This is a genomic window from Mycobacterium sp. ACS4054, from assembly GCF_001667275.1.
Lineage (GTDB): Bacteria > Actinomycetota > Actinomycetes > Mycobacteriales > Mycobacteriaceae > Mycobacterium.
Genome location: NZ_LZHV01000050.1, coordinates 114,118 through 171,788, shown reverse-complemented (window position 1 = coordinate 171,788; position 57,671 = coordinate 114,118). Strand labels below are relative to the sequence as shown.

Below are 57,671 nucleotides of genomic sequence, written 5' to 3'. Positions count from 1 at the left end.
GGGGAGTTGAGCGGGGCCGTCGGGCGAATCGGAGACCACGTAGCCGGCGGTCATCGCGTTGATGGTGACCAGCAGGTCGGGGTCCACGGCTAAACACAGCGCCCGGCCGACGGCGCCGTCGGGGTCGACGTCGTGGCTGGTGGCGACTTCGGCCGCCGACAGCAGGATGTCCAGCCGGCCGCCGCTGGCCAGGGAGGTGGCCAGGTCGTCGTCGACCAGGCGCACCGGGATGGTGCCCCCGGGCACGCCCGGCGCGAGCCGGGGCCGGTCGGCCAGCGGCCACAGCATCGTGATCCACACCGGTTTGGACGTGTCGGGCGCGACGGCCGAGCCCAGGTCGCCGCCCTGATCGGGCGGCACGCCGACGACGGGCAGCAGGAAGCGCGCGTTGTCGAGGCGGGCGGGGGCGCCGTAGTCGGGCGTGGCGTTGACGTTGACCAAGACCGGGTAGATGCCGGGCTGGTCGATGCCCAGCGACTGCTTGGTCAACGAACGCAGCGGCGCCGACAGGGTGAAGCCGACCTGCTGGCCCCGCTGTAACTCGGGAGCGACCGTGAGGAAGTCGGCGGCGGGTTGGTATTGGTCGGTGTCGCCGTCCAGGGTGGTCCGCAGGCTCGCGGACGCGGTGACCGCCCCCGCGTGCTCGAGCCGGACCATCACGTCGCGGACGGGGCGGTCGCCGATGTTGGTGACCATGCCGCTGACGGTGACAACGGGTTGACTGGACGTGGTGACCACGTCCGGGGTGACTTGGTCGATGCGTACCCGGACGAAAGGTGTGGCGCCGGGTTCGCCCGCACCCGCGCGCGGCATGACGGGACCGGTGAGCAACGCAAACCCGGCCACGATGCCGATCACCGCCGCGAGGCGCAACAGGCAGAGTCGGGATGCCGTCACGGCCCTGGCCCGTGGCCGTTCTTCCGGCTGGTGGCCGGCTTGTCGGCGTGCCGGGTACGCGAATGCGTTTGCGGGCGGCGCCGGGGAGAAGTCGGGGGCAGCGGCGGCAGGGCGGCGGGGCCGTCGCTCTGCAGCTTGTCGATCAGCTCGTCGGCCACGCGGGCCAGCCGACGTTCGTCGGCGTAGGCCAGCTTCGACGGCAGCTCGTGGATGGGCACCCAGGCCACCTCGGCCACTTCGAGGTCCTCGTCGGACAACTCGCCGCCGGAGAAGCGCATCAAATAGTGGTGGACCGTCTTGTGGACGCGACGGCCGTCGGTGACGAACCAATAGTCGATGCGTCCCAGCGCGGCCAGCACGCTGCCGCGGATGCCGGTCTCTTCGGCGACCTCTCTTATAGCGGTCTGTTCCGCGGTCTCACCGAGTTCGATGTGGCCCTTGGGCAGCGACCACAGCATCCGCCCCCGCCGATCGACCCGGCCGATCAGCGCGGCGACCTGGGCGTCGCGCGGGCCGTCGAGGCCGTCGATGACCAAGCCCCCGGCCGAGGTTTCGTGCACGGTGCGCAGCCGATCCGGCGCGCGGCGAGGCGAGCGAGATCGGCGCGATTTCGTGGCCGTCGAGTCCGCGGGCGCTTGGCCGTTCGTCTGGGTCTCGGTCGAACTTGCCGCCCCACGACCGCGCCGCCGCCCCCGGCGCCGACGTGGCTTGCGTTGTTCGCCGTCCGACACCCAAGCGATAGTAGCTGGGACGACTTCGTCTCCCAGGACATACTCGCCGCTAGCGGGGCGCGCGATGGCGCAGCGCGGTCATGGCCGTGTCGGCCTACTAGGCTGATCGAACGTGCCCGAAGCCGATGTCGAGCTGCTCGCCGCCGCCCAGGTGGCCCTGAACCAACACGCGCCCATGCTGCGTGAGTTGGGCTCGGCGTTCGAGGGCTCGGGACACGAGCTGTACCTCGTCGGCGGCTCGGTGCGAGATGCGCTGCTGGGCAGGTTGAGTCCGGACTTGGATTTCACCACCGACGCCCGCCCGGAGCAGGTGCAACAAATCCTGGGCCGCTGGGCCGATAACTCGTGGGACACCGGCATCGAATTCGGCACGGTCGGCGTCGGCAAGGACGGCCACCGCCTGGAAATCACCACCTTTCGCGCCGACACCTACGACCGGGTCTCCCGCAACCCCGAAGTGCGGTACGGCGATCGCCTCGAGGACGATCTGGTGCGCCGCGATTTCACCGCCAACGCGATGGCCGTGCGCGTCACGCCCGCCGGGCCGGGTGAATTCCTCGACCCCTTGGGTGGTTTGGCGGCGCTGCGCGAGCGGGTGCTCGACACCCCGGCGGCACCGTCGATGTCGTTCGGTGACGACCCGCTGCGGATGCTGCGGGCGGCGCGTTTCGTTGCGCAGCTCGGCTTCGCCGTCGCCCCGCGGGTGCGGGAGGCGATCGAGGAGATGGCGCCCGAACTGGCGCGGATCAGCGCCGAGCGGGTGGCCGCCGAGTTGGACAAGCTGCTGCTCGGCGACGACCCCGGGGCCGGCATCGACCTGCTGGTGCAGACCGGCATGGGCGACGTGGTGCTGCCCGAGGTCGGTGGCATGCAGATGGCCATCGACGAACACCACCAGCACAAGGACGTGTACCAGCATTCGCTGACGGTGTTGCGGCAGGCGATCGCGCTGGAGGATGACGGCCCGGATCTTGTGCTGCGCTGGGCCGCGCTGCTGCATGACATCGGCAAGCCCGCCACCCGGCGGCACGAGCCCAACGGCGGCGTGAGTTTCCATCATCACGAGGTGGTCGGCGCCAAGATGGCCCGAAAGCGGTTGCGGGCGTTGAAGTATTCCAAGCAGATGATCGAGGACGTCTCGCAGCTGGTGTATCTGCATTTGCGGTTCCACGGGTACGGCGAGGGGAAGTGGACCGATTCGGCGGTGCGGCGCTACGTCACCGACGCCGGACCGCTGCTGCCGCGGTTGCACAAGCTGGTGCGCGCCGACTGCACGACGCGCAACAAGCGCCGGGCCGCGCGGCTGCAAGCCAGCTACGACCGGCTGGAGGAGCGGATCGTCGAACTGGCCGCCAAAGAGGATCTGGCGCGGGTGCGTCCCGATTTGGACGGCAACCAGATCATGGAACTGCTCGACATTCCGGCGGGCCCGCAAGTCGGCGAGGCTTGGCGCTTCCTCAAAGAACTGCGGCTGGAGCGCGGGCCGCTGTCCGCCGATGAGGCGACCGCGGAACTGCTGAAGTGGTGGAGTTCGCGGGGGAACGCGTAGCGGCGGTTTTACGTCCGAGTGGTCATGGACTATTGCATGGCGGGCGATGACGGCGCGGCGGCGATCTGGCATCGCGAACTCGACCTCGACGTCGACGGGGACGGCCGGCTCGATGCTTACGGGCTGGACTTCGATGGTGATGGGCTGCGCGACGACGCGTTCGCGGATCTCGATGGCGACGGCATCGCCGATCACTTGGTGCTCGACGTGGACAACGACGGCACACCCGAGGCGTACTTCACCGACGACGGGTCGGGCACGTGGGGGATAGCCGCGGATCAGGGGCGGCAACTGCGGTGGCTCGGGCTCGATGGTGTCGAGCACACCGGCGGCCCGCTGGTCGACTTCGACGGGCACGGGAGCGTCGACGACCGGCTGTTTGATACCGACGCGGACGGGCTGGCCGACCGGGTGCTGTGCGCCGACGAGGACGGCGTCACCGGGTACGTCGACACCGACGGCGACGGTAAGTGGAACGTGCGGCTGACCGATTCGGACGGGGACGGGTTGGCTGATGGGGCGAGCGCGTTGTGAAGCGCTTTTCCTCCTAGAGACGGGTGAATTGACCGCTGCGGGCGGGGTATTTAGCCTGGTCAGTAGCGGCGTTTGAGCTGATGAACTGGTCGCCGCGGTCGACGAGGGAAGGGGTGGCAATGTTCGTTGACACGGACCTTCTGCATTCCGGAGGTAACGACTCGCATCGCGCTGGCGGGCACGCCCAAGAGGGCGCCGATCAGCTCGCGCGCGGGCCGCTGGCATCCGGCATGTTCGGCGACTTCGCCGCCGCCGATTCCTTCCACGAGGCGCTCGCCGCCGCGCACACCCAACACGTCGAAAACCTGCAAGGCCACAAGCAGACGCTGACTGACGTCGGTTCGAAGGCGCACTACGCCGCGCGAGGGTTCACAAGCATGGACCAACACAACGCCGGCGAAATGCAGGCTGTGCGACCGGGTTCGGCTCCGGCGTAGCGGGGTTCGAGGCCTTGTTCGGCGGCTACCAAGTAACACGCCCTTCAAGCTGGCCGGTTATGTCGAATCTTCGATTCCGTTAGAAGTCATGGGGTGACGGCTCGCTGTGCCAGTGACGCCAGCGTCGCGTTGCGGCCACAATTCGGCGGCGATGCGGGATGTACGGGGATAATTTCAAGAGAATGACCCCTACACGAGTTGATACGAGGGAGGGCTGCATGGGGGATCTGCCTCCATACAACGCGGGGGAGCCACATGTCGGCCCGCCTGTGGGTCCGTGGCAGCAGCAGGCGTACCCGCCCCAGCCCCTAAAACGTCCTCAAACTTGGCCCGCGATCGCTCTATCAGCAATTGCTGTTCTGTTGGCCATCGGTGCTCTGGTTGTCGCAATGACACGGCCTACTCGCAGCTCACCCGGCGCGTCCTCAGCCACCACAACGACGGTGGCATATACCGCAGAGCAAATCGCAGCGGCACATCAAAAGCTATGTGACGCTTACAAGCTGGCCGGTCGTGCAGTTCAGATCGAGACAAATGGCAAGAGTTCGGAGCGCGCGGGTATAGCGACCGTAAACGGTGCCGTGATGCTCGAAGAGGCGGTAAACGCTAATCCAGCGATCACCTCCAGCGATCGCGCCGCTGCGCTTGCCCTAGCTGAGTCATACAGCAACGTTGCAGTCGTATCGAGCTTGGCAACTGGAACCGACGACCCGGCTTGGCAGGCTGCGCTTAGTGACGCTAACGCGAAGGACGCTGCCATGCAGAAAGTTTGCGGCGGCACGTGACGTACAAGGATCGAAGTCTGCACAAACCCGCACCCTGTAGGTGCGCGGCTGATTGTGTTTCGTTAGTTCGTTCAGTGCACGTCACGGTGAAGGGTTGTCGCTGAAGGCGCTGAGCCGGGCGCGCGCGGGGAAGTGCACGGCTGTGGAGACGGCATGAGATTGAGCTTGAGTGCACAACAGGGGCATAGCAACGCATTGAGGTCGCGACAGCAGTGAATTGCTGCCGTGCAGTCCCCTGTTTCACTATGGAGCGCGGATAGACGAGCGAATCTTGGCAGGGTCTTCAACGTCAGCGACTGTGAGGAGGACGCATGGCGGTCAACGAGCCGCGGGGTCCTGGTCAGGGACCGATGGCCTCCCCGCCTGCGGGGAATTGGTCACCGAATTATCCGACGCAGCCGGCCTCACGCGGGCTCCCATGGCAGGGCGGCGCCGTGTCGTTGACATTCGTCATTGCTATAGCTGCGCTCATCGTGGCGCTAACACGGCCGACCGGTGCGCGCTCTTCTGTGACCACTGCTACCCGTACTTACACGGCCACCGAAATCGCGGCTGCCCAACGACAACTCTGCGATACATACAAATTGGCGGCCCATGCAGTTCAGGTTGACACAGCCGGTACCGACAAAGCGCTGGCGCGCATCGCGACAACGAATGGGGCCTTAATGCTTGACATGGCCGCGAGCAACCCGGCCCTCGACGCCAACTACCGCGACCCAGCGCGCGCCCTGGAAGCTGCCAACCTCACTGTGACGGCTAAGAGCAGCTATGGAGTCGCGTCCGAGGCCGACTTTCAATCGGCCCTCGATACTGTCATCGCCAAGGACGCTGCGATGAAAAAGGTATGCAGTGGGGGCTGACCTTCCGCCCGGCATTTGGACAGCGGCGCTCATCGGGCCGTGGTGGTCAGGACCGTCGACTGATCTACGCGCCGCAGCTCAACATTGGAGCCAGGCGTGTGTCGAGCAACAGCTGTTCTCTCAGGACTTGCGAAATCAGTGGACAGTGATCGCGGCACATAATCAAGGCCACACAGCGGATGACCTTATATCGAGGTACCAAGAAGGCGAAAAATTTCATCTCGATCTTGCTGAGAAGTACCAAGCGAAGGCGGGAGCCTTCAATTCGGCTGCTGATGCAGTCGACTATCTGCGAAGTCGATTGGCAGACATTGCGAATACGGGCAACAGAGAGATAGATCAAATTCTCGCCTCGAAAAAGCCGCTTCCCGAGAAGGTCGCAGAGATCCAGGCCGTTCAGTTGCGCTGCAACGGTGACGCCGCGAATGCAAGCGCGGCGGCGGGCGACAAACTTATGACGGCGACTCAGAAGATTCTTGATGCCGAAGGCGTTGGCGGCGACGCACGCACGTGGGCGCGTGAACAGGGGTTCAACGCAGGAGCCGTTCAACCACCACGCTCTATCACTGGTGAGGATTTGAAACCAGGGGACGGAGCTTCGCCGACGGAGCCACGGATCGGCGGCGCCGGAATAAACGCGGGCGCACCGCACACCGAAGAGAACGTGTCAGCACCAGTTACGCATAGCCCGCGAGTCAACGCAGCTGGGTTCCATGGTGGCGAGCCCCATCCTGGCGGGGATACGCCCACTGGACCGCGGGTCGGCGGAACTGAGTTTCCGGGCGCGCCAGGTGGCGGCGCACCGACGCTCCCAAGCGGCGTGCCATCGGTAGGTCACGGCGGGCCAGTCGCGCCAGGGACGCCAGGCATGGCGGGCAGTCCCATGACGATGTCACCCGCCAGCCTGGGCCAAACCGGCTCGCCTAACTTGGCCCAATCTTTCGCGTCCGGCATGGCAACGGGGCAGCCGGCAGGCGGAGGCGCTCAAGGCATTTCGTCGGGCGCAGTCAACGCAATGGAGTCTGGTGCGGGCACGCCGCCGCAGTCCGGGCCGCCTGCGGGGGCGCCTACCGCACCGAGTGCGGGTGTTTTCATTCCGCAGAGCACCCCGGCTGACGCGCCGCCGCCGGCGGCTCCGGCGCCTTCGACGACAGGAACCGCTCCGGTCGCGCCAGTAATGACGGGTGGCTCGTGGTCGGGAACGCCGGCGTCCGTATCCGGAGGCCCAAGTGTCCCCGCCGGCCCATTACCCGCGTACGGCTCCGATTTGCGCCCGACGATCGCAGCGCCGCCTTCCGCACCAGCAGCCCCGGCCGGACCGGTTTCGGGAGCGCCGGTCGCGCCGTCGCCGGGTTCGTCCCCGTCGGCCGGCGGGCCGATGGTGTCCCCCGTCGAGCGCGCGGCGCAGAACGCCGCCGGTGGGCAGGCGGGAGCGAGTTCGTCGAGCATGGTCGGCGCTTCAGCGATGTCGGCGGCGACCCGCGCGACCGCCGGCGCCGTATCGAGCAGGGCGGCGGAGCAGCAGCGCCTGCAGCGGCTCGTGGATGCGGTGGCCCGCCAGGAGCCGCGACTTTCGTGGGCGGCCGGTCTGCGTGACGACGGCACCACCACCCTGCTGGTCACCGACATTGCCGGCGGATGGATTCCGCCGCACGTCCGATTGCCCGCACACGTAACCCTGCTCGAACCGGCTGCACGCCGACCAGACGCAAACGTGGTCGACCTGTTGGGGGCCGTCGTGGTCGCCGCGGCTCACGAGCACAACACCTATGTGGCCGAATCGGACCCGGAAGCACCCACGCTGAGCGGCGACCGGCCCGCCCGCTCGGCCGCACCGCAAGTGGACGAACTAGGGCCTGCGCTCGTGGAGGCCGTGCGCCGCCGCGATGGTTTGCCGCGAATTGCGCAGGCGATCGCGACGCCGGCGGTGCGGAAGACCGGGGTGCTTGAAAACGAAACTGGTCTCCTGCGCAGTTGCATCACCGACATCCAAAATTCGGTGATGACGGCATACCCCGACCACGACCCTGGAGCTGTCGGGGATTGGATGCTGCTGTCGGCGATCGAAGCCCTAATCGATGGGCACGAGTACCTCGCGAATTACCACATGGCCTGGTTCGACGTAATCAGCCATCACGGCGCCGCCTAGAGCGCCTTGAAAGTCGAGGTGAATACCCATACCGGCGCGCTATGCCAAAATGGTGCATAACGAATCGCGTGGTGCGTGAGTGCACAGAAGCGATCAGAGGCTTCGTAGCGGGGTGGAGGTGAGGCTATGACCGGCGGCGGCACCATCAAGAACACGCCGGCCGTATTGGGGGGGCTGGCTGGCGCGCCCGAGGCGCCGGCGCCGATGCCGTTCCCGGTGTCTGCTGGCGGCACGAGCCCCACCGACATACTCCGGGGAGCGCTTGGAACCGCGGGCAATGGAGGCGTCCCAAAAGACGCCGCCGACGCCGCAGCGGCCGACGCCGACCGTCGCGCGCACGCCGCTGACGCGGCCGCGAAATTCCCCGCCAACGAAGCGGATTCGCAGCAGCAGATGCAGAACGTCGGCCAGCAAGCCCCGCAAATGATGCAGCAGATGCTGCAAAGCATCACCGGCGCGCTGGGCGGCGCGGTCGGCGGCATCATGGGCCCGCTGACGCAGCTGCCCCAACAGGCGATGCAGGCCGGCCAGAGCGCCATCCAACCGCTGATGAGCGCCGTGCAGGGCGCCCACGGGGCCGGTCTCGCCAACGACGCGCATCTGGTCGACAGCGTCAAACCGGAAACGGGACTGGGCGGCGGCGCGGGCTCCGGTGGCGGCGGCGCCGGCCTTGGAGGCGGTGGCGGCGGCACAACCCCGGCCAGCTCGCTTGGGCCGCCACCCGTGCCCGGCTCGTCCCCGCCGACGACCCCGGCCGGCGCCTCAAAGGCGGCCATGATGCCGCCGGTCAGCGGCGCGCCGACCACCTCCGGCCAGGCTGGTATGGGCGGGATGGGAATGATGCCTCCCGGCGCGATGGGCGGTCACGGCGAAGGCGGCAACAAAGAGAAGCCACCGGAGAAGCGGATCTCCGCCCCGGGCGTGCCCAACGGCCAGCCCGTCAAGGGCCGGCTGACGATGCCGCCGGCCGCCCCGGGCCCCAAGCCCGGCGAGGACAAGCCGACTGTCGTCACCAACCGGCCGAACCGCCGGATCGTGATCATGCCAAGCGAGGAAGAGCCCAAGGAATAGCCACTCCCACTTCCTCAGACAGGTGAGTGGTCGGGTCAATCACCCGGCAGTAGGGTCGCTACGTGATCGCTCGTTATTGACAGCGGAACTGCCTATTCGTGCATGCTATTGAGTACGGATTTTCGCGACCAAGGGGTGTGGGAGCAGCTCGAGTGTCCAGGACGGATGGACGCAAAGGGGACAAGCGTTGACTGATCCGCTGATGATGCGGGCGGTCGCGGCGCTGTCCCGCGGCCACGGATTGTTTGCGGGTGAGACCATCGCGGCTCCGGTCGACAGCGTGCACGAACCCCGCGAGTTCAAAACCAACGGCCTTCCCCCCAACGCAGTGCAACGGTCGACGAGCTCGCTGAACGACCTGCGCCCCATAGCAGACGCCGACCGACAACTCGCACTAGTCATGCGAGAGGCCCGCGCCGACCATGCGCAAGCACGGGCGGCCACCCGGGCGGTCCTGAACGACGCAATGGCCGACACGAAAGCGGCCGACAGCCCGATCGCCCATCGCGAGGCAATGGCCCGGATGGCGGCGAGGCTGCGCGCCCAGCACCGCCACATCCTGAACTCCCGGCGCCGGGCGCGCCTGCACGCGCTGCGGCTGGGGCGCCTGCGCTACCGACGAAGGCGAGAACACATGCAGGGCACCGGCCGGCCGGCCGTCCTAGCGGCGATCCGCAAAGCCTTGGATATCAAGGGCATTCACGATCCGGCGGCGCGTGCCCGTTGGGAGCGCGGCATGGATCTGGTGGCCCGCCGCGAGTCCAACTACAACGCCAACGCGGTCAACGACTGGGATTCGAATGCGGCACGGGGCACGCCGAGCAAGGGCGCCTGGCAGTTCATCGGCCCAACGTTCGCGGCATATCACCAGCCGGGAACGTCTCGCGACATCCACGACCTTCTGGCCCAGGCGTGCGCGTTCATCAACTACGCGATGGGCCGCTACGGCGTTGCCGCCGACGCGTCGAATTTGGCCGATCGGATTCAGCAGGCCGATCCTCGCCGATCACCTAAGGGGTATTGAGCATGCCGCTGAGCTTGTCGAACCGCGACCAGAATTCCGGTCACCTGTTCTACAACCGACGGTTGCGCGCGGCGACCACCCGGTTCTCGGTGCGCATGAAGCACGACGACCGCAAGCAGACCGCCGCGTTGGTGTTGTCGATCTTGTTGGTGGCCATCGGCGCCGGATGGATGTTGCTGCTGAACATTCTGAAACCGACTGGCGCCGTTGGTGAATCATCGATCATCGGCGACCGCGATTCCGGCGCGATCTACGCGCGCATCGACGGCCGGCTCTATCCGGCCCTGAACCTGACGTCCGCCCGGTTGGCCACCGGGACGGCGAACCAGCCGACGTGGGTGAAGCGCAGCGAGATCGCCAAGTATCCGACCGGGCCGCTGATCGGTATACCGGGTGCGCCCGCGGCGATGCCAGTGAACCGGGGCGGGATTTCAGCGTGGGCGGTCTGCGATACCGCCGGCCGCCCGCGCAGTGGCGAGAAACCGGTCGTCACCTCAATTGCGGGCACACTCAACGGCGGCGGACGCGCCGAACCGCTGGTCGAGGACGCCGGCCTGCTCGTGACGTTTGAGGGCAACACCTACGTGATCTGGGGCGGCAAACGCTCGCAGGTCGATCCGGCCAGCAGGGCGATCACCCTGAGCCTGGGGCTCGACCCGGGAGTGACGTCGCCGGTGGAGATTTCGCGCGCGCTGTACGACGGCCTGCCCGCTACCGAGCCGTTGCGCGTCCCCGACGTTCCCCAGGCGGGCGCGCCGTCGACCTGGGTCTCGGGTTCACAGGTGGGTGCGGTGCTGCAGGCGCAAACCGCCGGTGGCGGCAAGCAGTTCTATGTGCTCCTGCCCGACGGCGTGCAAAAGATCACCAGCTTCGTCGCGGATCTGCTCCGCAGCGCCAATTCGTACGGGTCGACGGCACCCCGGGTGGTGGCGCCCGACGTGTTGGTGAACATCCCCCAGGTCAACTCGCTCGCTGTCGACTACTACCCGACGAAGCGCCTGAATTTCATTGATACGGCGGCGAATCCGACCACCTGTGTCAGCTGGGAAAAGGGCTCGACGGATCCGCAGGCCCGCGTCGTCATCTATAACGGCCGCGGGCTGCCGGTGTATTCGTACCTCGACGACCGGATCGTGCACCTGGTCCGCGACGACCGCGACCCCGGGTCGGTGGTGGCCAACCAGGTGCTGGTGCTGCCCGGGGCGGCCAACTTCGTCACCTCGACGAGCGGGGTGATCACGTCCGACTCCCGCGAATCGTTGTTCTGGGTGTCCGACAACGGCGTTCGGTTCGGCATCGCCGCGAACGATGACACGATGCGCGCGCTGGGGCTGGATCCGACCTCGGCGGTGCAGGCGCCGTGGCCGTTGTTGCGGACCTTCGCTGCCGGCCCGGCCTTGTCGCGGGAGGCAGCACTCGTGGCTCGTGACACCGTGCCGGCGCTCGGCAAGGCGGCTGTGGTGACGACATCGGCGAAGGCGGGAGGCTAGGGATGTCCAAGAAAGCGTTCCCCATCAATCGGGTCAAGATCGAACCGCCGAAACCCGTTCGGGTAGCACCGAATGCGCCGATCGCCCTGCCGGAGCGCGAGCCGCGCAACATCTGGGTGATGATCGGGGTGCCGGCGCTGATCGTCGCGCTCATCGGCACCATCGTCATGCTCTACGTGTCCGGGGTGCGCAGCCTGTCCACCGGGTTCTTCCCGCTGATGGGCATCGGCGCGTTCAGCATGCTGGCGTTCTCCGGGCGCTTCGGGCGGGCGCGCAAGATCACTTGGGGCGAAATGGAGAAGGGCCGCCGGCGCTACCTCCGCGACCTCGACTCGAACCGCGACGAAATCCAGTCCGCGGTATGCGCGCAGCGCGAATGGCAGAACGCGGTGCACTCGGACCCGCGCGGGCTGGGGGCGATCATCGGCGGCCCGCGGATGTGGGAACGCGGCCGCGGCGACGTGGACTTCCTGGAGGTGCGGCTGGGCACCGGCGTGCAACACGCGCCCGACTCCGTGTTGTCGGTGACCTGGCCCGACATCGCCTCCGACGAGGAGCTCGAACCCGTCACCGGCCAGGCCCTGCGCGATTTCATCTTGGAACAGCGCAAAATTCGCGACATCGCGAAGGTGGTCAACCTGCGGTCGGCGCCGGGGTTCAGCTTCGTCGGGGAGGACCTGGACCGGCTACGCTCGCTGATGCGCTCGGTGTTGTCGTCCCTGGCGGTGTTCCATAACCCGCGCGACCTGAAATTGATGGTGGTCACCCGCAATCCCGAGGTGTGGTCGTGGATGGTGTGGCTGCCACACAACCTGCACGACGACCTGTTTGATGCGTGCGGCTTTCGGCGCCTGGTATTCGCGACGCCGGAGGAGCTGGAGGAGACCCTGGGCGCAGAGCTGCACATGAAGGGAAAGCGCGGCGCCTGGACGCCGCTGGCGGCGGCCAGCCCGACCGCGATGGGATCGGCGCTCGAGACCGGAACCGACGCCGTGGACCTGGGACCGCACCTGGTGATCGTCGACGACAACACCGGCAGCCCCGACGCCTGGGAGAGCGTCGTGGGACAGGTCGGCAAGGCGGGAATCACGTTGCTGCGCATCGCATCGCGCGTCGGAACTGGAGTGGGCTTCGCGCAGGACCAGGTCTTCGAGATGGGGGAGCGGCACCCCGCGGCGGGCAACGGCGAAGTCCGATTCGGCCGCAACGGCTTCGACGCCGACGGCGAAGACGGGCGCCCGGCCCCGCTGCTGCGGGTGCGCGGCAAGTTCTTCGCCCACGCCGACCAGCTGTCGATCCACCGCGCCTACCGGTACGCGCGGGCCATGGCGCGGTGGTCACCCACCAGCCGCAGCGAAATCGCCGATTCGACCGGCGGCGCCGCCGAGTTGCTGCGCGCGCTGGGCATCATCGATCCGCGCGAATTGGACGTCGACCGGCTATGGGCCGAGCGGCGCGGCCGCGGCGACGAACGCTGGTGCGAGATCCCGGTCGGCGCGAAACCGACCGGGGAGCTGCAGAACATCATCATCCGCGCAAAGGACTTCGGCGGCTTCGGGTTTCACTCCGTGGTGATCGGCACCAGCGGTTCGGGCAAGTCGGAGTTCTTCCTGTCCTTGGTCTACGGCATCGCGCTGACGCATTCACCGGAGACGTTCAACGTCATCTTCGTCGACATGAAATTCGAGTCGGCGGCCCAGGACATCCTGGGCATCCCGCACGTCGTGGCCGCCCTGTCGAACCTGGGCAAGGACGAGCGGCACCTGGCCGAGCGCATGCGCCGCGTGATCGACGGCGAGATCAAGCAACGCTATGAGCTGTTCACGTCGGTCGGTGCCCGCGACGCCAACGACTACGAAGAGATCCGGCTCGCCGGCCGCGACCTGCCGCCGGTGCCGGTGCTGCTCGTGATCGTCGACGAGTACCTGGAACTCTTTGCCAACCACGAGAAGTGGATCAATCTGATCATCCACATCGGTCAGGAGGGCCGCGGCGCCAACGTGTTCTTCATGCTGGGCGGCCAGCGGCTGGACCTGTCGTCACTGCAGAAGGTCAAGTCCAACATCGCGTTCCGGATCGCGCTGCGGGCGGAATCCGGCGACGACAGCCGCGAGGTGATCGGCTCGGACGCGGCCTACCACCTGCCGTCGAAGGAGAACGGTTTCGCGCTGCTGAAGGTCGGGCCGCGCGACCTGGAGCCGTTCCGCTGCTTCTACCTCTCGGCCCCGTTCGTCGTGCCGAAGGCCAAGGAGGTGGCGACCACCGTCGACATGACCTTGACCAAGCCGCGGCTGTACAACTGGCAGTTCCAGCCGCTCGACGCATCGGACGCGGCGGCGCTGGAAGCGGCCGCCGCGGTGGACTCCGAGCCCGACGAATTCCTCTACCACGACGACGGTTTCAAGCGAAAGAAGATCGTCGACGTGCTGCGGGAATCGCTGCATGACGTTCCGCACCGGTCGCCGCGCCGCCCCTGGCTGGAGCCGCTGGAGGACCCCGAGCCCGTCGACACCCTGGTGGCGGCCTACCGGGGCAAGCCGTGGCATCTCGACTACGGCCAGAACCCGGGCCTGATGTTCCCGGTGGGCGTGATGGACATCCCCGAAGAGTCCAAACAGATCGTGCACGCGGTCGACGCGCTGCGCAGCAACGTCATCGTGGTGGGGGCCAAGCAGCGCGGCAAGACCACCACCCTGATGACGCTGATGTGTTCGGCGGCAACGATGTACACCCCGTCGCGCGTCACGTTCTTCTGCATCGGCGGCGCGACGCTCGCCCAGGTGGCGTCCCTGCCACACGTCACCGACATCGTGTCGCCCAAGGACGCCGAGGGCATCGAGCGGATCCTGAGCAGCATGGACGCGCTGATCGACGCGCGTGAGGACTCGTTCCGCCGGCTCAAGATCGACCTCGACGGCTTCCGCGAGCGCCGGTTCGCGCCGGGCAGCGACGGGCTGGGCGGCACCGACCCCAACGACCCCTTCGGCGACGTGTTCGTGGTGGTCGACGACTACGACGACGTCTATTCGAAAGACACCGTCCTGGGCGATCGGATCATCTCGCTGAGCAGCCGCGGCCCCGAGTACGGCGTCCACGTGATGTGCAGCGCCGGCGGCTGGATTCACGGGCAGCGGCAGAGCCTGCTGCAAAACGCCACGGCCCGAATCCAATTGCGGCTGGCGGACCCGAGCGAAAGCCAGATGGGACACTCGTCGCTCGAGTCGCGGGACGCCGCGCGGCGGACCCTGAACCGCCCGGGGTTCGGCCTGACGGACAGCCTGCACGAGCTGCGCGTCGGCGTCCCGGCGCTGTCCGACCCCGCCACCGGCGCGCTGGTGAGCATCGTCGACGTCGGCGCGCAAATCGCCGACGTGGCGGGCGTGACGAAACACGCCACACTGCAACGGCTTCCGCGACGCGTGGAGCTGCGCGCGATCCTCGACTACGAGGCCGCGCATCCGCGCGGAGACGACCTGTCGATCGCCTTCGCCATCGGCGAGCGACACGAACTGGGGCCCGTTCCGCTCCGGCTTCAGGGAAGCCCGGGCTTGATGATCCTGGGGCGGCAGGGGTGCGGCAAGACGATGTCGCTGGTGTCCATCGGTGAGGCGATCATGAACCGGTTCGGCCCGGAGGAAGCGCAGCTGACCCTGATCGACCCGAAGACGGCCCCGCACGGCCTGCGGGACCTGAGCGGACCGGGCTACGTGCGCGCCTACGCCTACGACCAGGACGAGATCGACGAGGTGATAACCGCACTCGCGCAACAGGTCCTGCTGCCCCGGCTGCCTCCCAAGGGGTTGAGCCAGGAGGAGCTCCGCGCGCTCAAGCCGTGGGAAGGCGCCCGGCACTTCGTGCTGATCGACGATGTCCAAGACCTGCGCCCGGACCAAAGCTACCCGCCCAAACCCCCGGTGGGCGCGGCGTTGTGGAAGCTGATGGAACGGGCCCGGCAGATCGGGCTGCACGTGTTCACCACCCGCAACAGCGCGAACTGGGCGACGCTGCAGATGGATCCGTGGATGCGGTTCCAGAACTCGGCGAAGGTGGCGCAGCTTTACATGGACAACGACCCGCAGAACCGGATCAACCGCGTGGTCCGCGCCCAGGCGTTGCCGCCGGGACGAGGCCTGCTGGTGAGCGTCGACGGTGACGTCGAGGGCGTGCTCGTCGGCATGCCGTCTACCGCCCCGCTCCCACAGCAGTAGCGCAGATCTACAGCGGAGCGGCCTGCTCCGCCAGGTTGAGCATGACGTAGGCCATGCACATGAGGAAGTTCAACACCACCAGGACCAGCCCGGCGAACAGCATCGAGCGGGCGCCCTGTCGCTTCAGCCGCTTGTATCGGGCGGCGCGCGTTTCGCGGTCGAACTGCAGTGCGATCAGCGCGAAATGGACGTCCACCACTTCATGAGCGGCCAGCGGCGCCCCCGCCAGCATCTCTCGCACGCGCTCGGGTGCGGTGCGCACGCCGACGCGCGCGAAGTTGTGGCACATTCGGCGCGCGCGTCTTCGCGCGAGTGGTTGATATCGCATCTGTAGCTGATGCGCGAGTTGCCCTCGGTCGTCCCCCCACGGGTTTGACGGGGTCATCACGAAAGGGATTCTAAATCGCATCGGACCGATTACGGCGTGTCTACACGAATCATGCGGGGTCGGACTGCTTCGCCGCGCCGCCGGTCATCCGCTCGGACTGGGGTAGGTCCAGATAACGCTCCAAGTTGCGGTGGGTGTTGATCACGCGCCGTTCCTCGTTGGACAGCACCAAGTGGGTGAAACCCGGTTGATGCATGCCGCGCTGCAGACCCGCGAGCACCCGGATGTCCTGGGTGAGCACCACGCCGGGCTCGGCCTCACCGGCGGTCACCCGGACATCGGTCGGCTTGGCGCGCGCCGCGCCCGGCGGCATCCGCGTCATCAGGAACATCACCAGCTCGCCATGGTCGGGATCGGGGCCGGGCTGCGAGCACATGATCGTGAGGTGGTCGGCGTTGGTCAGCAGCGTCATGTTGGGGAAGACGTTGTACTGGTGCAGCCGGGTGATGCGGTCGGTGTCCGCCCAGTCGAGGTCCACCCCGCGACTGGCGGCGAACGCGCGGGTGTGTCCGGCGATCAGGTCTTGGACGCTCTGGCCGGGCTTCGGCTTGGGCATCGGCGTCCCTTCGGCGGCGCCCATCAGCGCGCCCTGCGTGTAAACGTAAGCGTCCCAAACCTCTTCGTCGCTCAGCGCGCCCTCGAATCGAGGGCTCGGCACGCCGTATAGTTGGTCCGATTTGCCGGTGTGGCCCCAGATCCGTTGCGGCGCATGGATGTCGTCGACGCAGCGCAGCAACTCCGGGTGCAGCGTCTGGATGTGGTAGGTCTCGCTGTAGCCGTCGGCGATCGTCTTCCAGTTGGCCTCGACCTCGACGGTCAGCGTGGCGTAGCAGCGGAAGTCGCCGAGCCGGCACCAGGCGATGTCGTCGGGCACCGCCTCCAGGTAGTCGAGCAGCGGCATCGCGTCGAGGTCGAGATTGACGAAGACGAGGCCCTCCCAGGTGTCCACCTGGACCGGCACCAGCGGGAAGTCGGACATCTTGAGCGAGCCGAAGCCCTTGCGGTTGGGCACCCGCTTGAGCGTTCCGGCCAGGTCCCAGGTCCACCCGTGATAGCCGCACTTGAGCTCGCGCAGTCCCGAGCCCGAGCCCACGCACACCGAGTTGCCCCGGTGCCGGCAGGCGTTCTGGAAGGCGCGCAGCACCCCGTCGTCGCCGCGAACGATCAGCACCCCGTACGGTCCGCACCGGTACTCGAAGTAGTCGCCCGGCTCGGCGACATGGTCGACCATGCAGGCGAGTTGCCAGACCTTCGGCCACATTCGTTCGACCTCGAGCGCGGCGAAGGCGGGCGAGTAGTACCGCTGCGCCGGCACCAGCGTCGGGCTTTCCGGCGGAGTGCCGATCGCGTCCTCTGGGACGTTGGAGCGGGTGCGGGCCGGGTTGCCGGGTGGCGCGGTCATGCGCGGAGGCTTAGCGCGCCCCGCGCACCAACCGGCCGGGGCGGGCCCCGGTGTCGACGTCGTCGCGCCGGGTCACGGTTCCGCTGACGATGGTGGCCGCATAACCGCTGGCGCCCTGCAGGATTCGGTTGCCGCCGGCGGGCAGGTCGAAGGCCATCGCCGCGGGATGCAGCGTCAGGGCGTCCATGTCGATCACATTGATGTCGGCCTTCTTGCCCGGCTCGATGGTGCCGCGGTCGGTGAGGCCGAACAGGTGCGCGGTGTCGCGGGACTGCTTGCGGATCACGTACTCCAGCGACAGCTTGTCGCCCCGGCGCCGGTCCCGCGCCCAGTGCGTCAGCAGGAACGTGGGATACGAAGCGTCGCAGATCATTCCGCAGTGGGCGCCGCCGTCGGACAGCCCGAGCACGCCGGCGGGGTGCAGCAGCATCTCCCGGATCGCGTCGCAGTTGCCGTCGGCATAGTTGAACAGCGGCAGCATCAGCATCGCCGTCGCGTCCCGTTCGAGCATCAGGTCGTACAGCGTCGACAGCGGGTCCTCGCCGCGCGCCTTGGCGATAGCCGCGACGGTGCGGTCGGGGGTGGGCTCGTAGTCGGGCGGGTCGCCCAGCGCGTAGAGCCGCCCGAGCGAGTGCTGCACCAGGGCGAACATGCCGTCGAACAACAGCGTCGGGTCGGCGGGCAGGTCCTCGTCGGCCAGGATGGCGGCCTTCACCGCGGGATCGGCCAGCCGCTGCGCGAGTTCCTCCCGGCTGCACTCCGCCGCCAGCCGGCGGTAGGTGGGGCGATGGCTGAAGCCGTGGTGGCCCTGGAATCCGATCATCATGCCGAACGGGCGCGCCGCGACCTGTGGGTACAACCGGGCGCCCTCAGCGTGCGCGTCGGCCGAGAGGTCCAGCATCTCGCGCCACAGCTTCGGGTCGGCGTCCACCTGAATGAGCGCGAACGACACCGGCCGGTCGATCTCGGCGCTCAACCGCCGCATCCAGTCCAGCTCCTTCTTGGGCGCGACGATGTCTTCGCCCGCGGATCCCTGCGGGGCCAGCTCGAACACCGCCTGGCCGCCCGCGGCCATGGCTCGTCCCAGGCCGAACAGCTCGTCCTCGGCCGCGTAGGTTCCCGGCACCGGTTCGCCGTCCATCGCACGGTGCCCCATCGTGCGCGACGTCGAGAACCCGAGCGCGCCGGCTTCGATCGCCTCCCGGACCAGCCGGCCCATCGCCTCGATGTCCGCGGGCGTGGCCGGCTCGTTGCGGGCGCCGCGCTCGCCCATCGCGTAGGCGCGGATGGCGCCGTGGGCGACCTGGCTGCCCACGTCGATCGCGAACTTGTGCTTGCCGATCGCATCGAGGTACTCGGGGTAGGTCTCCCAGCCCCAGGTGATGCCCTCGGTGAGCGCGGTGCCGGGGATGTCCTCGACGCCCTCCATCAACTCGATCAGCCATTGCTCGGTGCCGGGGCGTACCGGGGCGAAGCCCACGCCGCAGTTGCCGGTCACGATCGTGGTGACGCCATGGCCGCTCGACGGTTCGAGCAGGCTGTCCCAGCTGACCTGGCCGTCGTAATGGGTGTGGATGTCGACGAAGCCGGGCGCGACCACCCGCCCTGTCGCATCGATGGTTTCGGCCGCCTCGCCCGGCATCGCGGGGTCGCCGGGGCCCCGCCGGACGACGTCGACGATCTTGCCGTCCTTGATGCCGACGTCGGCGCGATAGCGCTCCGCGCCGGTGCCGTCGACGACGGTGCCGCCAGTGATCTTCAGATCGAACATCAGACTCTCCTTGCCGCGATGGGCGGAAGACGCACAAGACCCGCAGCATTACGCTACGGGAAGTAGCGTAACTCGTGCGGGCGGCATAGCAACAGGTTCGGCCCAAACTCGTTTTGTCAGAGGGAGCTCTTCAGCGTCGCGACCGTTTCCAGATCGTCGAGCGCCGCGACGCCGCGCCGCAGCCCCTCCATCGCGATGCCCTCGAGCTGCATGCCGCCCATCCCGGCGGTGATCAGGGCCGCCACGTAGGCGTACAGCGCGCCCTGCCGAAACCGCTGCCACAAATCGTCGCGGTCCAGTTCGGGTCCGCCCGCCGCCGCGAGCCCGCGGCGGTAGTCGTCGAGCAGTTCGCGCTGGGTCGTTCGGCGATCTTCGGGGGTGAGGCTGGTGATCAGTGTGTAGGCCAGCTCCCGTGACGGGTGCCCGCGCCGCACGGCCTGCCAATCCAGCAGTCCGGCCTTGCCCCCGTGGAAGAACATGTTCCCGGGGTGGGCGTCGCCGTGCATGACGGTGTGCGGGGGAGAGTCGATGAGCGCCGCGACGGCGCGGTAGTTGTCGGCGATGAAACGGCCATTGTCCACGGGGATGTCGGTGCGCCCGGCGAGGCGCTTGATCGAGGCGTGCATCAGCGAACCGGTCAGCAACGAGGTGACGTCACCGGAGGGCGTGTACAGCCAGCCCAGCGGGCCGCGGCCGTCCCGGGGGAGTCGATTCCAAAATGTCGCGTGCAAGTCGGCCAGCAACTCCACGATCAAGCTGGCCTGGTCGGGCGACAGCGGGTGCAGGGTGTCCGGGAATTCGCACGACTCGACCGGCAAGTCTTCCAGCACCACCAGGTAGCGGCCGGTCCAGGGATCGAACGCCGCGCCATAGGCATGCGGCGCGCCGACCACCTGGGGCGCGAGCTGGTTGTAGAACCGCACTTCCGTCTGGCCGAGCCGGCCGAGCTCGCCCATCAGCCGGGTGGCCGCGGTCGTGGCCGCGAGCTTGATGAACACCGAGTCGGGGACGTTCTTCCCGGTCAGCACCAGCCGCGCCCGCGACGATGTCCCGGCGCCGCTGCCCAGCACCCGGACGGATTTGACGGTGGTGCGCATGACCCTGCTGAGCACCGCGGCGTCGACATCCTGCACCCGGCGCGGCAACCCGACGCGGCCGCCGACCGCCGCGTCGGTGGCCAGCCGACCCACCCCGCGGCCCAGGTGCGCGGCCAGTCCGACGGCCGAAAGGGCTTGGGACACCGGGTTGTTCATGCCGTTCGTTTCTCGGTGGGGGACATGGCACCCGCACCGCGAGCCGGAGGACGTCGCGGCACGGGGTCAGGCAAAAATACCTGAACGTCCGGAGATCAGACAATCCGACGTTATTGTCTGACTTCCGGTACCAGGGCCCGCACCACGAACTGCTCGACGAACGCGCGTTTGTCGGCGGCGGGGCGGAACCGCCACGATGGCGCCAGCAGAAACAGCGTGGTGGCGTGCAGCCACTGCACCACCGACCGCGGATCGAGGTCGGCGTGCAGACGACCCGCCGACTGCCACCGCTGCAGCAACGGCTGGTAGTGCCGCAACAGCGTCTCCACGATGGGCTCGGAACCCTTCTCCAGGGCCGACGCCACGGCGGTGCTCTCGGCGGCGAACAGCGCCTCGTTCAATGGGTCGCCGTTCACCGACTCGACGCGGGCCAGCACCATCTCGGGAACCGCGCGCACCGGATCGTCCGGAGCGGCCAGCGAGCGCACCAGCTCGCCGAGCGCGTGGTCGACCCGCGCCAGGATCAGCCCCAGCAGGACGTCGTCGCGGCCCGGGAAGTATCGGTACACCGTGGACCGGGACACGCCCGCCGCGTCGGCCACCTCGCCCATCCGGAACTGCGTGTTGCCGCGATGCACGATGCACCGGCCCGCCGCGTCCAGGATGCGCCGGCGGGCCTCGTCGTCATCGAGGATCGCGCGGTCGTCGCCCCACCAGCGGCTCGGCTGCATGGCGCAGATGTTACGGGACCCGTTGTGGAAAACCACGAATTGCATTGCGAATCAAGCGGATCCCCAAAGCGGATCAGCCGGGCTTACGCGCCGGGCCGCCGGGTGAGATCGGTCCACGTCAACGCGACGCGGGTCCCGCGCGGCGTGCGGTCGATGGTCACATCGTCGGCGAGCGCCTCCATCAGCGGGATGCCGCGTCCGCGGAGTTGCTGCCGGTAGTGCGGCGGGAGCTGCCGGCGCCAACGGCCGCGGTCATCGACCGTGACGGCCAGGGTGTCGGACCGGCGGTCGTAGGCCGCTGCGACGTCCAGGGTTCCCGGCTGGGACGCGTCGCAGTAGGCGAACTCCGCGGCGTTGGCGATGGCTTCGTTTACCGCCAGCAGAACGTCGCTGAAGCGGTCGGTATCGAGGGTGAAGTGCGTTTCGAGCCAGACGCCGAACTCGGCTCGAGCGCGAGCGGCGCTGCGGGGGTCGGCGGCGACCCTGCTCCGTACGAAACGGGATCGGTCGTCGCTGATTGACACATTGTGTGGCTGGTGCTCAGAGCGCCCCATCGTCCCCAGCTGTGCCCCCATCTCGAGGTTCACCCACCAGCAATGCCGCTCAGCGCGTCGTCGAGCGAGCTGTAGAGCGCAAGCACGCTGTCGATTCCCATCAATTTGATCGGCCTGCTCGTCGCCGAGCCGTTGGCGACGACCGCGAACTGGGTCGGCGGCTCGGTCTCGGCCTGCGCCGTGACCAGGACCGTCATCCCGGCCGACGCCAAGAAGTCCACTTTGGTGAGGTCAACGATGAGCGCGGCGGGCTTGGCCCCTAACGCGGTCTGGATCGCTTCGGCCAGGTGCGGGGAGCTGAGCATGTCCACCTCACCCGAGACGGTGAGCACGACCGCCTGATCTACCTGTTGTTTTCCCACCGAGAAAGCGGTCGGATCTATCGGATCGCCAGTTAGTTCGCCCATGGTCTATCACTCACAATCGGTCTCCCGTTGGGAGACTGCTAGCTCTCAAAACAGCCGCTGCCAAGCCGGGGGCTGCTTGTTCAACCCCGCGGAAATCGCTTGCCCGTCGGAGGAGACACACCCCGACGATCTGCGTGCCAGCTACAGATGCAGCCGCAAGTTGTTTATTCGATGGTATGACACCCGGGGAACCACACCCAAAACGAGTGAACGAATCGGCGCGCGGCGACGTCCTGTGATTGTGTGCGACCCTCACCGCAGAAGTTGCGCCGGGCGTCGGCCCGTGCGTGAATTACCTCCACCGGATTCCGGTCCAGCCCAGGCCCCCTGGCCTGCAGAAACGCCGAAGGGTGGTGCTCGTGGAGCCCGGTGACGGCGGTGGCGAACAGGGCGATCAGCCCGGCGACCTCGAGCCCACGCGGCCCCTCGCCGACGCGCTGACGCGGCGGCGCGCATTGCTGGGCATGGGAGCCGTGGCAGGCATAGCCGCGGTGGACGTGGGCGGGTTCGCCTACGCCGGTGGCTGGCTGCGGCCGGGCGCGTTGACGCCACCCCGGTTCGCCGACCGCTTCGAACACGTCTACGGACGTCACGACGGTTTTCGCCGGAATCACGCGAAGGGGCTCAGCGCGGTCGGGACGTTCGCCAGCAGCGGGGCGGGGGCGGCGGTCTGCCGGGCGGCGGTCTTCGGAGCGGGAACCGTGCCGGTGATCGGCCGGTTCTCCCTGTCGGGCGGTCTACCGGATCAGGCGGACGCGGCCGCCACGGTGCGGGGCCTCGGCCTGCTCTTCCAGGGCCCCGACGGCCAGCAATGGCGCACGGCGATGATCAACATCCCCGTCTTCCCCGACAGCACGCCCCAGGGGTTCTACGACCGGCTGCTCGCGTCCCGGCCCGTGCCCGAGACAGGCAAGCCCGACCCGGAGAAGATGGCCGCATTCCTCGACCGCCATCCCGAGACCGTCGCGGCCATGAAGCTCATCAAGCAGGCCCCGCCCACCGCGGGGTTCGCCGACAGCGCCTTTTACGGGCTGAACGCCTTCCGATTCACCAACGGCGCCGGAGCGACCGTCCCGGTGCGCTGGGCGGCCGTCCCGCAGCAAGCGCCAGGGGTGCCGGCGCCGTCCCCGGGCAAGGACTACCTGTTCGACGACCTCATCCGCGCGCTCGCGCTGCGACCGCTGAGCTGGCGGCTGCTGCTCACCATCGGCGAGCCGGGCGATCCGACCCACGACGCCACGAAACCCTGGCCGGCGGCGCGGCGCACCGTCGACGCCGGCACCATCACCATCACGGCCGTGCAGACCGAGGCGCCCGGCAACGCCCGCGATATCAACTTCGACCCGCTGGTCCTGCCCGACGGCATCGCCGCCTCCGACGACCCGTTGCTCGCCGCGAGGTCGGCGGTCTACGCCCGTTCGTTCACCCGCCGCGCCGAGGAGCCGAAAACGCCCAGCGAAGTCGACGTCTCACGGGTGCTGCGGTGAAGGAAAGGCCCGCCGCGGCCCGGTTCGCGCTGCCGTCCCGGCTGCTGCACTGGCTGATGGCGCCGATGGTGATCGCGCAACTGCTCATCGGCGCCACCATGGTCGCGGCGCTCAGCTACTACCCGCTGCTGCTGGCCGTTCACCGGCCGCTCGGCGTGCTGATCCTGGTATTCGCCGTGGTGCGGCTGGCGAACCGGCTCACCCACCGGCCGCCGCCGTTTCTCGCCACGATGGGCCGCGCCGAACGCCGCGTCGCGACGTGGTCCGAATACCTGCTCTACGCCCTGCTGCTGGTGCAACCCCTCACCGGCTGGGCCATGCTGTCGGCCGCGCGGTTCCCGGTCACGCTGATCGGTCCGCTGCGGCTGCCCGGCATCGCCCCGCACCGCATAGACGTCTTCGCGGTGCTGCGCGAGTGCCACGGCGCCTTCGCCTTCCTGCTGTTCCTGACGTTCACCGCGCACATGTGCGCCGTGCTCTTTCACACGCTGGTTCTGCGCGACGGGCTCCTTGACCGCATGGCGCTGTGGCGCGCCAGGCCCGCCTCCCCGCGGTCGGACCAAGCCGAGGTGTGACGACCGGCCTCCCCGGGGCTCTGACCGGCCGAATATGATCGGCACGATCGTTTCAGGGGTGCGCAGCACCGTAGGCGCCGTGACCGCACGGGACCACGAGGGAGTGGAGGACGTCCATGCCGAACGAGAAGCAGGCGGACCGGATGACGTCGGGGAAGGGATTCATCGCGGCACTCGACCAAAGCGGCGGCTCGACGCCGAAGGCGTTGCGCCTCTACGGCATCGAGGACGACGCGTACTCCTCCGAAGAGGAGATGTTCGACCTCATTCACCAGATGCGATCGAGGATCATCACGTCGCCGGCGTTCACCGGGGACCGGGTGCTGGCCGCCATCCTCTTCGAGCAGACCATGGACCGCGAGATCGAGGGCAAGCCGTCGACCACCTACCTGTGGGAGACCAAGGGCGTGGTGCCCATTCTCAAGATCGACAAGGGCCTGGCCGAGGCGTCCGACGACGTGCAACTGATGAAGCCGATCCCGGGACTGGACGAGTTGCTGGAGCGCGCCGTGAGCAAGGGCGTCTTCGGCACCAAGGAACGGTCGGTGATCGGCGGCGCGAACGCCGAGGGCATCGCCGCCGTGGTCGCCCAGCAATTCGAGCTGGCCCACCAGGTGCTCTCGCACGGCCTGGTGCCCATCATCGAGCCCGAGGTCACCATCTCGATCTCGGACAAGGCCGAGGCCGAGGCCATCCTGCGCGACGAGATCACCAAGCAGCTCGAGAACGTGCCCGAGGGTCAGCGCGTGATGCTCAAGCTGAGCCTGCCCAGTGAGGTCAACTTCTACCGCCCGCTGATCGAGCACCCGAAGGTGATGCGCGTGGTGGCCCTGTCCGGCGGCTACTCCCGCGAGGAAGCCAACGAGCTGCTGGCGAAGAACACGAGCCTGATCGCCAGCTTCAGCCGCGCGCTCACCGAGGGGCTCACGGTCGACCAGTCCGACGAGCAGTTCAACGCCACGCTGGACAAGGCGATCCAGTCGATCTACGACGCGTCGGTCGCCGGCTAGTAGCGGTGGTCGGCCATCCGCGGCGGCCCGTCGCCGGCGTCGTGGTCGTCCGACACCACCGCCGGCACCATCTCGCTGGTCACCAGCCCGTCGTCGCGGGTCAATTCGTCTATCACGGCGAAGGATTCGGCGACGTTGGACGGGGTGTCGACGACGATCGTGACCACGGGGACGCGGCGGCGTAGCGAGAACCACTTGTCACCGTGCGGTTGATGGTCCCCGTGGTAACCCCAGATACCCCGCACCACCGTCGCCCCGTCGGGCGCGTCGCGCTGACGGAGCCGCCGCACGATCGCGCGGTGAATCGGCACCCCGCCGTGCAGCGCCGACTCCGACGTGTAGACGGTCAACTTCTGAAACAGCGGCAAACCGCGTTCGTCGACCCCGGGCAGGGCGTGCGGCCGTTCCAGGAGTTCGCCGTCGCGTTTGCACACGCGCACCCGCTCGAGCGTGAACATGGGGCGCCGGAGCAGCCCCGCCAGTTCCGGCAGCACGCCGCCGATGCGCTCGCCCGAGCCGACGGCGACGATCATCATCGGCACGTTGGCGTTGCGGCCGAAGAAGCGGGCGCGGTGCCGCCGCCCGTCCGTGACGCCGTCCACCGCCAGCAGGACCGACGCACCGGCTATCCGGCGGCGATGCAACAGGTCGCAGACGGCGACATACGCGGGGGCGCCGTTGACCCGTTCCTTGCGGCCGACGTAGACGGTCAACTTGACGGATTCGCGCAATTCGTCGGGGAGCTCCGGCGGCCCCGGGACGGCCCCGTCCCCGCGGAATAGCCGGGCCCGCTCCAACGTGACCAGGCCGCGCTGCTTGATGGCGAGCACCGGGTCCAGCAAGGCCTCGATCTTCGCCCGGGTGTCGACGGCCACGATCGCGACGGGTGGATCCTCTGACAAGGTCAGTGATTCGTCGGTTCGCAGGTGCCGCCCGGAGCCGAAGCCGCCGATGCCGCGCAGCACCACGCCGCAGGCGATGCGGTGCCGCGCGTAGAGGTCGAGCAGCACGTCGGAGACGAAGCCGTCGTCGGTTCGACGCCGCTCGGCCAGATAGGTGGTGAGCTTCAGGCAGTCTTCGTCCATGGCCGCTCCTGTCGCGTTGAGGCGATCCTACTCGGTCGCAGACCCCAAGCGCCGCAACGATGTTCGACGGCGCCGCGGTCAGCGCAGCGTCTCGGTGGGGACCGCGTAGCGGTCCTGGTAGGCGCGCACCCGCTCCCGCACCTCGCCCTCCCGCAGCCGGGTGTCGGACCAGGTGTAGCGGCCGCGGCCGCCGTCACCGGGATGGGCCGCGAGGAACGCGCGCATCTTCTGCTCGGCATCGGGGCGCAGGTCGCGGTCCAGCCGTTGGTAGATGTCCTTGATCGTGGTCCACGGATCGTTGATGAAGTCGCTGTATTGCACGTCGATCACGCGGTCCGCCGGCACCGCCCCGCTCTCGCGCAGGGCCATCTCGCGCTCCAGGCCGACGACGATCTCCTCGTAGGACTGGGCCGCGCACTCGGCGATGCTGGACTCGTCGCTGCACATCTGGCGCAGGTGGTGGGTCAGGGCGGCGATCGACGAGATGACGTTGAGCGGGTCGCGGTGGGTCTGCACGATCAACGCGTCCGGGTACTCGGCCAGCAGCGTGTCGAGCTGCCACAGGTGCGCCGGAGATTTCAGCAGCCACTGGCCCGGCACGCCGGATTGCAAGTGCTGCAGGAAGATTCGATGGTAACGGTAGGCGCCCGCGTGGTCCGCCTCGTAGAGCAGCCAGCGGTAGTAGCTGGGCAGGCGGTACTGCACGGTGAAGATCATGCTGACGAACTCGCCGGCGGTGATGCGGACGCACTCCTGGCCGACGAGGGCGCCCATCGGATGAAATGCGAGGAACCCCGGCATGATCTGTTCGGACAGGTCGATGCTGGCCTGGGCCTGCGCGATGCGCGGGTCGTCGTGGTAAGTCTCCGGCTGCGGCACCGGGCACGGCTCGTCGACCTCCCACGTGAGCGGGGCGCGCAGCTCTGGGTCCTGGGCGAGCAGGTCATAGAGGATGGTGGTCCCGGTGCGCGGCTGGCCGACGATGAATATCGGCGCCGCAATCGGTTTGGTGGCGATTTCGGGATGTTGCTTGCGCCAGGCGATCACGCCCAAACGATTCTTCAGCGCGCGCATGATGTCGAGGTGGGCGACCTCCACGCCGATGTCCGACAGCCGCGCGTCGTTGATCAGCCCGTCGGTGAGGCGGTGCAGTCCCGGCCGCCAGCCCTCGGCGCCGAAGTCGTCGCTGCCCACCTCCTCGCAGGCGGCGGCGACCAGCCGTTCGGGGGCGAATCGGTCCTGCAGCGTCATGCCGGCTCCTCACATCGGCGCACCGAAACCGCCACGTCTGGCGGGCTGGGGTTGTCGAGCCAGCGCAGGGTGACGAAGCCGCGGTGGCGTCCGCCGGTGTCCAGCCAGTGGCCGACGCCGAAATCCTTGGCGGAGATCGCGATTCGAACGCGGCCGTCGGCATCGGGGGTCACGCCGCGGTTGGTCACCGAGCTGTGCCGGGCGCGGGGTTCCAGGCATTCGTGCCAGATGTTCTCCAGCGTGACGTTCCAGTAGCGGGTGTCGGGGGGCGCGATGTCGAGCAGCAGGGCCTCGTCGGCTTCGAGCCGGTAGGTCCCGATCATGTACAGGTTGTCGGGGGTGGTGTCGGCGGCGCCGAGGTTGGCGGCCTCCGCCGTGAGCAGTGTGTTCGGCGTATCGAGCAGTTCGGGCTTGATGGTGCGGTGCAGCGTGGCCAGCTTCATCAGGGACCAGGCCATCGCGGTGAACTGGTCGGCCAGCTCGCCGTCGGTCAGCGGCGTCAGCGGGCCGGCGTCGAGCGCCTCGATGCACAGCGTGGCGAGCTGTTCGCGCGCGCGATCACCGATGTACTCGCGGACCACCACCGACGAGGCGTCGTCGGGAATCTTCACCCATTGCGCGCCGGCGAGGTCGGCGGGTTCGTCGGCCGATAGCACGAGCGCGAATTCGCCTGCGCGCAGGGGCAAATCGACGTCGCTGACGTAGCCCGCCATGCGGCGCGGCGTGAGTCCGGTTCCGGCCAGGATCTGCAGCCCGAGGTAGGCGCTGCTGCCCCGCGAGCCGGTGATCCGGTAGCCGCGGTCGCCCCGGATCATCGCCAGGTAGTAGTTGCCGTCCGGATTCGGACCGCCGATCATGCGGTTCTCCGAACACATATCGAAGAAGGAGGGCCGCTCGGGGTCGGCCTCCACCGACATCTGCGCGCAGAGGGAGGAGACGCGCGCGATCAGGCGCAGCCCCTCGAGCAGTTCCCGCTCGGACTCGGCGTCCTCGGCCACGATCTTGGTGACGTCCGCGACCATCTGCTGGAAGAACTGCCACGCGGCCCGCGCGTTGGGGGCCACCTGAGTGGACGAACCGGGGTCTTGAGACATCGTCTCATGCTAAGACTATGTCTTACGCTTTAGGGGTCGATTCGTGGAAAAGGGTGGGGAATGGCTGTTACGACGTCGTTGGCCGAGCGGAAGCGCACGGCGATGCGCCAGCGCATCGCCGCCGCCGCCGCTCAGCTGGTCGGCGAGCGCGGGCTGGCCGGCACGACGGTGGACCGTATCGCCGACGCGGCTGACATCGGGCGGGCCACCTTCTTCCGCTATTTCAATTCCAAGGAAGACGCCGTCGCCGAGGGCATGACCGTCCACTGGCTCAACCGCATCACCGCCGCCCTGGCGGCCCAGCCCAAAGACCTGAGCGCCACCGATGCGGTCGTCGGCGCATTCGGGGACCTGGCCGGCGGGTTCGCCGACATCGAGGACCAGGTTCGCGAATTGGCCACCCTGACAAGGTCTTCCGAGACATTGGACGCGTGGACGCTGCACATCTATGTGCGCTACGAGCTGGCGATCGCCGAGCTCATCGCGCCGCGGTTGCCGCGACTGGCGCCCCAGGACCCCAGGCCGCGCCTGATCGGTGCGCTGGCCATGGCGACCGTGCGCATCGCCCTCGACGATTGGCTCAGCCACGGGGGATCCCTGCCGGAGCGCGTGAGCGAGGGCCTGGCCGCGGTGACGATCGGACAGCCGCGGCGGTAGCCGTATTGGGGACCAATGTCCCTGTCGTGATGCCCGTCGCGCCGGTAACTTCCTGTGTGCCTTGGTGATTCGCGTTACGCCGACGTTAACACTGTGTGGCCGTGAGGCCACAGAATGGGGAGCTTCCGTGTCTGGTCAGCGTGCGGTCGGCCAATCGATCCCCGGCAGCCGGGAATCCGCCGACGCTGATGTCAAGCGGCGGCTGGCGGGGTTGCTCGAGCAGATCGACGGTCTGCTGACCAGCCTGCGGGACGCGGAGCGGTCCTGGGCGGCGTGGCTTCCGGCCATTGCACCGGAACACCGGGCGAGCGCACGAAACCTCGTGCATTACTGGGCGATTCGCCAGTTCGACCTACGCGAATTGCAGGCGAGCCTGGCGGATTTCGGCCTGTCGTCGTTGGGTCGCAGCGAAGCACATGTCCAGGCCACGCTCGCCGCGGTCCGTGCGGCCGTCGCCGCCATCGCGGACGGGAACTGGCAGCCGCCGCCACCGTCGGCGGTGCCGATCGAGCAGGGGCAAACGATGTTGCGGCAACGCACGGTGGAGTTGCTTGGGCCGCGGCCGGCGCATCGCATGACGCGCATCATGGTCACGCTGCCATCGCAGGCCGCGACCGACGCGGAGCTGGTGCGCGAGTTGGTGCGGCGGGGGATGAACATCGCGCGCATCAACTGCGCCCACGACGACGTGCGGGCCTGGCGGGCCATGGCCCGCCATGTCCGGGACGCTGCCTCCAGCGCCGGCACGACCTGCTTGGTGGCGATGGATTTGGCGGGGCCCAAGCTGCGGACCGGGCCACTGGAGCCGGGTCCCCGCGTGCTGAAGCTGCGTCCGCGCCGAGATGATCTCGGCCGGGTCGTCGCACCGGCACGGGGATGGCTGACGTCGACCGAGGAGCCGGCGCACCCACCCGAACCCGGGATGGCGGTGGTTACGGTGCCGGCGCCGTGGCTGGCCAACCGCGGGGCGGGCGACGTGCTGGTGCTGCGGGACGCCCGTGGATCCCGGCGGCGACTCGTCCTGGAGGCCGCCCCGGGCGGATTCGTGGTCGCCACCAAGCGGACGACCTACCTGGTGAGCGGGACGGTGCTGCGCGCCGAAAACACCGACGACGCAACGGAAGTGGGCCCGCTTCCGGAGAAGGAGCGCAGCCTGTCGGTGCGCGCCGGAGACCTGCTGGAATTGACCCGCGACTGTTCACCGGCGCCGACCGGTGGCCAACCCCGGATCGGATGCACGCTGGCGGAGGCGTTCGTCCATGCCCGCCCGGGTGACGCCGTCCACTTCGACGACGGCAAGATCGGCGGCCGGGTGGTGTCGGTCGCCCGCGAGGCGCTCACCGTTCGCATCGACCGTCCCGAGCAGGGGGAGGCCCGCCTGAAGGCGGGGAAGGGCATCAACATGCCCGACACCGACCTGCCGATATCGGCGCTCACGGACCGCGATGTCGCCGACCTCGCCGCCGTGGTGGAACTGGCGGATCTGGTGGACATGTCGTTCGTTCGCAATCCGGCCGATGTCGAGCGATTGCTCGACGAACTCGATCGGCTCGACGGGCACCGGTTGGGCGTCGTGCTCAAGATCGAAACCCGGCGCGCATTCGAAGACCTGCCGCAGCTGTTGCTCACCGCGATGCGCCGGCCCCGGGTTGGGGTGATGATCGCCCGGGGGGATCTGGCGGTCGAGTGCGGTTACGAGCGGATGGCCGAGTTGCAGGAGGAGATCCTGTGGCTGTGCGAGGCCGCACACCTGCCGGTGATCTGGGCGACGCAGGTTCTCGAACAACTTGCCAAGACCGGCCTTCCGTCGCGCGCCGAGATCAGCGACGCGGCGATGAGCGAACGGGCCGAGTGCGTGATGCTGAACAAGGGCCCCTTCCTCGACGATGCGGTCACCGTGCTGGACAACATCATGCGGCGCATGGCGGACCACTACTACAAGAAGAACGCGTTGCTGCGCCCGCTGCGGTCCTGGTCAGCCTCGGCGGGCCAGGGCGTCGACGATGAACCGGGTCGTGAGCTCGGCTCGGCGTCGTGAATACCCTTGCGGGTCAGACAGGATCGGATAGACGACACCCCCGACGATCGCGTCCGCGGCCGACTCGGCCGTGTTGCCGTCGATGCCGTCGGCGAGGATCCGGGCCCGGACGCTCTCGTACAGGGGCTCGCTGAACCCGGCGCGCAGCTTGACGGCGGTGTCCTCGTGTTCCATGCCCGCGACGGTCAGGATGCGCAGCATCGCCGCGCCGCGGGCCGTCGTCAGAGTTCTGGCGAGCTTTCGGACCCAGCCGACCAAGTCGGCGGCCAGGTCGTCGGTGTGATTGACCGACGCGAGCAGCCTGTCGGCATCCTCGAGCATCACGTCGGCCACCAGCGCCGGGCGGCTGGGCCACCAGCGGTAGATGGTCTGCTTGCCCACGCCGGCCCGGGCGGCGACGGCCTCGATGCTCAGGCCGTCGAAGCCCCGTTCGAGAAGGAGCTCGCGGGTGGCGGTGACGATCGCCGTGCGCGACTTCTCGCTGCGACGCCTCGGCGGGGTCGTCTGGGTGAGATCGCTTGGCATTGGGTGATCCTCGCTGCTGCGGTGGCCCGCTTTACATATCCTGACTGGCCCCGGTAGTCTGCCACAAGACGAGACGGTCCGTCTTGTAAGGGCATTCTAGCCGGAAGGGTAGCAGTCGGTGCGGCCAACTTCAGTCACCACTCGGCCGTCGCCGTGACCCTGGGATTGAGCCCGGAGCAGCAGGAGCTCAGCGATGCGGTCGGGCAGTTCGCCGGCCGGCACGCCCCCATCGCCGCCACGCGCGACAGTTTCGATGATCTTGCGGCGGGCCGGTCCCCGGAATGGTGGGATGCACTCGTCGGCAACGGTTTTCACGCCGTGCACGTGCCCGAGGACCTGGGCGGGCAAAGCGGCCGGCTGATCGACGCCGCCTGCGTCCTGGAGGCGGCGGGCAGGGCGCTACTGCCCGGGCCGCTCCTGCCGACGGTCGCCGCGGGGGCCGTCGCCTTGCTGGCCGATGCGACACCGGCCGCCGAGGCACTGGTGCGGCGCCTGGCCGCGGGCGCGATCGCGGCCGTCGTGCTGCCCGACGACGGCGACTTCCGCGCGCTCGCCGACGGCGGGGGATGGTCGGTCACCGGCGCGTCGGAGGTCACCGCCGGCGTGTGCGCGGCGCAGACGGTCCTGGTCGCCGCCCGTGGGGACGACGAAGGCGTGGTCTGGGTGGTCGTCGACGCTGAAAAGCCGGCGGTGACAGCGGAACCCGTGAACGGGACCGACCTCGTCGCCGACGCCGGGGTGTTGCGGCTCGACGACTACCGCGCGGCGGGCTCCGAGGTGCTCACCGGCATCGATCCCGACCGCGCACGGTGCGTGACGCTCGGGCTGCTGGCCAGCGCGTTGAGCGGCATCGTGCAGTGGTGCGTGGAAGCGGCCACCGCGCACCTGCGGAGCCGGGAACAGTTCGGCAAGGTGATCGGCACCTTCCAGGCGTTGCAGCACAACGCCGCGATGTTGCTGGTTAGCAGCGAACTGGCCACGGCGGCGGCCTGGGACGCGGTCCGCGCCGCCGACGAACCGATCGACCAGCACCGCATGGCCGCCGCCGGCGCGGCGGTGATGGCGATCGCACCCGTGCCAGATCTGGTCCTCGACGCGCTGACCATGTTCGGGGCCATCGGCTTCACCTGGGAGCACGATCTGCATCTCTACTGGCGCCGGGCGATCAGCCTCGCGGCGTCGATCGGCCCGGCGAATCGCTGGGCCCGGCGCCTCGGGCGGCTGACCTGCACGCAGCAGCGCGACATGTCGGTCGACCTCGGGGACGCGGAAGCGCAGTTCCGTTCCCGGGTGGCCGAGACCCTTGACGCCGCAATGCAGTTGGCCAACGACATACCGGCACCGCACGGCGACTACCCGGACCAGGCCTCCGGGCCCCAGCGCACGTTGCTGGCCGATGCCGGGCTGATCGCGCCGCACTGGCCGGCGCCGTGGGGCGTCGATGCGGGTCCCCTCAAGCAGCTCATCATCGACGAAGAGTTCGCCAAGCGGCCCGCGCTGGTCCGGCCGTCGCTGAACATCGCCGAGTGGATCCTGCCCTCGGTGCTGGCCGCCGCACCAAAAGACCTGCAGGAAAAGCTGATTCCGCCGACCCAACGCGGCGAGATTCATTGGTGCCAGCTGTTCAGTGAGCCGGGCGCCGGCTCCGACCTCGCGTCGCTGGCCACCCGCGCAACCAAGGTCGACGGCGGTTGGCGGATCAACGGCCACAAGATCTGGACGTCGCTGGCGCAGTACGCCGACCTGGGCGCCCTGCTGGCGCGCACCGACCCGGAAGCCAGCAAGCACCGTGGCATCGGTTATTTCATCCTGGATATGCGGTCGCCCGGCATCGAAGTCCAGCCGATCAAAACGGCCACCGGGCAGGCGCACTTCAACGAGGTGTTCCTCGACGACGTCTTCGTTCCCGACGAGATGTTGCTGGGCGCACCCAGCGACGGCTGGAACCTCGCGATCGCCACCATGGCCGAAGAGCGTTCGGCCATCAGCGGTTACGTCAAGTTCGACCGGGCGGCCGCTCTGCGCCGGCTCGCGGCGGAACCGGGGCCGGACCGCGACGACGCGCTGCGCGCGCTCGGCGAACTCGACGCCTACGCCAACGCCATCAAGGCCCTGGGGGTGCGCGAAACCATCCGGTTGCTCGACGGCCAGGCATCCGGCCCGGCCTCCAGCATCGCCAAGGTCGCCATGAACGTGCTGCTCCGCAAGACGTTCGAGGCCACGCTGCAATTGACCGGGCGCGCCGCGATGGTCGCCGACTCCGACCCGGACATCGTCGAGCGGTACCTGCACCTGCCCGCCGAGCTGATCGGCGGAGGAACCCGGGAGATTCAGCTGAACATCATCGCGCAGATGATCCTCGGACTACCCCGAAAGTAGGACGGCCCATGGGTTTACGCGGAGAGGCCGCGATCGTCGGATACGTCGAACTGCCGCCCGAACGGCTCAACAAGGCCACGCCCGCGCCGTTCGCCATCGAGCAATGGGCGGAACTCTCCGCGGCCGCCCTCGCCGATGCCGGGTTGCCCGGTGCCGTCGTCGACGGCATCGTGGCGTCGCACCTGGCGGAGTCGGAGATCTTCGTGCCGTCGACCATCGCCGAATACCTCGGCGTCGGGGCGCGATTCGCCGAACACGTGGACCTCGGCGGAGCCAGCGCCGCCGCCCTGGTGTGGCGGGCGGCCGCGGCGATCGAGCTGGGCATCTGTGACGCCGTGTTGTGCGCGCTGCCGGCGCGCTACATCACCCCCTCGTCGAAGAAGAAGCCCCGACCGATGGTGGACGCGATGTTCTTCGGTTCGTCGAGCAACCAATACGGCTCTCCCCAGGCCGAATTCGAGATCCCCTACGGCAACCTCGGCCAGAACGGGCCCTATGGGCAGGTCGCCCAGCGCTACGCGGCCGTGTACGGCTACGACGAGCGGGCGATGGCCAAGATCGTCGTCGATCAGCGGGTCAACGCCAACCACACCGACGGCGCGATCTGGAAGGACAAGCCGCTCACCGTCGACGACGTCCTGGCCAGCCCGGTGATCGCCGACCCGCTGCACATGCTGGAGATCGTCATGCCCTGCGTCGGGGGCGCCGCGGTCGTCGTCGCCAACGCCGATCTGGCCAGACGCGCGCGTCACCGACCGGTGTGGATCAAGGGATTCGGCGAGCACGTGCCGTTCAAGACCCCGACGTACGCCAAGGACCTGCTGCACACGCCGATCGCCGAGGCCGCCGACACCGCGTTCGCCATGACGGAGCTGAGCCGCGAGCAGATGGACATGGTGTCGATCTACGACTGCTACACCATCACCGTGTTGCTGTCGCTGGAGGACGCGGGCTTCTGCGAGAAGGGCAAGGGTATGGAGTTCGTCGCCGGCCACGACATGACCTTCCGCGGCGACTTCCCGCTCAACACGGCCGGGGGGCAACTCGGCTTCGGGCAAGCCGGCCTGGCCGGCGGCATGCACCACGTCTGCGACGCCACCCGCCAGATCATGGGCCGCGCGGGTGCGGCCCAGGTCGCCGACTGCCACCGCGCCTTCGTGTCCGGCAACGGGGGCATCCTGTCGGAGCAAACCACGCTCATCCTCGAGGGGGACTGATCGACATGGCCACCTTCGAGCGCCCGATGCCCGTCAAAACCCCCACCAGCGCGCCATTTTGGGATGCGCTGGCGCAGCATCGCATCGTCATCCAGTACTCGCCCTCGCTGGGCAGTTACGTGTTCTACCCGCGGGTGCGCGCGCCGGGCACGCTCGCCGACGATCTCGAGTGGCGGGAGATCTCCGGCATGGGCACGTTGTACTCCTACACCGTGGCGCGCAGGCCGGTCAGCCCGCACTTCGCCGACGCCGTGCCGCAGCTGCTGGCCATCGTCGAATGGGACGAGGGGCCCCGGTTTTCCACCGAGATGGTCGACGTCGACCCCGCCGACCTGCGGGTGGGGATGCGGGTCAAGCCGGTGTTCTTCGACTACCCGGAGCACGACGTCACCATGCTGCGGTATGCGCCCGCCGACTGAGGCCGCCGCCGAGCGTGCGGCTAGCCGCACACTCGCGCTCGAACGTGCGGCCAGCCGCACACTCGGGGCGGCGGACTATTAGTCGCGGATTTGGCCGCGGACACGCCGCAGGCGAGCGGACCGCGTCTGGCGCACTCGGTATTGCAATGCAACCGAATAGCGAGGGCACCGCGGCCGCGCAGCCAGTTGACACTGTGATCGCCGCCATTATCTACTAGTCACTATTTCGGAGAGGAGCGCGGCATGCACAAGGACGACTTGATCCTGATCAGCGTGGACGACCACATCGCCGAGCCCGCCGACATGTTCGACGCCCACGTGCCCGCGAAATACAAGGACCGCGCACCGCGGGTGGTCCTCGAACCCGACGGCGTGCAGCAGTGGTACTACGGCGAGGTCCGCGGGCGCAACATGGGCCTGAACGCCGTGGCGGGCAAGCCGCGGGAAATGTACAACATCGACGCCTCGCGCTACGACGAGATGCGGCCGGGTTGCTTCAACGTGGACGAGCGGGTCCGGGACATGAATGCGGGCGGTCAATTGGCGGGCCTCAATTTCCCGAACTTCACCGGCTTCTCCGGCCAGGTCCTCAACCAGGGTCCCGACCGCGAGGTCAACCTGGTGATGATCAAGGCCTACAACGACTGGCACATCGACGAGTGGTGCGCCGCCTACCCCGGCCGATTCATCCCCTGTGGCATCCTGCCGCTGTTCGACGTGGCCGAGGCGGCCAAGGAGGTCAAGCGGCTCGCGGGCAAGGGCTGTCACGCGGTGACGTTCTCGGAGAACCCAGAGGCGTTGCAGATGCCCAGCATTCACACCAAGTACTGGTACCCGCTGTTCGAGGCGGTCTGCGAGAACAAGACGGTGCTGTGCACGCACGTCGGCTCCGCGTCGCGTTCCCCGCAGGTGTCGACGGACGCCCCGCCCAGCGTGCAGATGACGGCGTCGTCGATGATGAGCATGTTCACGTTCACCGAGCTGATCTGGGCCGAGTTCTGGGCGGACTTCCCGCAGCTGAAGTTCTCCCTCACCGAGGGTGACGTCGGCTGGATTCCGTACTTCCTGTGGCGCGCCGAGCACGTATTCAACCGCCACTCGGGCTGGACGCTGGCCAAGTTCCCGCCCGGCTATAGCGGCCCGGCCGACGTGTTCAAGCGGCACTTCTACACGTGCTTCATCAGCGATAAGGTCGGCGTGCGCAACATGGACTGGTTCAACGAGGACATGCTGTGCTGGGAGTCCGACTTTCCCCATTCGGACAGCAACTGGCCGTTCGCCCCGGAAGACGTCATCGAGACGATGGGGCATCTCGACGATTCCGTGATCGACAAGATCACGCACGAAAACGCCATGGCCGCCTACTCATTCGACCCGTTCCGGCACATCCCGAAGGAGCACGCCCGCGCCGGTCAGCTGCGGGCCCAGGCCGCCGACGTCGACGTGGTCACGCACGTCGGCCGCCGCGCCAGCCAGCGTGATCGCGACGCCTGGACCCGGATGACGCAGTTCGCCCTGCAGGCGCAGGTGACGGCCGAGGCTCCTGATATTTCCCGGCGCGCCGGGTTGCGCGCGACCACCCTGGGCAACTGAACGTGACACCCCAGGCACCGTTCGCCGGCTGGCGCGTGGTGGAGGTGTCCAACGGCATCGCGGTGTCCTACTGCGGCAAGATGTTCGCCGACGCCGGCGCCGACGTGGTGAAAATCGAATCGCCGCAGGGGGATTCGCTGCGCGGGCGGTCCGCGGGTGGGCCGCCCGGGGCCCTGTTCGGCTATCTGGCCGCCGGGAAGAGGTCGGTCACCAACGGCGACCCGGCGGAGGTCGCGACGCTGCTGGCCGGTGCCGACATCGTGCTGACCGACCTGACCGACGGGTGGACACTCGAGGAAATCACGTCCCACACCGGACCGTCGGCCGTGGTGGTCGCCGTGACCCCATTCGGCACAACCGGCCCCTACGTGGACGATCGCGTCGCGGCCAACGAGTTCATCCTGCAGGCGTTGTGCGGCTCGACCGCCGGGCGCGGCTGGCCGGAGGACGAACCGGTGCAGGCCGGCGGTGAGCTGGGTGAGTGGCTGGCCGGCACGTTCGCGGCCGCGGTCGCCGCCGCGACCGCCCGGCACGCCGCGCGGGGCGGACGCGGGGAGATCGTCGACGTCTCGACCTACGAGGCCATGGTGATCGCGATGGGCGGCCTGTCGGCCATGTCGGCCAGCGTGCTGGGCGCGGATTCGCTACTGGGACAGCGCAGTCTGGAGCTGCCGTCGATCGTTCCCACCGCCGACGGCCTGGTCGGCTTCTGCACCATCACCGCCCAGCAGTTCCAGGACTTCCTGGTGCTGATCGACCGCGCCGATCTGCTCGACGACGCCGACCTGGCCTCGTTCGACGGGCGCGTCGCCCGCCGCGACGAGTTCCTCGGCATGGTCACGCAATGGACCCAGTCCCGCACCACGCAGGAGATCGTCGACCTCGCGGTCGCATTCCGAATCCCGGTGGCCCCCATCGCGACGCCCGAGATGCTGCCCAAGATCGACCATTTCGTGGAACGCGGCGTGTTCGTCGAATCCGAAGCCGGCGTCCTTGCGCCGCGGGTGCCCTACCGCAGCGACGCGATGATCACCGGGCCGCCCGGACGGCCGCCTCGACTCGGCGCCGACAACGGCCGAATCCACTGGCCGCCAAGGCCCGCCCGGCCCGCGGGTTCCGCCGCAGACGCCCTGCCGCTGGCCGACACGCGGATAACCGATTTCACCGCCTTCTGGGCGGGGCCGGTCGCGACGCAACTGCTGGGCGCGCTGGGTGCCGACGTGATCAAAGTCGAGGGCGTCCGCCGCCCCGACGGCATGAGGTTTTCCGCGGGCCGCCCACCCAGCTGGGATCAGTGGTGGGAGTGGGGCCCGGTCTTCTTGTGCAGCAACAACAACAAGCGCGGCGTCAGCGTCGAACTGAGCACCGACGCGGGCCGCGCCCTCGCCCTCGATCTCATCGCCGCCAGCGATCTGGTCGTCGAGAACTTCTCGCCGCGGGTGATGACGAACTTCGGCCTGGGCTGGGATGCCGTGCGCGCGGCCAACCCCCGCGCGATCATGGTGCGAATGCCCGCCTTCGGCCTCGATGGTCCGTGGCGCGACCGCGTGGGTTTCGCCCAGACGATGGAACAGGCGACCGGCATGGCGTGGATGACCGGACACGCCGACGGCCCCCCGGTCATCCCCCGCGGGGTGTGCGACCCGATCGCCGGCCTGCACGCGGCCTTCGCCGCCGTGGCCGCGCTGGTCATCCGCGACCGCGACGGCACCGGAATGCACGTCGAATCCACCATGGTCGAAGCGGCGCTGAACGTGGCCGCCGAGATGCTGGTGGAGTACTCGCGCGACGGAATCGAGATGCGCCGCAACGGGAATCGCGGGCCCGGTGCCCGGCCGCAGGGGGTCTATCGCTGCCACGGTGATGACGAGTGGGTCGCGCTGGCCGCGACCGACGACGCCGCGCGCACGGCCCTGGCCGGGCTGCTGGGGCGGCCGGATATCCGCACGAGCGACTGGCACGAGCAACCGGATGAACTCGACAAGCTGATCTCCGACTGGGCGGCCCGGCGTTCGGTGGCCGAGGCCGTCGGCGCACTGCGCGCCGCAGGAGTGGCCGCCGCGCGGGTCACGGCGGCCCCCGAGCTGCTTGGTGACCCGCACCTGCGGGCGCGCGGCTTCTGGGAGACCGTCGATCACCCCGTGGCCGGTGAGTTCCTTTGTACCGGAATGCCATTCGCGTTCCTCGGCAAACCGCGCCGCTGGATTCGCCGGCCCCCGCCGACGTATGGCCAGCACACCGCGGAGGTCCTGACCGGCCTGCTGGGGCGCACCGACCATGACCTGTCCGCCCTGCGGGAATCGGGGACCATCAGCACCCGGCCGGCGGGCCTGTGACATGGCGGTGACCCTGTGCGTGCCGCCCCGTCCCGGCGAGTTATGCGCGCCGGTACGGTTTTTGGTCCGCCGGGACTCGGTGGTGATCGAATTGACCGCCCGGCACCGGATCACGAGCGTCGAGTGGGACGAGCACGAGCGAGCGGTGGCGATGGTCGTCGAGATCACCGACCCGCAGACGGCGCGCCCCGTGGATGTGCGGATCGACATCGTGGAAGCGGCGGCGGCCGGGGGTGCTCGGACCACGACGATCGGAACCATCTCCCGCGACGGGCGACGATACGACGTCGTCGGCACCTATCTCGGTGTCGTGGCGGACGAAAACTAAGAGCGAGGATCGAAGTGGCAACCACGAGACGCACGGCGGCGATCGTCGGGGTGCACAACACCCGGCAGGGCCGACGCCTGGACGGTGAGACCTCACGCAGCCTTGCACTGGCGGCCATCCGCGGTGCGCTCGACGATGCGGGCCTGCGCATCGAGGACGTGGACGGCATCAGCGCGGGCCCACTATCCACCGCCCTGATCTACGACCTGCGCCTGGGGCCGGCGTGGCAGGGCCTCGCGTTCGGGGTGGGCATGATCACCGAGGCGGCCGCCGCCATCGAGCATGGCATGGCCGATGTGGTGGTGCTCGTCGCCGCGCAGGCCGGGGAGTACCGCGACCACGAGGCGACGGCGCCGTGGACCCGGCCCGAGAACGAATTCGTGGCGCCGTGGGGCATGTTCACCACCGCCGAGTTCGCGCTGATCGCGCGCCGCCACATGCACGTTTACGGCACGACGCGCGAACAACTTTCGATGGTGGCCGCGACCATCCGCAACAACGGATCGCGAAACCCCGAAGCCGTGTACTACGGGCGCGGGCCCTTCACGCCCGACGACATCACCGCCTCCCGGCCGATCGCCGACCCGTTTCATCTCCTCGACTGCGCCACCACCTCCGAGGGCGGGTGCGCACTGGTCGTGGCAAACCTCGAAAAGACCGAGGGCGCAAGCCAACCCGTCTACGTTTTGGGCAGCGGTGCCGACTTCCACGGCCCGTCGTATCAGCACCCGCCGGCGTGGGACCTCGCCGGTCGGCGGGACGGGAACGTCAACGGTGTAGTGGGCAGGCGCGCGGCCCAGCGCGCGTTCGCTCATGCCGGACTGCGGCCCGGAGACGTCGACGTCCTGGAGCTGTACGACCCGTTCTCGTTCGAAATCATCCGCCAACTCGAGGCGTTCGGGTTCTGCGGCGACGGCGAGGGCGGACCATTCGTCGCCGACGGGCACATCGCCATCGACGGCAGCCACCCCATCACCACCGACGGAGGAACCATGTCGTTCAGCCATGCGGGCTCCAATCCGCAGATGATGCAGCGGGCCGTCCGGGCCGTCCAGCAGCTGCGCGGCCAGGCCGGCGAACTGCAGGTACCCGATGCGCATATCGCGTTGTGCAGCAACGGGGGAGCCGGGGCCTTGTTCACCACGCTGCTGATCCTGGGGGACGAACCGCTGTGACCGCCGATGCCCTGCGCCCACAAACCGGCCCCGTGCCCCACGCCACTAGCCCGCTCAGCGTCCCCTTCTGGCAGGGCTGCCGGTCGGGGGAGTTGCGATATCAACGCTGCGAGGCCTGCGGCCTGGCGAACTTCCCGCCGACCGAGCACTGCCGCGAATGCCTTTCGGCGCAGGTGCGTTGGGAGCGTGGCGGCGGGTCCGGCGAGATCTACAGCTGGACCGTGGTTCGGCGACCGGTGACGGCGGAATTCGAGCCGCCCTACGCGCCGGCGATCGTCACCCTGGACGAGGGCTACCAGATGCTGACCAACGTCGTCGGCGTGCCGCCGGAGGAGTTGCGCATCGGCATGCGCGTGCGGGTGCAGTTCCACCCCGTCGGTCCCGACGTGACGCTGCCCTACTTCACCGAATCACCATGAGCCCGCAGCGAACCAGCAACGGCCTGCCGGTAACCGCCTACCTGGTGCTGGGTGTGCTGGCCGCCAACGACGAGCAGCTCACCGCGGGCGAGATCAAGATGCGCGCCGAGTTGTCGGTCGGCCATTTCTATTGGTCCCCGTCGGTCAGTCACGTACGGCGCGAGCTGAACCGGTTGTTGGCACGCGGCATGGTCGGCGAGATCGCCGCCCAATCGGGCAAGCGCGCGATCACGCTCTACGAGACCACCGATGCCGGGCGGGACGCCCTGCGCCGGTGGGTGCAGCACTTCCCGGGTCAGGACCGGGTCGTCATCAAGCACCCGGTCATCCTCAAGACGTGGCTCGCCCGCGGCGAGGACCCCGACCGCGTCGTCGACACGTTGGACCGGCACCTCGAGGCGACGCGGGCGCGGCTGGACGAGGCGTTGTGGTCACGGCAGCGGTCGCGCGAACTCGGCATCACCGACGACCCGGAACAGCGCTTCTCCTTCGCCGTCCTGGACTATGCGATCCGCGGCCTCTACGCGGAGCTCTCCAACATCGCCCAGTTGCGCGACGAAATCGCCGCTGGGACAGCGCGGGATCCGGTCAAACGGGTGCGACGGTCGAAGGGCCAGATCCGCCGCCGGGTGACCGAGAGCCCGACTTAGGCGCCACGACCGCGTAGGCGGTCCCGCGCGGTTCGCGCTCCCACAGCAGCTCGTCGTCGGCGACGGTCGTTCCTTCGGCGATCAGCTGGCGCTTGAGCACCTTGTGCGTGGCGGTGCTGGGCAGGTCGGTGGCGATGCGGACGTAGCGCGGGCGGCCCTTCGGGGACAGGTCGGCCTGGGCGTCGAGAAACGCCTCGAACGCGGCGGGGTCGAGGGTCTGCCCCTCGTTGAGGACGATCGCGGCCATCACCTGGTCGCCCACCCGCTCGTCCGGAACGGCGTACACCGCGACGCGATTGATGGAGCTGTGCCGCAAGAGGATTCGTTCGATAGGGGCCGCCGTGAGGTTCTCGCCGTCGACCCGCATCCAGTCCGCGGTGCGGCCGGCCAGGTATATCCAGCCTTCCGCGTCCCGGTAGGCGAGGTCACCGGACCAGTACATGCCGTGGCGCATGCGCTCGGCGTTGGCTTCGGGATCGTTGTAGTAACCGGTGAAGAACCCCGAGCCGGCCGTGTTGACCAACTCGCCCACGGCTTCGTCGGCATTGACCAATGCGCCGTCGGCGTCGAAGCGCGCGACCGCGCACTCGGTGACGGTGTCGCTGTTGTAGATCGCCACCCCGTCGGCCCCCTTGCCGATGGAGCCCTTCGGAGTGCCGGGTTCGCGGATCACCATGACGGCGTTCTCCGTGGAGCCGAAGCCGTCCTCGACCTGGACGCCGAACCGGCGCGCGAACTCCTCGATGTCCTTGTCGTTGGCCTCGTTGCCGAACGCGACCCGCAAGGAATTGTCGGCGTCGTCGTCGCGTTCCGGCGTCGCGAGGATGTAGGCCAGCGGCTTGCCCACGTAGTTCATGTACGTCGCGCCGTAGTGGCGGACGTCGTCGAGAAAGCTGCTCGCCGAGAACTTCGCCGGCACGATCGCGGCGCCCGAGACCACCGCGGGCGCCCATCCCGCGACGACGGCGTTGGAGTGGAACAGCGGCATCGACACGTAGCAGGTGTCCCGCTCGGACAGCGCGAAGCGCTGCGCCAGGTTGAGCCCGGCGAATGCCGCCATCAGGTGTGATACCTGCACCGCCTTGGGGTTTCCGCTGGTGCCCGACGTGAAGATCATCATGAACGGGTCCATCGCGGTGACCTGCCGGTGCGGGACGAGTTCACCGGCGTCCTTGACGAATTCGGTCCATTCCGGCGTCGAGGTGTCGAGGATGTGTGTCCCGTCGAGGTCGAGGCCGTCGAGCAGGTGGCGGTGTTCGGCGTCGGTCACCAGGAACTGGCAGTGGGCGCGCCGAACGTCGGCCGCGAGCGCCTCGCCGCGCCGCGTGGTGTTCACGCCGCACAGGACGTAACCGCCGAGGCCTGCCGCCGCCATCTGGCTGAGCATCTCGGGGTTGTTGCCCAGCAGGGCGCCCACGTGCATGGGCCGGTCCGGGTCGGCGGCGGCTATCAGGGCCGAGGCCCGCGCCGACGCGCCGGCCAGGTACTGACTCCAACTCCACTGCAAACCACGATGTTTCACCGCGGCCCGCGGATCGGACAGGCGCTTGCGCAGCAGTGCCTGGATGGTGTCGTCAGTCATCGGTCGGAGTCACCTTTGCTCTGCCTAGCCCTACGAGACGAGACGGTCCGTCTTATCGTAGCGGTGGTCGGGCCGCGCCCGAAGCCGGTCCGTCATCACCTCGCGTTGGGCAACCCGTCATCGCAACTTCTCCCACGATTCCCCATCGACGAGTGCGTGTACAGCGGGCGCGTCGGGGCCGAGCGGGCCACCATTGCCTCATGCTGTTCGAGTTGCACAGGTCGCTGCTACTGCTCAGGAATCGGGCGCGACACCTCCTCGCCGAACCTCGCGGTCGCGGTCGGCGTACCCGCCCCTTCGGCGGACCGCGGCCCGGCTCACCCGGCGGTGAGGAATGAGGCGCCGGCTTGCCTGCGCCGCTGCTCATACATGGCCTGGTCGGCGCGCTCCAGAACGGCGTCGATGGACCGGCCGTCCCCGGATCGGTGCGCTGCGCACCCGACGGTCAACACGATGGGGATCAACGTCCCGCTCGCAAGGGTGATCCGGGTTCCCTGGATTCCACTGGTGATGCGGTCGGTGAGCGCCTTGAGCCCGCGATCGTCGACGGTGTCGGTGATGACCAGGAATTCGTCGCCGCCCCAGCGGGCGACGAGCCCGTCGTCTTTGACGGCAGCGAGTAACCGGCGGGCGACCTCGACCAGCAGTTCGTCGCCGGCCCGGTGGCCGTGCCGGTCGTTGATGGACTTGAATTTCTCGATGTCGCAGAACAACACGCCATAGCCGTCATCGGCCGTGTCGAGTTGCTCGAGCCGGCCCCACGCCGCGGAGCGGTTGGCAAGGGACGTGAGTGTGTCGGTGGTGGCCCGGCGGGCCAGCTCCGCCTCTCGCATCCGTTCGGGGGTGACGTCGAGGATTTGAGAGACGAAGCAGCGCGGCTGGTTACGCGGCCCTTGGACGAGCACGGCGGTGAGATCGCACCACAGGATGCGTCCGTCGGCGGCGATGAAGCGCTTGTCCATGCGGTAGGTGCGCCGGCGGCCCGCAAGGCACTCGGCGAGCAACGCCAGGTCCGCATCCAGGTCGTCGGGATGGGTGATCTCCTGAAAGGTCAAGCCGGCCAGCGCCTTTCGGCCGTAACCGAGCATGTTTCGCAGCGCTCGGTTGGTGCGCTGGAACGTGCCGTCCAGGCCGACGACGGCCATGCCGATGGGGGAATGCGTCAACGCCAGGTCGAACCGGCGCTCGCCCAGCACGTCGAAGATGGCCGAGGACTGATCGACCGGTTCCGCGACGGCAGCACCGGCCGGAAATCCGTGGGTGGGGGACTTGGGCCGGCTGAGGTAGAAACCCTGCGCCCACGGGATGCCGGCCGCACCGAGGGCATCAAGTTCGCCCTGGGTCTCCACCCCCTCGGCGATGACCGTGGCGCCAATCTGCGCGGCGAACTCGGCGATCGATTGGGCCAGATGCCGCCGGGCATCGTCGGCGTCGATGTTGCGGGTGATCGAGTGGTCGATCTTGATGAATTCCGGTGTCAACTCCAGCACGTGCGAGAACGACGAGAATCCGGCGCCCACGTCGTCGACGGCCACCCGCATGCCGCGCGCCCGGCATGCTTCCAGGACGTCGTCGAGGGCGTCGTAGTTCTCGACGGCATCGTGCTCGGTGATCTCCAACACGAGGCGAGACGGGTCGACCTCGGCGAGCAGCTCGGTCCACTCCGTGAGCAGCACCGCCGACGGGGAGATGTTCACTGCGACGAATACACCGTCGGGCAGCTGGGGCACCAGCGACAGCGCACGGGCGATGACCGCGGTCTCCAACTCGATGTCCAGGCCCAACAGGGCCGCCTCGGCGAAGACGAGATCGGGGCGAAACGGTTCGCAGGGGAAGCGCGCGAGCGCTTCGACGCCGAGCACCTCGCCCGACGAGACGCTGTGCACCGCTTGGAAGACGATCTCGAAGTCCCGCTTGGCGACCATTCGGCGAATGCCATCGTGCTGATCTGTCGGGATTTTCGTCGGCCCCAACGGCATTTCCATCAAGGTTCCGATGAGCTCGGCCATTTTTCTGATGACCCGGAGATCGACGTCAGCCAGCTGCGGCTTCGGCTGCTGGCTGACCGCACCCACGATGCCGGCCGCCGAACCGTCCGGGCCGAGCAACGGAACACCGACGTAGGCCCGCACGCCCCATTCGCGGGTCTTCGGCAGAAGAAAAGCGGTCTTGTCGGCCAGCGTGTCGGGGATCACGGCGGGCAGCCGCCCGTCGATCACGCGGACGCTGTACGAGTCGGCCAGGGAAGCGGTGTCGCCGGGCGATAGGCCCAAGGGCCGGGTGTCACCGTCGAACACCTCGAACACCTGCATGCCGTTGCGAAACGACGCGATCCACGCCGTGTCGAGGCCGAGGCGACGGCGCAACAAGCCCAGGAGCGTGTGGACCAACTCCACCGAATCTCCCGGGTCGCGGGCCGCGCCGTTTGCTCCCGGCGCCTCGGCACCCATAGCGAACGATGGTAACCAGGCATGCTGACCGGGGTGCCGGGAATCGATCGGATTGCCAGCCGATCGGTAGTGCGCAAGCCGCACCCGGAAAGGCGTTGCGGGCCGTTCCGGCCGTCAGCCGCCCACCATCATCAGGCCGCCATCGACTGCGAGTAACTGCCCGGTGATGAAACCCGACCCGGGGCCGGCCAGAAAGACCAGCATTGGACCCAGATCCCGTGCGGGGTCCCCCAGCGCGCCGCCCAACGGAATCATCATCTGCATCTGCTGGTCGATGAACGCGCCGGCCTCGGGGCCGAGGAATTCGCGCAGCCGGTCGGCGCCGGCCGTCTGCACCGCCGGGGCCAGTGCGTTGACGGTGACGTTGTCACCCGCCCACGCCTTGGCCGCCGACCGCGTCCACGCCTGAACCGCACCCTTGGTGGCGGCGTAGACGGCCGAAATCGGGCTGCCCATAACGGCTTCCGACGAGCCGAAGTTGATGATCCGGCCGCCCTTGGGGTCCTGCCCCTTCATCACCGCGTGGGCGGCCTGGTTGGTCAGGATGGTCGCCTTCACGTTGGTGTCCAACAGGAACGAGATCTCGTCGGGGCCGATGTAGCCGGGAATCCCGGCCTGCCACAACCCCGCGGCGTTGACCAAAACGTCCAGCCCACCCAGGCGTTCGGCGGCTTGCCGCACCGTCGCCGAGACGGCCTCGGCGTCGCGCACGTCGCACTGCAGCCAGGCGGCCGCGAGGCCGTCCGGCGGCGGCGTGCGGTGATAGGTGGCGGCGACCTCGGCCCCCGCCCCGCCGAGGGCCGCAACGGCGGCCGCGCCGATCCCGGTCGCGGCGCCGGTCACCAGGACCCGCCGGCCGCTCAGCGGTTGCGTCGTAGCTGACATGGCCAAGACGCTACCGCCGGGCGGTGCGGGTGGTTACGTGCGCACCGCGATCGTCGACAGCAGGTCGGCGAGCCGGTCCGGCTGGTCGATCATCGAGAAGGTCCTGGCCCCCTCGATGACCTCCAAGCGGGCGTTGGGAATGGTGGCGGCCAGCCGGACGCCGTCCTCCTGCTCGAAGAACACGTCGTCGGCCGACCAGGCGATGAGGGTGGGCTTGTCGAACTCGGGCAGCCGGGCCGCCACGCCCGTGGTGACCTCGGTGCGCATCGACAGCGTGAACTGGCGCAGGTCTTCGGCTATCCGGGGATCGGACAGCCCCGGGCGCACCCATTCCTCGGTGAGGTCGTCGATGTTGCGATGCGCCAGCCCGTCGAACGCTCGCTTGCGCGCCGCCGGCACCCGCATGGCCTGGGAAACAGCCTTGAATGTCGTCTTCGACTTGGCGGCAAGAATCACCGGCTTGAGGATCGGCGGCGGAAAGTGTTGGAACGCATCGCAACTCGTGAGCACGAGCGCGCCGAGCCGCTCGGGGTGGTGCACGGCGACGAGTTGGGTGACGACGCCGCCGGTGTCGTTGCCGACCAGCACCACGTCTTCGAGGTCGAGTGCGGTCAGCACCTCGGCGACCATGCCGGCGACGCCCGTGATCGTTCGGTCGGCGCCGCGGCGCAACGGTTCCGGATGCGCGCCCAGTGGCCACGTCGGGGCGATGCACCGCAGGCCACGGCCGGCCAGTCGCTCGCCGACCCGGCGCCACAGCTGGGCGCCCATCATGTACCCGTGCACGAAGACCACCGGCCTGCCGTTTTCGGGTCCGGTTGCTTCGTAATGGATGGTTCCGGCACTAATGTCGATCGTCGACATGGAAACTCCTACCTCGGGATACACTTACAAACAGGCTGTCTGTTCGTAAGTTACCAACAGGTTGTATGGAAAGCAAGCGACGGACTCAGGAAGAGCGCTCCGCGGCGACCCGCGACGCGCTGATCGCGGCCGCCCGAAAGCTGTGGGGCCTTCGTGGTTACGCGGACGTGGGTACGCCGGAGATCGCGACCGCGGCCGGGGTGACGCGCGGCGCCATGTACCACCAATTCGCCGACAAGGCAGCGCTTTTCCTGGAGGTGGTCGAAACTGTGGAGCAGGACGTGATGGCGCGGATGGGCACGTTGGTGGCCGAGTCGGGGGCGACGACGCCGGCGGACGCGATCCGCGCCGCGGTCGACGCGTGGCTGGAGGTGTCCGGTGATCCGGAGGTGCGTCAGCTGATGCTGCTTGACGCCCCAAGTGTGCTGGGCTGGGCGGGGTTTCGCGACGTGGCCCAGCGGTACAGCCTGGGGATGACCGAGCAGTTGCTCACCGAGGCCATCAGGGCGGGCCAGTTTCCGAAGCAGCCGGTGCGCCCGCTGGCGCACGTGCTGATCGGCGCCCTCGACGAGGCGGCCATGCTGATCGCCACCGCCGAGGACCCCAAGCGCACCCGCCGGGAAACCCGCCAGGTGTTGCACAGGTTGATCGACGGGATGCTTGCGCTGGGATAGCGGTCAGTCGCCGCGAACGGCGGCGACGCCGGCGATGACGCCCCGGATGAGCCGGTCGAGGTGTTCGGCGCTGTCGACGGCCGGCTGCCCCGCGACGAATGTCAGCATGATCCCGTTGATCAAGGCCAGGGTGGCGATCGCCTGGTCGGCGACCAGCGCCGGGTCGGGCGCGCTCGCCGCGGGATGCCATTGGGTGACCACATCGCGGGCCAGGGTGTGCAGGCGCGTCGCGGACTCGTCCAGGATGTCGGCCAGCTCCGCGTCCCGGCCGGCGAGCAACGCGAGCTCGTAGCGGGCCTTGGCGCGGGTCAGCCAGGGTTCGGTGTTGACGTACATGACGATGCGGGCCAGCCCCGCGGTGCCGGTGAAATGCGCCGACGGGTCGTCGGCGAGCTCGGCCATCCGGGAGAAGTCGGCCACGTCGAGTTCGGCCAGCCGGGTTGCGACGGCGTGCAGCAGCGCCTTGCGGGTCCTGAAGTAGAACGAGGCGGTGCCCGCCGGCACGCCGGCGTGGTCGTCGACCCGGGGGTGGCTGACGCCGTGGACTCCATTGCTGCCCAGCAACTGGATCGCGGCGTCGGCGAGCTGGCGGCGCCGCTCGGGCGCGTTGTGCTTTCTACGTGCAGCGATGCGTCCAGTCTAGAACTGACCGCAGTTGGGTGCGGTCGGTTCGCCGTTGAAGCGGGCGGCGATCCACTGCATGGCCGGCTCGCCGTCGACGAGCATGGGCAGCGCGTGGTTGATGATCAGCTTGTTGAGAAACGGCGGTTCCTCGTTGGTGCGGAATTCCACGTCGGCCCCCTGGGCGCACCAGTCGCGACCGAGTTGGTTGGCCGCGGTCCACGGCACCAGCGGGTCGTACCGGTTGCTGTTGATCAGCACCGGCGCGTTGGGTTTGTAGCGCCCTATCCGCTGGTCCTCGAACAGGGTGCTGAACGGTTCTTCGTTGACCAATTGATGGATGTCTTCGGTGAAGTACGGCTGGATGTGGCGAAACATGAAGTCCAGCAGGGTTTGTCCGACGCATTGGCGCGACACCGATTCCAGCATCGCCAGCCCTCGCGGCGTCATCTTGGAGCGAATCGCGTCGGCGGCCTCGGGGTAGGCCGCCATCACGCTGTTGAGGGCGTACCCGACGACGCCGACGAGAACGCTGCCGTCGGCGTAGGGAAACAGCTCCTTGAGGTTCGCGGGCGGCGCCCCGGCATAGGTGCCCACGATGTGAAGATCGGGCGCGTAGGCCGACGCCAGCTCGGCCGCCGATGCGGTCGCGCCGCCACCCTGCGAGTAGCCCCAAAAGGCCACCGGCCCATGGGGATCCAGCGAGGTGCCGGGCAGCCGCATCGCCGCGCGGGCGGCGTCGAGCACGGCCTGCCCCTCGGCCACGCGGCCCACGTAGGTGTGCATCGTGGTGGTGCCGAGGCCCTCGTAGTCGGTCATCACGATGGCGAAACCGCGCGCGACCATCGTGGCGACGAACAGCTCCTCGTAGTTGAACATGATGTCCCAGCCGCCCGAATAATGGATGCCCTGGTTGAACATCCGCGACGGCGCGCACTGATTGCCTTGGCCCTGCGTGCCGGGCGCGTAGCTGATCAGGGGCCGCGGCCCCTTGCCCGGCCACGCGTTGTAGGGCTCGAAGTAGGTGCCCGTGACGGCGATCGGGTTACCGCGAGTGTCGGTGCTGCGGTACATGATTCGGGTACCGGTGGCCATGATCGCGCCCAGCTGGCCCGACGGTTCCAGCACCAGCCGTGACGGCTCGGTGCGGATCAGGTCGCCCGGCTGGCCCGGTGGCAACGGGTCGGGCGGCGTGTAGAACTGCGCGTACTGCGGTTCGTCCCCGCCGTCGGCGCCGCCGCTGCCCGCGCCCCCGATCAGGGTTGAGGTGAAGATCAGCAGGACGGCGAAAGCTCCCCCAACCCGGCGCATTACGGAACGGTAACAATCGGACGCCGCCGGGGGAAGGGCAATCTCTAAACTTTTAGAGACCGCCCGCCCGCTAGCGGTGGTTCCGGGCGAAGAACTGCCAGATTGTGTCGGTGGCGTCCAGGGCCGACGAGGGGGCGGGGATGCCCGCGAGCTTTTCGGCGAGGGGGCTGGGCTCACCGCCCGGCCATTGGTGACCGGCGCCCGCCACCGCGATCAACTCGACGGTGCGCCCGTCCGCGCACCCGGCGGTTTGCGTGGTCACGTCACCCGCGGTGCTCGCGTTGGGCGGCCCGCACGCGTCGATGGCGCGCCAGGTGGCGTTGACGGACTCCACCGATGGCCCGTCGACGCGGGCAGTCCCGTTGGCCGTGAAGGCTTTTCCGGGGCCGCCGTTGTAGGGGACCCGGTCGTCGGCCGTGCCGTGGATCTGCAGCACCGAGGTCCGCCGGGCGTGGGAACAGTCGGTCAGCAGCGTGCCCGCCACCGGAGCGATCGCCACGAAAAGGTCGGACTGGCAGCCCAACCGGAGCGCCATCATCGCGCCGTTGGACATGCCGGTGGCGTAGACGCGCGCCCGATCGATGGGCAGCTGTTGTTCGATGGCGGCGACCATGGTCGTGATGAAGCCGACGTCGTCGGCGTCGACGCGCTGCGGTTGACCGCAGCAGGTGCCGGCGTTCCAGGCGCGGTTGAGCCCGTCGGGGTAGGCGACCAGGAATCCCCCGCGGTCGGCCTCGGCGTCCCAGTGGTAGGCGCGCTCGGCCTGCTCGCCGTTGCCGAAACCGCCGTGCAGCATCACCACCAGCGGGGCCGGATCGGACACGCCCTGTGGTCGGTACAGGTGAAAGGACCGGCTGACACCGCCCGACTCGATGCTCTGCGTCGACTGCCCGACCGGGATCGTCTGCGGGCCGGGCGTTCCCAGTGCATGCCCGCCGCCGCCCAGGCACCCGCCGAGCAAGACGGTCAGGACGGCGATGACGCAGAGGCCGGCCCCCCGGGCCCGACGCGATGGCATGCCGCCATCGTGGCAGCCGGCGGCGATTTTGACAAGTTACTTGTCAATCAACGCGCGAGTGGCACACTCATCCCCGTGCGACGGCCCCTGCATCCCGATTGGCAGCCCACCGTTCCGGCGCTGGTGAACCTGGTGGCCGCGTCCGGGGCGCCCGGACTGCGGGCGGCGTTCACGGCCGCGGGACTCGACGGCATCCGCCCGGCGCAAGCGGTTGCCCTGGTGCCGCTGGCGGCCGGGGGACTGCACGCGTCGGACCTGGCCGACCGGCTCGGCGTGACCCGTCAGGCAGTTGCCCAGGCAATCGCCGCCCTGGAGCGGCATGGCTACGTGTCCCGCGCGCCCGATCCGGTCGACGCCCGAGCGCGCATCATCGAGTTGACGACGCGCGGCCGGCACGCGCTTCGGGTAATGCGCTCCCATGCAGTCGATTTGGAGACGCGTTGGGAGCGGGTCCTGGGGCGTCAGCGGTTGGGCGAGTTGCGCGAAACCCTACAGCTGCTGCTCGTCCACGCCGCCGAAGCGGCACCCGAGTGACGGCACCGGCAAATCGTTCGTCTTAGCGGGCGTTCAGGGCGTAGGTTCGACCCAAGACAATGAACAGGAGTCCGCCGTGCCCATCTTCATGGTCGAGCGCAACTTCGCCGAGGAGCTGGAACCCAGCCTCGAGGTCGCCGACGGGATCAATCGGATCAACGATCAGGAGGGCGTCCGCTGGATGTACTCGTTCCTCTCGGCGGACAAAAGAAAGACCTATTGCCTGTACGAGGCGCCGTCGCCCGAGGCGATCAGAACGGCGGCCGCGCGGGCCGGGCTGCCCGCCGATGTCATCGTCGAGATGCGCGATCGGGTCATGCCCACCGGTGCCACGTCGGACATCTGAGGTCGCTAGCCGAGCAGTTCCCGGTCGGCGGCGTACATCGCCGCCTGCGTGCGGTTCGCGGCGCCGATCTTGATCAGGATGTTGCGGACATGGTTGGCGGCGGTGTTGGTGCTGATGTAGAGGCGCTCACCGATCGCGCGGTTGCTCAACCCCTCGGCGAGCAGCCGCAACACCTCGACCTCCCGTTCGGTCAAGCCGTCCGGGCCCTCGGCGCTCGACGACAGCAACGCATCGGCCAGGTCGACGACCCGCTGCTGTCCGATCGGCGCGGCGATCGCCCGGGCCTCCCCGGCCAGGCGCCGCGCTTCCTCGGTCCGGCCGCGCGACGCCGCAAACGCCGCATGGCGGACCAGCGTCTCGCCGACGTGAACCACCGAGCCCATGCGGCGGTCCATCTCGAGTGCCGCGGCGAAATGCCGCTCGGCCGCGGCGGTATCGCCATCGAGCGCCGCGATCCGGGCGAGGTACCGGTCGGCGCTGCCGAACAGCGCGACGAACTGGCCGGCGACCAGATTCTTGCCGGCGTAGCGAGATACGAACGGACGCAGCGCATGCAGGGCTTCCCGGTTGCTCAGCTCCAACGCCGCCTCGACCATGAACACCAGCTCCATCGGCCATTGCGCCTCGTTGGTGCGGTCGCCGAGCTTGCGATTGAGCAGGTGATTGAGCGCCCGGGTCATGCCGGCCTCGCAGCCGAGCTCGGTGTACAACGCCAGCAGGCCGGGCACCCATCGCCCGGTGAACGTCTCACTGCCGTCGACGAATCCGGCGAATCTCTTCAATTCCGATGTTTCGCGCCGGATCATGAACATCTGGACCCCGTTCGAGCCCTCGGTGTCCTCCGCGTCGAACAAATCGCCTGTGCGCAAGGCGATGTCGGCCCACCTTTCGGCGCCCGCGAAGTCACCGCGCAGGTAGGCGAGCGCTTGCTCGACGCACGCGCCGACGAAGCCGAAGACGGGCTGGCCGCAGGCTTGACCGGCTCGCCGCATGTCCGCGGTCGAGGCGAGCAGGTCGTCGGGCCGGCCGGCCAGATAGCTGACCATGGCGCGAAAGTGTGATGCCGCCCCAAGCACCTCGTAGTCTCGGCGCGCCAGCGCCATCCGGGATACCTCGGCCGAACGCTCCGCCTGCACCTCGCAGAGCTCCGGGGTGAGCCCGTGCCACAGGCTCGTCTTGAGGGTGTGCATCAGCACCGCCGGATCGTTCAAGGCCCGCGCGCGCTCGATCGCCTTGTTGCCGATTTCGCGCGCCCGCGACGCCTCACCCGCGAAGGCCAACGCTCGCCCGAAGCTGCCAAGCGCCTGGACATAACGGGGGTCCTCGGTATCCAGGCCGCAGGATTCCAGCGCCGACGCCAGCAGGTCGGCGGCCTTCGAATCGGACTGTCCCCGACGCCAATTCGCTTCCTCGTAGCCGACGGCGGCCCCCAGGCGGATCAGCGGGTCAGCCATCGCGCTCAAGCGATCGTAGATCGCGCGCGACCGAGCGAAATCACCCGCGCGCACGTGATTGGCGGCCGCGTCGAGATCCAGCCTGGCCCGATCGGCGCGATTCATCTCGGGCAGCGACGCCGCCCGCTCGAACCATCTCGCCGCGTCCTCGTAGGCGAGGCTCTGTTCGGCCATCCGGGCCGCCTGGTGCGCGTACCGCAGCGCCTGCTCGTGGTAGCCGAGGACGTGCGCCCGCAGGTAATGGTTCGCCAGGCGCGGGACGACCGACGGGTCCTCCCGGCCCTCGAGCGCCTCGGCGGCCCGCGCGTGCATGATCCGCAGCCGCGACGCCGCCATGCCGCCGACCACCGATTCGCGGGTGAGCGCGTGCACGAACGCGAACTCCCCGTCGGAGTCCTGAACCGCGCGGACCAGCCCCACGGCTTCGGCCGAATCGACCGCCGCGAGCGTCGCGGGCAGATCGGTGTCACTCGCGGCGATCAATGCCGGCAGATCGAACGTTTCTCCCAGCACCGCGGCCTGCTCGATGACGCCGCGGACGCCGGCCCCGAGCCCGGCCAGGCGGCGGGCGATGGCGTCCCCGATCGAGGCGGGCACGGTCTGCTGCGCCCCCAACGTCGCCAGCCCGCCGCGGACCTCCAAGTCGTTGACCAGTTCGGTCAAGAAGAACGGGTTGCCCCCGGTCTTGTCGCGCAACAGCGCGGCGGCCGTGCGCGCGGACGCGGGCGCCAACTGCTGGGTGCGGCGCACGAATTCGGCGATCGCCTCGGTGTCCAGCCCGGCCAGGTCCAGGCGTCGGACCCCGTCGAAGCGGTGCAGTTCCGCCAGCCGGGTGGCGAGCTCGTCGGAACGGTCTGGCGGGGTCGTGCGGAAGGTGGCCACCAACAGCATGCGGACATCAGCGCACGCGATGAGCACGTGTTCGAGCATCGCCAGGGTGGGCAGCTGCGCCCAGTGCAGGTCGTCGACGATCAACGCGACGGGGCGGTCGGCGGCCAGGCGGCGCAGGAAGCCGGTCAAGGCGTCGAAGAGCGCCTGCCGGGGCGAGCCGACGTCCATCGCCGCACCGGCGTCCGGCAGATGCCGGTCCACCTGGGCCGACAGCCGGCGCAGTTGCGGCCCGACGTCGGCCAGCAGGTCGGCCATCGAGCCGGGCGGCGCGGCGGTCAGCAGCCGGTCCAGCGCGACCGCGAAGGGAGCGTACGGAACGTCCTCGTCGGCCGTCGAGGCGCCGACGAGCACCGCGACGTCGTGCGCCGCCAGGGTGCCGGCCACCTCGGCGGCCAACCGCGTCTTACCGGCCCCGGGCTCACCGCCGATGAACACCGCCTGGCGGTCACCGCCCTCGACCCGTTCCCAGGCCCGCTCGAACGCCGCGAGTTCCGCGTCGCGGCCCACCAGCGGGCCGCGGCGGCGCGCCATCAGTTCCGCTGGAAGCGGGGGCGGCACCCATTGCGCCATGGGATCAACGTAATCGCGCCGTCTTGGCCGGTCGATAGTCAGATGTGACTATCGTTGGCTACCTCGGAAATGCTTCGTTGTGGTCATGACGCAGGGCCTTTTCAATACGTAGCGTCACGGCAGCAAGTCTCGCGAAGCGAAGAGGAGGTGCGGGACATGAGCCTGACAACCGCAACCGAAGAACTCCGCGGCCAATTCGGCGCCCAGGTGATCCTGCCCGCGGACCCGGGCTACGACGAGGCCCGCGCGCTGCACAACGGCATGATCGACAAACGCCCGGCGGTGATCGTGCGCTGCGCGTCGACCCACGACGTCGCGGGCGCCCTCGCATTCGCGCGGGCGTCGAACCTGGCCGTCGCGGTGCGCGGCGGGGGCCACAACGGGCCCGGATTCGGTTGTGTCGACGGCGGTCTCGTGATCGACCTGTCGCCGATGAACCGCGTCGACGTGGACCCCGACCGGCGCACCGCCCGCGTCCAGGGCGGAGCGACGTGGGCGCAGGTGGACGCGGCAACCCACGCGCACGGCCTGGCGACGCCGGCCGGCATCATCTCGACCACCGGCGTCGGCGGCCTCACCCTGGGCGGCGGCCACGGCTACCTCACCCGCAAGCACGGCCTCACCATCGACAACCTGCTGGCGGCCGAAGTCGTCTTGGCCGACGGCCGCGTGGTGACCGCGTCCGAGTCGGAGCACCCCGACCTGTTCTGGGCGCTGCGCGGCGGCGGCGGAAACTTCGGCGTCGTCGCCTCGTTCACCTTCCGGCTGCATCCGGTGCACACGGTGATCTGTGGACCCACGGCCTGGCCCGCGTCGGCCACCGCCGACATCCTGCGCTGGTATCGGGACTTCCTGCCGGCGCAGGACGAGGACCTCTACGGCTTCTTCGCGGCCATGACCGTCCCGCCGGCGGCGCCGTTCCCCGAGGCCTTCCACCTGCAGAAGGCCTGCGCCGTCATGTGGTGCTACACCGGCGATCCCGCCCGAGCCGACGAGGCGTTCGCACCCGTGCGGCAGATGCAACCGGCCTTCGAGGGCCTGGCCGCCGCCCCGTATCCCGCGCTGAACTCCACCTTCGACGCGCTGTATCCCAAAGGGCTGCAATGGTATTGGCGTGGCGACTTCATCCGGACCATCCCCGATGCCGCCGTTGAAGCCCACGCCCACTTCACCGAGGAACTGCCGACGATGCACTCGACGATGCATCTCTACCCGATCGACGGCGCCGTCCACCGCGTGGGTGAGACCGAAACCGCTTTCGCTTACCGCGATGTCACCTACTCGCAGGTCATTGCGGGGGTGGACCCCGACCCGGCGAACGCGGGGGCGTTGAGGCGCTGGACGAGGGAGTACTGGGAGGCCATCCATCCGCATTCGGCGGGCGGCGCCTACGTCAACTTCATGATGGATGAGGGCCAGGACCGGGTCCGCGCGACCTATGGTGCGAATTACCGGCGCCTCAGCGAGGTCAAGGCGCAATACGATCCGGACAACGTCTTCCACATCAACCAGAACATCCTGCCGGCCGGCTGACGCGCTCGGTCATCGCGCTGGACGGCGCGCGGCGGATTATCGTGACGGGATGGATGATCCCCTCGTCTACCGCCGTCTTGCGCTGCTCGAGCACCAGGTGCGTCTGCTCTCGGATCGGCTCGGGATCGAATGCCCGACGTTCGGTAGCGAGGCCGGCGGTGTCGCGCCGGGTGCGTTCGAGAACGGTGTGCCCACGGAAGTCGTCGGCCTCGCCCGCTCCGGGAACAAGATCGCGGCGATCAAGCTGTACCGCGAACTGACCGGTGCGGGGCTGCGCGAGGCGAAGGAGATCGTCGATTCGCTGTAAGCCTTCCTATGGCGCACGAAAGGCGATGTTCATCCGTTGCTTGAAGGCGTGATCGAACCGCCGGTAGGTGCTGCGCAGCGTGCGGCCCGGCCAGCGCCTGCCGATCAACTCCGCGGGCAGCAGCGGGTCCAGCTGGAGATGCCGGACGACGG

General features: G+C 68.7%; 52 protein-coding genes (2 of these 52 only partly in view). 29 read left to right on the top strand and 23 right to left on the bottom strand.

Annotated features, from left to right (window positions below; all coding sequences use genetic code 11):
* Both A5730_RS13640 and A5730_RS13635 read right to left on the bottom strand, forming a co-directional pair.
* On the bottom strand, positions 1-897 hold the start of the coding sequence (locus tag A5730_RS13640; protein WP_067900954.1) for a hypothetical protein. Its footprint begins 1,485 nt before the window's first position; 897 of the gene's 2,382 nt are visible here — the first part of the coding sequence; it begins with the start codon at positions 895-897; the stop codon falls past the left edge of the window.
* Positions 894-1,628: an NUDIX hydrolase gene (locus A5730_RS13635; protein WP_067900950.1), complete on the bottom strand. Its 735-nt coding sequence runs from the start codon at positions 1,626-1,628 to the stop codon at positions 894-896. Before A5730_RS13635 ends, A5730_RS13640 begins: the two co-directional genes overlap by 4 nt.
* A gap of 112 nt (positions 1,629-1,740) precedes the next feature.
* On the opposite strand from A5730_RS13635, the gene A5730_RS13630 reads away from it, so the two are divergent.
* The 5 genes from A5730_RS13630 to A5730_RS13615 all read left to right on the top strand — a co-directional run bounded on the left by A5730_RS13630 (position 1,741) and on the right by A5730_RS13615 (position 5,793).
* Positions 1,741-3,177 carry a CCA tRNA nucleotidyltransferase gene (locus A5730_RS13630; protein WP_067900947.1) on the top strand — a complete coding sequence of 479 codons (1,437 nt, stop codon included), beginning with the start codon at positions 1,741-1,743 and terminating at the stop codon, positions 3,175-3,177.
* A 24-nt stretch (positions 3,178-3,201) separates the two neighbouring features.
* Positions 3,202-3,711 (top strand): pullulanase, encoded by a 510-nt coding sequence (locus A5730_RS13625; protein WP_067901157.1) that lies wholly within the window; start codon positions 3,202-3,204, stop codon positions 3,709-3,711.
* A 119-nt stretch (positions 3,712-3,830) separates the two neighbouring features.
* Positions 3,831-4,148 carry a DUF2563 family protein gene (locus A5730_RS13620; RefSeq protein ID WP_067900944.1) on the top strand — a complete coding sequence of 106 codons (318 nt, stop codon included), beginning with the start codon at positions 3,831-3,833 and terminating at the stop codon, positions 4,146-4,148.
* A gap of 218 nt (positions 4,149-4,366) precedes the next feature.
* Positions 4,367-4,933, top strand: a complete 567-nt coding sequence (locus tag A5730_RS24330) for a hypothetical protein (RefSeq protein ID WP_082946829.1) — start codon at positions 4,367-4,369, stop codon at positions 4,931-4,933.
* A gap of 350 nt (positions 4,934-5,283) precedes the next feature.
* Positions 5,284-5,793: a hypothetical protein gene (locus tag A5730_RS13615; RefSeq protein WP_369829880.1), complete on the top strand. Its 510-nt coding sequence runs from the start codon at positions 5,284-5,286 to the stop codon at positions 5,791-5,793.
* A gap of 64 nt (positions 5,794-5,857) precedes the next feature.
* On the opposite strand, the gene A5730_RS25435 is transcribed toward A5730_RS13615, so the two are convergent.
* Positions 5,858-6,343 carry a hypothetical protein gene (locus A5730_RS25435; protein ID WP_369829878.1) on the bottom strand — a complete coding sequence of 162 codons (486 nt, stop codon included), beginning with the start codon at positions 6,341-6,343 and terminating at the stop codon, positions 5,858-5,860.
* 915 nt (positions 6,344-7,258) lie between these two features.
* Here A5730_RS25435 and A5730_RS25430 point away from each other — a divergent pair.
* The 5 genes from A5730_RS25430 to eccCa all read left to right on the top strand — a co-directional run bounded on the left by A5730_RS25430 (position 7,259) and on the right by eccCa (position 15,735).
* Entirely contained in the window at positions 7,259-7,942 is a 684-nt protein-coding gene (locus A5730_RS25430) for a DUF5631 domain-containing protein (RefSeq protein WP_369829877.1), read from the top strand.
* 126 nt (positions 7,943-8,068) lie between these two features.
* The gene (locus A5730_RS13605) at positions 8,069-9,013 is read left to right on the top strand and encodes a hypothetical protein (RefSeq protein ID WP_369829876.1); all 945 of its coding nucleotides are present in this window, start codon (positions 8,069-8,071) and stop codon (positions 9,011-9,013) included.
* A 187-nt stretch (positions 9,014-9,200) separates the two neighbouring features.
* Positions 9,201-10,037: a transglycosylase gene (locus A5730_RS13600; protein WP_369829875.1), complete on the top strand. Its 837-nt coding sequence runs from the start codon at positions 9,201-9,203 to the stop codon at positions 10,035-10,037.
* 2 nt (positions 10,038-10,039) lie between these two features.
* Entirely contained in the window at positions 10,040-11,527 is a 1,488-nt protein-coding gene (gene eccB, locus A5730_RS13595; protein ID WP_067900938.1) for a type VII secretion protein EccB, read from the top strand.
* Positions 11,528-11,529: 2 nt separating this feature from the next.
* Complete coding sequence (eccCa, locus tag A5730_RS13590; protein ID WP_067900936.1) at positions 11,530-15,735, top strand: type VII secretion protein EccCa; 4,206 nt, start codon at positions 11,530-11,532, stop codon at positions 15,733-15,735.
* Positions 15,736-15,742: 7 nt separating this feature from the next.
* Here the strand turns inward: eccCa and A5730_RS13585 are convergent, their stop codons facing one another.
* The 7 genes from A5730_RS13585 to A5730_RS13555 form a co-directional block, all read right to left on the bottom strand.
* The gene (locus A5730_RS13585) at positions 15,743-16,024 is read right to left on the bottom strand and encodes a hypothetical protein (protein WP_156745798.1); all 282 of its coding nucleotides are present in this window, start codon (positions 16,022-16,024) and stop codon (positions 15,743-15,745) included.
* A gap of 148 nt (positions 16,025-16,172) precedes the next feature.
* Positions 16,173-17,525: an SRPBCC family protein gene (locus tag A5730_RS13580; protein WP_067900932.1), complete on the bottom strand. Its 1,353-nt coding sequence runs from the start codon at positions 17,523-17,525 to the stop codon at positions 16,173-16,175.
* A 10-nt stretch (positions 17,526-17,535) separates the two neighbouring features.
* On the bottom strand, positions 17,536-19,296 hold the full coding sequence (locus A5730_RS13575; protein WP_067900930.1) for an amidohydrolase family protein: 1,761 nt from the start codon (positions 19,294-19,296) through the stop codon (positions 17,536-17,538).
* 116 nt (positions 19,297-19,412) lie between these two features.
* Entirely contained in the window at positions 19,413-20,549 is a 1,137-nt protein-coding gene (locus tag A5730_RS13570; RefSeq protein WP_067900926.1) for a phosphotransferase, read from the bottom strand.
* 110 nt (positions 20,550-20,659) lie between these two features.
* Positions 20,660-21,280: a TetR/AcrR family transcriptional regulator gene (locus A5730_RS13565; protein WP_067901146.1), complete on the bottom strand. Its 621-nt coding sequence runs from the start codon at positions 21,278-21,280 to the stop codon at positions 20,660-20,662.
* 83 nt (positions 21,281-21,363) lie between these two features.
* On the bottom strand, positions 21,364-21,804 hold the full coding sequence (locus A5730_RS13560) for an ATP-binding protein (RefSeq protein WP_067901143.1): 441 nt from the start codon (positions 21,802-21,804) through the stop codon (positions 21,364-21,366).
* Between the two features lie 59 nt (positions 21,805-21,863).
* Positions 21,864-22,241: an STAS domain-containing protein gene (locus tag A5730_RS13555; RefSeq protein WP_055401458.1), complete on the bottom strand. Its 378-nt coding sequence runs from the start codon at positions 22,239-22,241 to the stop codon at positions 21,864-21,866.
* A gap of 359 nt (positions 22,242-22,600) precedes the next feature.
* Here A5730_RS13555 and A5730_RS13550 point away from each other — a divergent pair, with 359 nt between their 5' ends.
* The 3 genes from A5730_RS13550 (at position 22,601) to A5730_RS13540 (ending at position 25,313) form a co-directional block, all read left to right on the top strand.
* Complete coding sequence (locus tag A5730_RS13550) at positions 22,601-23,728, top strand: catalase family peroxidase (protein ID WP_304442325.1); 1,128 nt, start codon at positions 22,601-22,603, stop codon at positions 23,726-23,728.
* On the top strand, positions 23,725-24,303 hold the full coding sequence (locus A5730_RS13545) for a cytochrome b (RefSeq protein ID WP_082946827.1): 579 nt from the start codon (positions 23,725-23,727) through the stop codon (positions 24,301-24,303). The genes A5730_RS13550 and A5730_RS13545 overlap by 4 nt, the downstream gene beginning before the upstream one ends.
* A 116-nt stretch (positions 24,304-24,419) precedes the next feature.
* Positions 24,420-25,313: a fructose bisphosphate aldolase gene (locus A5730_RS13540; RefSeq protein ID WP_067900923.1), complete on the top strand. Its 894-nt coding sequence runs from the start codon at positions 24,420-24,422 to the stop codon at positions 25,311-25,313.
* On the opposite strand, the gene A5730_RS13535 is transcribed toward A5730_RS13540, so the two are convergent.
* From A5730_RS13535 to A5730_RS13525, 3 genes are all read right to left on the bottom strand, one after another.
* Positions 25,310-26,398 (bottom strand): DUF190 domain-containing protein, encoded by a 1,089-nt coding sequence (locus tag A5730_RS13535; RefSeq protein ID WP_067900920.1) that lies wholly within the window; start codon positions 26,396-26,398, stop codon positions 25,310-25,312. The genes A5730_RS13540 and A5730_RS13535 overlap by 4 nt on opposite strands.
* Positions 26,399-26,476: 78 nt before the next feature.
* Positions 26,477-27,649: a sulfotransferase gene (locus tag A5730_RS13530; RefSeq protein ID WP_067900917.1), complete on the bottom strand. Its 1,173-nt coding sequence runs from the start codon at positions 27,647-27,649 to the stop codon at positions 26,477-26,479.
* Entirely contained in the window at positions 27,646-28,743 is a 1,098-nt protein-coding gene (locus A5730_RS13525) for a DUF1214 domain-containing protein (protein WP_067900914.1), read from the bottom strand. The genes A5730_RS13530 and A5730_RS13525 overlap by 4 nt, the downstream gene beginning before the upstream one ends.
* 60 nt (positions 28,744-28,803) lie before the next feature.
* Here A5730_RS13525 and A5730_RS13520 point away from each other — a divergent pair, with 60 nt between their 5' ends.
* Both A5730_RS13520 and A5730_RS13515 read left to right on the top strand, forming a co-directional pair.
* Entirely contained in the window at positions 28,804-29,400 is a 597-nt protein-coding gene (locus A5730_RS13520) for a TetR family transcriptional regulator (RefSeq protein ID WP_067900911.1), read from the top strand.
* A gap of 157 nt (positions 29,401-29,557) precedes the next feature.
* A complete protein-coding gene (locus A5730_RS13515; protein ID WP_197506253.1) occupies positions 29,558-31,438 on the top strand; it encodes a pyruvate kinase in 1,881 nt (626 codons plus the stop codon).
* On the opposite strand, the gene A5730_RS13510 is transcribed toward A5730_RS13515, so the two are convergent.
* Positions 31,376-31,963: a TetR/AcrR family transcriptional regulator gene (locus A5730_RS13510; protein ID WP_067900908.1), complete on the bottom strand. Its 588-nt coding sequence runs from the start codon at positions 31,961-31,963 to the stop codon at positions 31,376-31,378. The two genes, A5730_RS13515 and A5730_RS13510, sit on opposite strands and share 63 nt — an antisense overlap.
* A gap of 153 nt (positions 31,964-32,116) precedes the next feature.
* On the opposite strand from A5730_RS13510, the gene A5730_RS13505 reads away from it, so the two are divergent.
* The 9 genes from A5730_RS13505 (at position 32,117) to A5730_RS13465 (ending at position 42,479) form a co-directional block, all read left to right on the top strand.
* Complete coding sequence (locus A5730_RS13505) at positions 32,117-34,342, top strand: acyl-CoA dehydrogenase (protein WP_067900905.1); 2,226 nt, start codon at positions 32,117-32,119, stop codon at positions 34,340-34,342.
* Positions 34,343-34,350: 8 nt separating this feature from the next.
* Positions 34,351-35,559 carry a thiolase family protein gene (locus A5730_RS13500; RefSeq protein WP_067900902.1) on the top strand — a complete coding sequence of 403 codons (1,209 nt, stop codon included), beginning with the start codon at positions 34,351-34,353 and terminating at the stop codon, positions 35,557-35,559.
* Between the two features lie 5 nt (positions 35,560-35,564).
* Positions 35,565-35,978, top strand: coding sequence for a Zn-ribbon domain-containing OB-fold protein (locus tag A5730_RS13495; RefSeq protein ID WP_067900900.1), 414 nt, complete (start codon positions 35,565-35,567; stop codon positions 35,976-35,978).
* 243 nt (positions 35,979-36,221) lie between these two features.
* Positions 36,222-37,571, top strand: a complete 1,350-nt coding sequence (locus A5730_RS13490; RefSeq protein ID WP_067900897.1) for an amidohydrolase family protein — start codon at positions 36,222-36,224, stop codon at positions 37,569-37,571.
* A 2-nt stretch (positions 37,572-37,573) separates the two neighbouring features.
* Entirely contained in the window at positions 37,574-39,907 is a 2,334-nt protein-coding gene (locus tag A5730_RS13485) for a CoA transferase (RefSeq protein WP_067900895.1), read from the top strand.
* A gap of 1 nt (position 39,908) precedes the next feature.
* Complete coding sequence (locus tag A5730_RS13480) at positions 39,909-40,235, top strand: hypothetical protein (protein WP_067900893.1); 327 nt, start codon at positions 39,909-39,911, stop codon at positions 40,233-40,235.
* Between the two features lie 14 nt (positions 40,236-40,249).
* Positions 40,250-41,410 (top strand): thiolase family protein, encoded by a 1,161-nt coding sequence (locus A5730_RS13475; RefSeq protein WP_067900890.1) that lies wholly within the window; start codon positions 40,250-40,252, stop codon positions 41,408-41,410.
* Complete coding sequence (locus A5730_RS13470) at positions 41,407-41,829, top strand: Zn-ribbon domain-containing OB-fold protein (protein ID WP_067900887.1); 423 nt, start codon at positions 41,407-41,409, stop codon at positions 41,827-41,829. The genes A5730_RS13475 and A5730_RS13470 overlap by 4 nt, the downstream gene beginning before the upstream one ends.
* Positions 41,826-42,479, top strand: coding sequence for a PadR family transcriptional regulator (locus A5730_RS13465; RefSeq protein WP_067900886.1), 654 nt, complete (start codon positions 41,826-41,828; stop codon positions 42,477-42,479). The genes A5730_RS13470 and A5730_RS13465 overlap by 4 nt, the downstream gene beginning before the upstream one ends.
* Here the strand turns inward: A5730_RS13465 and fadD1 are convergent.
* From fadD1 to A5730_RS13445, 4 genes are all read right to left on the bottom strand, one after another.
* A complete protein-coding gene (gene fadD1, locus A5730_RS13460; RefSeq protein ID WP_067900883.1) occupies positions 42,418-44,061 on the bottom strand; it encodes a fatty-acid--CoA ligase FadD1 in 1,644 nt (547 codons plus the stop codon). The two genes, A5730_RS13465 and fadD1, sit on opposite strands and share 62 nt — an antisense overlap.
* 317 nt (positions 44,062-44,378) lie before the next feature.
* Positions 44,379-46,511 (bottom strand): EAL domain-containing protein, encoded by a 2,133-nt coding sequence (locus tag A5730_RS13455; RefSeq protein ID WP_067900881.1) that lies wholly within the window; start codon positions 46,509-46,511, stop codon positions 44,379-44,381.
* A gap of 114 nt (positions 46,512-46,625) precedes the next feature.
* The gene (locus tag A5730_RS13450) at positions 46,626-47,396 is read right to left on the bottom strand and encodes an SDR family NAD(P)-dependent oxidoreductase (protein WP_067900878.1); all 771 of its coding nucleotides are present in this window, start codon (positions 47,394-47,396) and stop codon (positions 46,626-46,628) included.
* A 33-nt stretch (positions 47,397-47,429) separates the two neighbouring features.
* Entirely contained in the window at positions 47,430-48,260 is an 831-nt protein-coding gene (locus tag A5730_RS13445) for an alpha/beta fold hydrolase (protein WP_067900876.1), read from the bottom strand.
* A 65-nt stretch (positions 48,261-48,325) separates the two neighbouring features.
* Here A5730_RS13445 and A5730_RS13440 point away from each other — a divergent pair, with 65 nt between their 5' ends.
* Positions 48,326-48,934 carry a TetR/AcrR family transcriptional regulator gene (locus A5730_RS13440; protein ID WP_067900874.1) on the top strand — a complete coding sequence of 203 codons (609 nt, stop codon included), beginning with the start codon at positions 48,326-48,328 and terminating at the stop codon, positions 48,932-48,934.
* A gap of 3 nt (positions 48,935-48,937) precedes the next feature.
* On the opposite strand, the gene A5730_RS13435 is transcribed toward A5730_RS13440, so the two are convergent.
* From A5730_RS13435 to A5730_RS13425, 3 genes are all read right to left on the bottom strand, one after another.
* Positions 48,938-49,564: a TetR/AcrR family transcriptional regulator gene (locus tag A5730_RS13435; RefSeq protein ID WP_255385262.1), complete on the bottom strand. Its 627-nt coding sequence runs from the start codon at positions 49,562-49,564 to the stop codon at positions 48,938-48,940.
* 9 nt (positions 49,565-49,573) lie between these two features.
* Positions 49,574-50,866, bottom strand: a complete 1,293-nt coding sequence (locus A5730_RS13430; RefSeq protein WP_082946826.1) for a lipase family protein — start codon at positions 50,864-50,866, stop codon at positions 49,574-49,576.
* A 70-nt stretch (positions 50,867-50,936) separates the two neighbouring features.
* The gene (locus tag A5730_RS13425) at positions 50,937-51,884 is read right to left on the bottom strand and encodes a PHB depolymerase family esterase (RefSeq protein WP_067900869.1); all 948 of its coding nucleotides are present in this window, start codon (positions 51,882-51,884) and stop codon (positions 50,937-50,939) included.
* A 75-nt stretch (positions 51,885-51,959) separates the two neighbouring features.
* Here A5730_RS13425 and A5730_RS13420 point away from each other — a divergent pair, with 75 nt between their 5' ends.
* Entirely contained in the window at positions 51,960-52,418 is a 459-nt protein-coding gene (locus A5730_RS13420) for a MarR family winged helix-turn-helix transcriptional regulator (protein WP_067900867.1), read from the top strand.
* 76 nt (positions 52,419-52,494) lie between these two features.
* Complete coding sequence (locus A5730_RS13415) at positions 52,495-52,764, top strand: DUF4242 domain-containing protein (RefSeq protein ID WP_055403572.1); 270 nt, start codon at positions 52,495-52,497, stop codon at positions 52,762-52,764.
* Between the two features lie 5 nt (positions 52,765-52,769).
* Here the strand turns inward: A5730_RS13415 and A5730_RS13410 are convergent, their stop codons facing one another.
* Positions 52,770-55,679, bottom strand: a complete 2,910-nt coding sequence (locus A5730_RS13410; RefSeq protein WP_067900864.1) for a helix-turn-helix transcriptional regulator — start codon at positions 55,677-55,679, stop codon at positions 52,770-52,772.
* A 156-nt stretch (positions 55,680-55,835) separates the two neighbouring features.
* Here A5730_RS13410 and A5730_RS13405 point away from each other — a divergent pair, with 156 nt between their 5' ends.
* Positions 55,836-57,212 carry an FAD-binding oxidoreductase gene (locus A5730_RS13405; RefSeq protein ID WP_067900861.1) on the top strand — a complete coding sequence of 459 codons (1,377 nt, stop codon included), beginning with the start codon at positions 55,836-55,838 and terminating at the stop codon, positions 57,210-57,212.
* A 49-nt stretch (positions 57,213-57,261) separates the two neighbouring features.
* The gene (locus tag A5730_RS24720; RefSeq protein WP_067900859.1) at positions 57,262-57,519 is read left to right on the top strand and encodes a ribosomal protein L7/L12; all 258 of its coding nucleotides are present in this window, start codon (positions 57,262-57,264) and stop codon (positions 57,517-57,519) included.
* A 6-nt stretch (positions 57,520-57,525) separates the two neighbouring features.
* On the opposite strand, the gene A5730_RS13395 is transcribed toward A5730_RS24720, so the two are convergent.
* Positions 57,526-57,671 carry the 3' end of a PaaX family transcriptional regulator C-terminal domain-containing protein gene (locus tag A5730_RS13395; RefSeq protein WP_067900856.1) on the bottom strand. 661 nt of this gene lie beyond the right edge of the window, so 146 of the gene's 807 nt are visible here — the last part of the coding sequence; its start codon lies off the right edge, out of view; the stop codon is at positions 57,526-57,528.

Excerpts from the sequence above, each read along its gene's own strand:
- A5730_RS13625 (WP_067901157.1), top strand. The coding sequence starts at position 3,202 with ATGGACTATTGCATGGCGGGCGATGACGGCGCGGCGGCGATCTGGCAT.
- A5730_RS13620 (WP_067900944.1), top strand. The coding sequence starts at position 3,831 with ATGTTCGTTGACACGGACCTTCTGCATTCCGGAGGTAACGACTCGCAT.
- A5730_RS24330 (WP_082946829.1), top strand. The coding sequence starts at position 4,367 with ATGGGGGATCTGCCTCCATACAACGCGGGGGAGCCACATGTCGGCCCG.
- A5730_RS13615 (WP_369829880.1), top strand. The coding sequence starts at position 5,284 with ATGGCCTCCCCGCCTGCGGGGAATTGGTCACCGAATTATCCGACGCAG.
- A5730_RS25430 (WP_369829877.1), top strand. The coding sequence starts at position 7,259 with ATGTCGGCGGCGACCCGCGCGACCGCCGGCGCCGTATCGAGCAGGGCG.
- A5730_RS13605 (WP_369829876.1), top strand. The coding sequence starts at position 8,069 with ATGACCGGCGGCGGCACCATCAAGAACACGCCGGCCGTATTGGGGGGG.
- eccB (WP_067900938.1), top strand. The coding sequence starts at position 10,040 with ATGCCGCTGAGCTTGTCGAACCGCGACCAGAATTCCGGTCACCTGTTC.
- eccCa (WP_067900936.1), top strand. The coding sequence starts at position 11,530 with ATGTCCAAGAAAGCGTTCCCCATCAATCGGGTCAAGATCGAACCGCCG.
- A5730_RS13585 (WP_156745798.1), bottom strand. The coding sequence starts at position 16,024 with ATGTGCCACAACTTCGCGCGCGTCGGCGTGCGCACCGCACCCGAGCGC.
- A5730_RS13580 (WP_067900932.1), bottom strand. The coding sequence starts at position 17,525 with ATGACCGCGCCACCCGGCAACCCGGCCCGCACCCGCTCCAACGTCCCA.
- A5730_RS13575 (WP_067900930.1), bottom strand. The coding sequence starts at position 19,296 with ATGTTCGATCTGAAGATCACTGGCGGCACCGTCGTCGACGGCACCGGC.
- A5730_RS13570 (WP_067900926.1), bottom strand. The coding sequence starts at position 20,549 with ATGAACAACCCGGTGTCCCAAGCCCTTTCGGCCGTCGGACTGGCCGCG.
- A5730_RS13565 (WP_067901146.1), bottom strand. The coding sequence starts at position 21,280 with ATGCAGCCGAGCCGCTGGTGGGGCGACGACCGCGCGATCCTCGATGAC.
- A5730_RS13555 (WP_055401458.1), bottom strand. The coding sequence starts at position 22,241 with ATGGGCGAACTAACTGGCGATCCGATAGATCCGACCGCTTTCTCGGTG.
- A5730_RS13540 (WP_067900923.1), top strand. The coding sequence starts at position 24,420 with ATGCCGAACGAGAAGCAGGCGGACCGGATGACGTCGGGGAAGGGATTC.
- A5730_RS13535 (WP_067900920.1), bottom strand. The coding sequence starts at position 26,398 with ATGGACGAAGACTGCCTGAAGCTCACCACCTATCTGGCCGAGCGGCGT.
- A5730_RS13530 (WP_067900917.1), bottom strand. The coding sequence starts at position 27,649 with ATGACGCTGCAGGACCGATTCGCCCCCGAACGGCTGGTCGCCGCCGCC.
- A5730_RS13525 (WP_067900914.1), bottom strand. The coding sequence starts at position 28,743 with ATGTCTCAAGACCCCGGTTCGTCCACTCAGGTGGCCCCCAACGCGCGG.
- A5730_RS13520 (WP_067900911.1), top strand. The coding sequence starts at position 28,804 with ATGGCTGTTACGACGTCGTTGGCCGAGCGGAAGCGCACGGCGATGCGC.
- A5730_RS13510 (WP_067900908.1), bottom strand. The coding sequence starts at position 31,963 with ATGCCAAGCGATCTCACCCAGACGACCCCGCCGAGGCGTCGCAGCGAG.
- A5730_RS13500 (WP_067900902.1), top strand. The coding sequence starts at position 34,351 with ATGGGTTTACGCGGAGAGGCCGCGATCGTCGGATACGTCGAACTGCCG.
- A5730_RS13495 (WP_067900900.1), top strand. The coding sequence starts at position 35,565 with ATGGCCACCTTCGAGCGCCCGATGCCCGTCAAAACCCCCACCAGCGCG.
- A5730_RS13490 (WP_067900897.1), top strand. The coding sequence starts at position 36,222 with ATGCACAAGGACGACTTGATCCTGATCAGCGTGGACGACCACATCGCC.
- A5730_RS13480 (WP_067900893.1), top strand. The coding sequence starts at position 39,909 with ATGGCGGTGACCCTGTGCGTGCCGCCCCGTCCCGGCGAGTTATGCGCG.
- A5730_RS13465 (WP_067900886.1), top strand. The coding sequence starts at position 41,826 with ATGAGCCCGCAGCGAACCAGCAACGGCCTGCCGGTAACCGCCTACCTG.
- fadD1 (WP_067900883.1), bottom strand. The coding sequence starts at position 44,061 with ATGACTGACGACACCATCCAGGCACTGCTGCGCAAGCGCCTGTCCGAT.
- A5730_RS13455 (WP_067900881.1), bottom strand. The coding sequence starts at position 46,511 with ATGGGTGCCGAGGCGCCGGGAGCAAACGGCGCGGCCCGCGACCCGGGA.
- A5730_RS13450 (WP_067900878.1), bottom strand. The coding sequence starts at position 47,396 with ATGTCAGCTACGACGCAACCGCTGAGCGGCCGGCGGGTCCTGGTGACC.
- A5730_RS13445 (WP_067900876.1), bottom strand. The coding sequence starts at position 48,260 with ATGTCGACGATCGACATTAGTGCCGGAACCATCCATTACGAAGCAACC.
- A5730_RS13440 (WP_067900874.1), top strand. The coding sequence starts at position 48,326 with ATGGAAAGCAAGCGACGGACTCAGGAAGAGCGCTCCGCGGCGACCCGC.
- A5730_RS13430 (WP_082946826.1), bottom strand. The coding sequence starts at position 50,866 with ATGCGCCGGGTTGGGGGAGCTTTCGCCGTCCTGCTGATCTTCACCTCA.
- A5730_RS13425 (WP_067900869.1), bottom strand. The coding sequence starts at position 51,884 with ATGCCATCGCGTCGGGCCCGGGGGGCCGGCCTCTGCGTCATCGCCGTC.
- A5730_RS13410 (WP_067900864.1), bottom strand. The coding sequence starts at position 55,679 with ATGGCGCAATGGGTGCCGCCCCCGCTTCCAGCGGAACTGATGGCGCGC.
- A5730_RS13405 (WP_067900861.1), top strand. The coding sequence starts at position 55,836 with ATGAGCCTGACAACCGCAACCGAAGAACTCCGCGGCCAATTCGGCGCC.
- A5730_RS24720 (WP_067900859.1), top strand. The coding sequence starts at position 57,262 with ATGGATGATCCCCTCGTCTACCGCCGTCTTGCGCTGCTCGAGCACCAG.